The 57,671-nt window shown below is 38.6% G+C and carries 41 protein-coding genes (2 of these 41 only partly in view); 15 read left to right on the top strand and 26 right to left on the bottom strand.

What is annotated here, in order from left to right; all coding sequences use genetic code 11:
* Positions 1–1,185, bottom strand: the 5' portion of a protein-coding gene (locus ACM46_RS19960; RefSeq protein WP_117614456.1) for an aldehyde dehydrogenase family protein. Its footprint begins 231 nt before the window's first position; only the first 1,185 of its 1,416 coding nucleotides appear in the window; its start codon is at positions 1,183–1,185; its stop codon lies beyond the left edge, outside the window.
* A gap of 378 nt (positions 1,186–1,563) precedes the next feature.
* On the opposite strand from ACM46_RS19960, the gene ACM46_RS19955 reads away from it, so the two are divergent.
* Genes ACM46_RS19955 through pyk form a run of 5 tightly spaced genes read left to right on the top strand, consistent with a single transcriptional unit; the run spans position 1,564 to position 5,742 of the window.
* Positions 1,564–1,803 (top strand): acyl carrier protein, encoded by a 240-nt coding sequence (locus ACM46_RS19955; protein WP_002976354.1) that lies wholly within the window; start codon positions 1,564–1,566, stop codon positions 1,801–1,803.
* Positions 1,804–1,837: 34 nt separating this feature from the next.
* Complete coding sequence (gene fabF / locus ACM46_RS19950; RefSeq protein WP_048508444.1) at positions 1,838–3,082, top strand: beta-ketoacyl-ACP synthase II; 1,245 nt, start codon at positions 1,838–1,840, stop codon at positions 3,080–3,082.
* 9 nt (positions 3,083–3,091) lie between these two features.
* Entirely contained in the window at positions 3,092–3,853 is a 762-nt protein-coding gene (rnc, locus tag ACM46_RS19945; protein ID WP_048508443.1) for a ribonuclease III, read from the top strand.
* Positions 3,831–4,304, top strand: a complete 474-nt coding sequence (locus ACM46_RS19940; RefSeq protein WP_048508442.1) for an IPExxxVDY family protein — start codon at positions 3,831–3,833, stop codon at positions 4,302–4,304. Before rnc ends, ACM46_RS19940 begins: the two co-directional genes overlap by 23 nt.
* Entirely contained in the window at positions 4,297–5,742 is a 1,446-nt protein-coding gene (gene pyk, locus ACM46_RS19935) for a pyruvate kinase (protein WP_048508441.1), read from the top strand. Before ACM46_RS19940 ends, pyk begins: the two co-directional genes overlap by 8 nt.
* 181 nt (positions 5,743–5,923) lie before the next feature.
* Here pyk and ACM46_RS19930 read toward each other — a convergent pair whose 3' ends face one another.
* The 5 genes from ACM46_RS19930 to hutI form a co-directional block, all read right to left on the bottom strand.
* Positions 5,924–7,216 carry an aldehyde dehydrogenase family protein gene (locus ACM46_RS19930; protein ID WP_048508440.1) on the bottom strand — a complete coding sequence of 431 codons (1,293 nt, stop codon included), beginning with the start codon at positions 7,214–7,216 and terminating at the stop codon, positions 5,924–5,926.
* Between the two features lie 377 nt (positions 7,217–7,593).
* Positions 7,594–8,544, bottom strand: a complete 951-nt coding sequence (gene hutG / locus ACM46_RS19925; protein WP_241486063.1) for a formimidoylglutamase — start codon at positions 8,542–8,544, stop codon at positions 7,594–7,596.
* A gap of 112 nt (positions 8,545–8,656) precedes the next feature.
* Positions 8,657–10,669, bottom strand: coding sequence for a BCCT family transporter (locus tag ACM46_RS19920; RefSeq protein ID WP_048508439.1), 2,013 nt, complete (start codon positions 10,667–10,669; stop codon positions 8,657–8,659).
* 247 nt (positions 10,670–10,916) lie between these two features.
* On the bottom strand, positions 10,917–12,011 hold the full coding sequence (locus ACM46_RS19915; protein WP_083997476.1) for a DUF695 domain-containing protein: 1,095 nt from the start codon (positions 12,009–12,011) through the stop codon (positions 10,917–10,919).
* Positions 12,012–12,014: 3 nt separating this feature from the next.
* Positions 12,015–13,241 carry an imidazolonepropionase gene (hutI, locus tag ACM46_RS19910; protein ID WP_048508438.1) on the bottom strand — a complete coding sequence of 409 codons (1,227 nt, stop codon included), beginning with the start codon at positions 13,239–13,241 and terminating at the stop codon, positions 12,015–12,017.
* A gap of 252 nt (positions 13,242–13,493) precedes the next feature.
* Between hutI and ruvB the strand changes: the two genes are divergently transcribed.
* From ruvB to coaE, 4 genes are read left to right on the top strand one after another with little or no spacing between them, the layout of a single operon-like run.
* Positions 13,494–14,516 carry a Holliday junction branch migration DNA helicase RuvB gene (gene ruvB, locus ACM46_RS19905; protein ID WP_048508437.1) on the top strand — a complete coding sequence of 341 codons (1,023 nt, stop codon included), beginning with the start codon at positions 13,494–13,496 and terminating at the stop codon, positions 14,514–14,516.
* 6 nt (positions 14,517–14,522) lie between these two features.
* Positions 14,523–15,134, top strand: a complete 612-nt coding sequence (locus tag ACM46_RS19900) for an FMN-binding negative transcriptional regulator (protein ID WP_048508436.1) — start codon at positions 14,523–14,525, stop codon at positions 15,132–15,134.
* Positions 15,135–15,148: 14 nt separating this feature from the next.
* Positions 15,149–16,015, top strand: coding sequence for an MBL fold metallo-hydrolase (locus ACM46_RS19895; protein WP_048508435.1), 867 nt, complete (start codon positions 15,149–15,151; stop codon positions 16,013–16,015).
* A 9-nt stretch (positions 16,016–16,024) separates the two neighbouring features.
* The gene (gene coaE / locus ACM46_RS19890; protein WP_048508434.1) at positions 16,025–16,654 is read left to right on the top strand and encodes a dephospho-CoA kinase; all 630 of its coding nucleotides are present in this window, start codon (positions 16,025–16,027) and stop codon (positions 16,652–16,654) included.
* A 100-nt stretch (positions 16,655–16,754) separates the two neighbouring features.
* Here the strand turns inward: coaE and ACM46_RS19885 are convergent, their stop codons facing one another.
* The 14 genes from ACM46_RS19885 to lpxB all read right to left on the bottom strand — a co-directional run bounded on the left by ACM46_RS19885 (position 16,755) and on the right by lpxB (position 45,074).
* Complete coding sequence (locus ACM46_RS19885) at positions 16,755–19,121, bottom strand: fibronectin type III domain-containing protein (RefSeq protein ID WP_048508433.1); 2,367 nt, start codon at positions 19,119–19,121, stop codon at positions 16,755–16,757.
* Between the two features lie 727 nt (positions 19,122–19,848).
* Positions 19,849–24,825, bottom strand: a complete 4,977-nt coding sequence (locus ACM46_RS22870) for a GEVED domain-containing protein (RefSeq protein ID WP_053082731.1) — start codon at positions 24,823–24,825, stop codon at positions 19,849–19,851.
* A gap of 259 nt (positions 24,826–25,084) precedes the next feature.
* Positions 25,085–29,398: a GEVED domain-containing protein gene (locus ACM46_RS19875; protein ID WP_048508432.1), complete on the bottom strand. Its 4,314-nt coding sequence runs from the start codon at positions 29,396–29,398 to the stop codon at positions 25,085–25,087.
* Between the two features lie 717 nt (positions 29,399–30,115).
* The gene (locus ACM46_RS19870; protein ID WP_048508431.1) at positions 30,116–30,784 is read right to left on the bottom strand and encodes a DUF6048 family protein; all 669 of its coding nucleotides are present in this window, start codon (positions 30,782–30,784) and stop codon (positions 30,116–30,118) included.
* Positions 30,750–31,226 carry a DUF6452 family protein gene (locus ACM46_RS19865; protein WP_048508430.1) on the bottom strand — a complete coding sequence of 159 codons (477 nt, stop codon included), beginning with the start codon at positions 31,224–31,226 and terminating at the stop codon, positions 30,750–30,752. The genes ACM46_RS19870 and ACM46_RS19865 overlap by 35 nt, the downstream gene beginning before the upstream one ends.
* Before the next feature lie 5 nt (positions 31,227–31,231).
* On the bottom strand, positions 31,232–33,706 hold the full coding sequence (locus ACM46_RS19860) for a zinc-dependent metalloprotease (protein WP_083997473.1): 2,475 nt from the start codon (positions 33,704–33,706) through the stop codon (positions 31,232–31,234).
* 36 nt (positions 33,707–33,742) lie between these two features.
* On the bottom strand, positions 33,743–35,152 hold the full coding sequence (gene rlmD, locus ACM46_RS19855; RefSeq protein WP_048508429.1) for a 23S rRNA (uracil(1939)-C(5))-methyltransferase RlmD: 1,410 nt from the start codon (positions 35,150–35,152) through the stop codon (positions 33,743–33,745).
* 166 nt (positions 35,153–35,318) lie between these two features.
* Positions 35,319–36,845: a TlpA family protein disulfide reductase gene (locus ACM46_RS19850; RefSeq protein WP_048508428.1), complete on the bottom strand. Its 1,527-nt coding sequence runs from the start codon at positions 36,843–36,845 to the stop codon at positions 35,319–35,321.
* 317 nt (positions 36,846–37,162) lie between these two features.
* Positions 37,163–37,930: a succinate dehydrogenase/fumarate reductase iron-sulfur subunit gene (locus ACM46_RS19845; protein WP_048508427.1), complete on the bottom strand. Its 768-nt coding sequence runs from the start codon at positions 37,928–37,930 to the stop codon at positions 37,163–37,165.
* A 24-nt stretch (positions 37,931–37,954) separates the two neighbouring features.
* Positions 37,955–39,967, bottom strand: coding sequence for a fumarate reductase/succinate dehydrogenase flavoprotein subunit (locus tag ACM46_RS19840; RefSeq protein ID WP_048508426.1), 2,013 nt, complete (start codon positions 39,965–39,967; stop codon positions 37,955–37,957).
* Positions 39,968–39,982: 15 nt separating this feature from the next.
* Positions 39,983–40,645, bottom strand: a complete 663-nt coding sequence (locus ACM46_RS19835) for a succinate dehydrogenase cytochrome b subunit (RefSeq protein WP_048508425.1) — start codon at positions 40,643–40,645, stop codon at positions 39,983–39,985.
* A gap of 142 nt (positions 40,646–40,787) precedes the next feature.
* A complete protein-coding gene (locus tag ACM46_RS19830; RefSeq protein ID WP_048508424.1) occupies positions 40,788–42,557 on the bottom strand; it encodes a ComEC/Rec2 family competence protein in 1,770 nt (589 codons plus the stop codon).
* 266 nt (positions 42,558–42,823) lie between these two features.
* Entirely contained in the window at positions 42,824–43,912 is a 1,089-nt protein-coding gene (locus tag ACM46_RS19825; RefSeq protein ID WP_048508423.1) for a glycoside hydrolase family 99 protein, read from the bottom strand.
* 58 nt (positions 43,913–43,970) lie between these two features.
* Positions 43,971–45,074: a lipid-A-disaccharide synthase gene (gene lpxB / locus ACM46_RS19820; protein WP_048508422.1), complete on the bottom strand. Its 1,104-nt coding sequence runs from the start codon at positions 45,072–45,074 to the stop codon at positions 43,971–43,973.
* A gap of 163 nt (positions 45,075–45,237) precedes the next feature.
* Here lpxB and ACM46_RS19815 point away from each other — a divergent pair, with 163 nt between their 5' ends.
* From ACM46_RS19815 to ACM46_RS19805, 3 genes are all read left to right on the top strand, one after another.
* Positions 45,238–45,747, top strand: coding sequence for a DUF2480 family protein (locus ACM46_RS19815; protein WP_048508421.1), 510 nt, complete (start codon positions 45,238–45,240; stop codon positions 45,745–45,747).
* A gap of 1 nt (position 45,748) precedes the next feature.
* Positions 45,749–47,008 (top strand): protein O-mannosyl-transferase family, encoded by a 1,260-nt coding sequence (locus ACM46_RS19810; protein WP_048508420.1) that lies wholly within the window; start codon positions 45,749–45,751, stop codon positions 47,006–47,008.
* A gap of 84 nt (positions 47,009–47,092) precedes the next feature.
* The gene (locus ACM46_RS19805; RefSeq protein WP_048508419.1) at positions 47,093–47,752 is read left to right on the top strand and encodes a DUF937 domain-containing protein; all 660 of its coding nucleotides are present in this window, start codon (positions 47,093–47,095) and stop codon (positions 47,750–47,752) included.
* 56 nt (positions 47,753–47,808) lie between these two features.
* Here the strand turns inward: ACM46_RS19805 and ACM46_RS23050 are convergent, their stop codons facing one another.
* Both ACM46_RS23050 and ACM46_RS19800 read right to left on the bottom strand, forming a co-directional pair.
* Positions 47,809–47,928 carry a 30S ribosomal protein THX gene (locus tag ACM46_RS23050; RefSeq protein WP_083997472.1) on the bottom strand — a complete coding sequence of 40 codons (120 nt, stop codon included), beginning with the start codon at positions 47,926–47,928 and terminating at the stop codon, positions 47,809–47,811.
* 293 nt (positions 47,929–48,221) lie between these two features.
* Entirely contained in the window at positions 48,222–49,616 is a 1,395-nt protein-coding gene (locus tag ACM46_RS19800) for an MATE family efflux transporter (protein ID WP_048508418.1), read from the bottom strand.
* A 112-nt stretch (positions 49,617–49,728) separates the two neighbouring features.
* Here ACM46_RS19800 and ACM46_RS19795 point away from each other — a divergent pair, with 112 nt between their 5' ends.
* From ACM46_RS19795 to ACM46_RS19785, 3 genes are all read left to right on the top strand, one after another.
* Positions 49,729–50,088 (top strand): ankyrin repeat domain-containing protein, encoded by a 360-nt coding sequence (locus ACM46_RS19795; protein WP_157859467.1) that lies wholly within the window; start codon positions 49,729–49,731, stop codon positions 50,086–50,088.
* Positions 50,089–50,226: 138 nt separating this feature from the next.
* Positions 50,227–51,981, top strand: a complete 1,755-nt coding sequence (gene aspS / locus ACM46_RS19790; RefSeq protein WP_048508416.1) for an aspartate--tRNA ligase — start codon at positions 50,227–50,229, stop codon at positions 51,979–51,981.
* Between the two features lie 496 nt (positions 51,982–52,477).
* Positions 52,478–53,809: a M12 family metallopeptidase gene (locus tag ACM46_RS19785; RefSeq protein WP_048508415.1), complete on the top strand. Its 1,332-nt coding sequence runs from the start codon at positions 52,478–52,480 to the stop codon at positions 53,807–53,809.
* Positions 53,810–54,142: 333 nt separating this feature from the next.
* Here the strand turns inward: ACM46_RS19785 and ACM46_RS19780 are convergent, their stop codons facing one another.
* From ACM46_RS19780 to ACM46_RS19765, 4 genes are all read right to left on the bottom strand, one after another.
* A complete protein-coding gene (locus ACM46_RS19780; RefSeq protein ID WP_048508414.1) occupies positions 54,143–55,411 on the bottom strand; it encodes an adenylosuccinate synthase in 1,269 nt (422 codons plus the stop codon).
* A gap of 168 nt (positions 55,412–55,579) precedes the next feature.
* A complete protein-coding gene (locus ACM46_RS19775; protein ID WP_048508413.1) occupies positions 55,580–56,149 on the bottom strand; it encodes a Crp/Fnr family transcriptional regulator in 570 nt (189 codons plus the stop codon).
* 140 nt (positions 56,150–56,289) lie between these two features.
* Positions 56,290–57,135, bottom strand: a complete 846-nt coding sequence (locus tag ACM46_RS19770) for a mechanosensitive ion channel family protein (protein WP_048508412.1) — start codon at positions 57,133–57,135, stop codon at positions 56,290–56,292.
* 358 nt (positions 57,136–57,493) lie between these two features.
* Positions 57,494–57,671, bottom strand: partial view of an SDR family NAD(P)-dependent oxidoreductase gene (locus tag ACM46_RS19765; RefSeq protein WP_048508411.1) — the final stretch only. It continues 557 nt past the right edge of the window; 178 of the gene's 735 nt are visible here — the last part of the coding sequence; its start codon lies beyond the right edge, outside the window; it ends in the stop codon at positions 57,494–57,496.

Genomic DNA, 57,671 nt, shown 5'->3' with positions numbered 1-57,671 from the left:
AGCTTCTTCTTCGTCACGATAAGCTATAATGGAAAGTACAGGTCCAAATATTTCTTCTTGTGCAATACGCATATCATTCTTTACATTGGTAAAAACGGTAGCTTTAACGAAATTTCCGTTTTCAAGACCTTCAGGTTTCCCAACACCCCCAGCCAGTAAATCGGCTCCTTCTTCCAGCCCCAGCCTGATGTAGCTTTGTACACGTTCATATTGCTTATCGGAAACCATTGGTCCCACGTTGGTATCTTCATGATCCGGGTTTCCGACTACAACCTGAAGGACTGTCTTTTTCACAATTTCATTGACTTCTTCCAACCGTGACTGCGGCACCAGTAAACGTGTGGGCGCAATACAGGCTTGCCCGCTGTTCATATAAGCCCCAAAAACCGCTTGTGGAATCGCTTGCTGAAAATCTGCATCCTCTAAGATAATGTTAGGTGATTTCCCTCCAAGCTCCAGAGTTACTCTTTTCATGCTTTCTACAGCTCCTTTTGCAATCATTTTTCCGGTGTGTGTAGAGCCTGTGAAAGATATTTTAGCAATATCAGGGTGATTCACCATTTCACTTCCCACTACATTTCCGAGCCCGTTTACCACATTGAAAAGTCCTGCAGGAAGTCCCGCTTCATGAAAACACTCTATAATAAGCTGGGTCTGAAGGGCACTCATTTCACTGGGCTTTACCACGACAGTACAACCTGCTGCTACGGCTGTGGCGAATTTACTGCAGATAAAACCGTTGCTGGAATTCCAGGGAGTAATAATACCTACCACTCCTACAGGTGTCATTTCCACAAGCGTCATTCCTGCTTTTCTCTTAAATTCAAAATCACGGAGCGTTTCTATCATATGTTCAAAAGCGCCTACCATATTCTGAAAACCTACTGTACAAAACTGCCGGGTCCCGCCATACTCCAGGATCATGGTTTCAATAAGCTCTTTTTCCCTTTTTTCTACGGACTTTTTCAGATTTTTAAGAATCTCTATCCGTTCTTCCACGGATGTCTTGGAAAATGTTTTAAAGGCATTTTTTGCTGCCGCAATTGCCTTTCTGGTATCATCTTCATTTCCTAAAACTACTTCTCCTATTTTATGATGGTTCGAAGGATTAATAAGATCAAATACTTCTACTCCATTCAATTCTGTAAATTCACCGTTGATATAAGCTTTGTCTATACGTTTCATATTGTTGATTTTAATTGTACAGGACAAAGTTCCCACAATTTCAAAAGAATTATTTTGTTACACAGCTCAATTCAACTTTGTTAAAAGGCTCATCAGGCCGATTGTAATTTCTTCTGAAAAAAACCACCCGTGTCAAGGTTTGAAACCTTGATACGGGTACTAAAGTTAGTATCCTTTAGATTTCACCTTTCTCAATCCGGGATCATAATTATTTTTATTGATGATTTACATAGCAGATATAAACACCTGAAAACTAAAACACTAAAACTTCCAGCTATAAAATAAGTATAGTCTACCCACAAAAAAGACTAAAAAAATGTTTTATCGTGAAGAATTTTATATATTTGCACCATCTAACAATTAAAAAAATAATTTACTATGTCAGACATTGCATCAAGAGTAAAAGCTATCATCGCTGATAAGCTTGACGTTGAAGAAACAGAAGTAACTCCTGAAGCTAGCTTCACAAACGATTTAGGAGCAGACTCATTGGATACAGTTGAGTTAATCATGGAATTTGAAAAAGAATTCAACATTCAAATCCCTGATGATCAGGCTGAAAAAATTACTACTGTAGGTCACGCTATCGCTTACATCGAAGAAGTAGTAAATAAATAATATTCTTCAACAAAAAAGAAAATTTTAAAAGTTTATGGAATTAAAAAGAGTAGTTGTAACCGGTTTTGGCGCAATAACACCGATTGGAAATAATGCAAAAGAATACTGGGAAAATCTTCTTAAAGGTGAGAGCGGTGCTGCTCCGATTACTCTTTTTGATGCCACAAACTTTAAAACCAAGTTCGCTTGCGAAGTAAAAGGGTTCGATCCTTTGCAGCATTTCGATAAGAAAGAAGCAAAAAAGATGGACCGAAACACTCAGCTTGGGCTTGTAGCTGCAAGAGAAGCAGTGGCACACTCCAGAATTATCGAAGACCAAGTAGATAAAAACAGAGTGGGTGTCATTTGGGGTTCCGGAATCGGAGGTTTAGAGACTTTCGAAACTGAAGTTTTAGGATGGGCCAATACGGAAATTCCCAGATTCAACCCTTTCTTTATTCCTAAAATGATTGCGGATATCACTCCGGGACATATCTCTATTGAGTATGGTTTCCACGGACCGAATTATACTACGGTATCTGCCTGTGCATCTTCAGCCAATGCCCTGATTGATTCCAAAATGATCATTCAGCTTGGAAAAGCAGACGTGATTGTATGTGGTGGCTCTGAAGCAGCCGTTACAGCAAGTGGTGTCGGTGGATTTAATGCGATGATGGCACTTTCTACAAGAAATGACGATCCTAAAACCGCTTCAAGACCTTTTGATAAAGACAGAGATGGCTTTGTACTGGGCGAAGGAGCAGGATGTATCATCCTTGAAGAATACGAGCACGCGGTAAAACGTGGCGCTACAATTTATGCAGAATTACAAGGTGGCGGTATGAGTGCAGATGCACATCACATGACTGCCCCGCATCCTGAAGGCTTAGGCGCCTATCTGGTAATGAAAAACTGTTTGGAAGACGCTGGCTTAACTGCTGATGAAGTAGACCATATCAACATGCATGGTACCTCTACTCCATTAGGAGATATCGCAGAATCCAACGCAATTTCTAAATTATTGGGCGAGCACGCTTACGATATTCAGATTAATTCTACAAAATCAATGACCGGCCACCTATTGGGTGCTGCAGGAGTTATTGAGGCTATCGCTGCATTAGGAACTATTATTCATGGTATAGTTCCGCCTACCATCAACCATTTTACTGATGATGAAAATATTGACAGCAGACTGAATTTCACATTCAACACCGCTGTTAAGAAAGATGTAAAAGTAGCCATGAGCAATACTTTTGGATTTGGCGGGCACAACGCTTGCGTTCTATTTAAGAAAATCTAAATTCAATGAATGGAGTTACAGAAATACTTTTCTAAATTCCTTCTCAGACAAAGAAAAAGAAAATTAACGGAGAGAGACTATTTCCTCAGTACCGAGCTAAAAAAAATGCTGGGTGCAGAGGTTCAGAATGTTGCTCTTTACCGGGAAGCTTTTTCTTTAAAAAGTTCTTCTAAAAATCAAGACAGTAATTACGAACGGCTTGAATTTTTGGGAGATTCTGTTTTGGGTACAATTATTTCCTGTCATCTGTTTCAGACCTATCCTCAGGCCAATGAAGGATATCTTACACAGATGAAATCTAAAATTGTTAATAGGAAGAACCTTAATAAATTAGGCGAAGACCTAAAACTGATTGATCTTTTGCAAAAGCAGGGATCTGCAGCTTTGGGCGAAAACATTTCCGGAAATTTGTTTGAAGCACTTATTGGTGCTGTTTATCTGGACTTTCAGTATGATACCTGCAAAAGAATCATTCTGGAAAGATTGCTTACGCCTACCGAAATTAACAAGCTTGAAAATAAAATTGTAAGCTACAAAGGTCTTCTCCTTGAATGGAGCCAGAAGAAAAAAGTAAATATAAAATATGAGACCTGCGAAGAAATTCAGGTCAATAAATCCGTGGTATTCAGATGCCATGTCTGGCTGGGAGAAGAAAAAATCGCCAATGCGACAGAGACTTCCAAAAAGAAGGCGGAAGAAAAAGCAGCACAGAGAGCATTTTATATTTTAAATAAAAAAGAAAACATACTTGGAAATTCAAAAACTTTATGATATAGATGATATAGAATTTGAAGATATTGCCATAGGATTGGTAAGATTAGCAAAAGATATACCTGCTCATGAGTTTTTCTACAAAATCAATCAAATCAACGGGCTCACTTTTTCCAGAAAAAAAGATGTGATCTTTCACGGGGCTTATTATGATTATTATTTCCCAAGATTTGAGGCCTACCACAAGTTTACAAAAACATGTTTTACGTTTATTTCCAACCGGTCTTCGGAAAGTAAGCAAAAAAAACTGCAGACCGAGCTCTTCACAGAAGAAGAAAACATTAAATTTTTATTAAATAATCAGGCAGATGTGGAATATATTCTTCATACATCAGAACAAATTCCTGATTTTTCCGTAATTTTGCTCCCGGAAAATCTTGTGTTTCCGATACAAGATTATACACTGAGTTCTGAAGAGGAACTTTATCAAATTATCCAGTATTATGAATAAGTATTTAAAGAAGACAAAAATTATTGCAACACTAGGGCCTGCTTCGTCGTCGAAGGAGGTAATGTTAGGACTAATGAAAGCGGGTGTTGATATTTTCAGAATAAATTTTTCACATGCAGACTACGATTTAGTTCGAAAGAATATTGAAATTATCAGAGAGCTTAATAGTGAGTACGGCTATTCTGTGGGAATCTTAGGAGACCTTCAGGGCCCAAAACTTAGAGTAGGTGTTGTAAAAGAAGGTTCTTACCTGAATCCGGGTGACGTTCTTACCTTTACCAATGAGAAAATGGAAGGGGATTCTACAAAAGTGTATATGACCTATCAGCAGTTTCCTCAGGATGTAAAAGTGGGAGAAAGAATTCTTATCGATGACGGAAAACTGATGTTAGAAGTTATTGAAACCAATGAAATAGATACGGTAAAAGCAAAAACAATTCAAGGGGGACCTTTAAGTTCTAAAAAAGGGGTAAACCTGCCAAATACCAATGTATCTCTTCCGGCTCTTACGGAAAAAGACGTTCAGGATGCTAATTTCATGTTGGATATGGAGGTTGACTGGATTGCGCTTTCTTTTGTACGTCACGCACAGGATATCATTGACCTTAAAAAACTGATTGACAGCCACCCGAACGGGAAATTCAAAACTCCGATCATTGCTAAGATTGAAAAGCCTGAAGGCGTTAAAAATATTGACGAAATTTTATTGGAATGTGACGGATTGATGGTTGCCCGTGGTGATCTTGGTGTGGAAGTTCCAATGGAAGAAGTTCCGGCTATCCAGAAAAACCTGGTAGAAAAAGCAAGGTTCTATTCCAAGCCGGTAATTATTGCCACGCAGATGATGGAAACCATGATCAACAGCCTTACGCCTACAAGAGCAGAGGTAAATGACGTTGCGAACTCCGTATTGGATGGTGCTGATGCCGTAATGCTTTCCGGAGAAACATCCGTAGGAAGATACCCAATTCAGGTGGTTGAAAACATGACTAAAATTGTAAAAAATATTGAAACAACCCATTTTTATCAGCATAAAAATGAGCCTATCGAGAAAGATTACAATTGCATCGACGAAAGATTCATTACCAACAGGGTTTGCCTTGCAGCCGTAAGAATTGCAAAAACAACCAATGTTTCTGCTATCGTTACGTTGACGCATTCAGGATATACGGCATTCCAGCTTGCCGCTCACAGACCGAATTCCCAGATTATCGTATACAGTGGAAACAAGAGAGTGATCACCATGCTGAACCTTCTTTGGGGAGTTCATGCGTATTACTATGACATGAAAAAATCTACGGACGAAACGATTATCCAGGTTAATATGCTGACACATAACTACGGATATATTGAGGCCGGAGACTTTGTAATCAACATCAACGCTACTCCGTCTTATGAAGGTGGAAAAACTAATACGTTGAGACTGACTACGGTATAGGCAATAAGCAATAAGCAATAAGCAATAAGCAATAAGCAATAAGCAATAAGCAAAATTACTTTTTGACGAGCATACAAAAAACTCCCGGAAATAGATTTTTCCGGGAGTTTTTATATTTAATGTCTGTAAATTACATTAATACATTCTACATTAATACATTAATACTTTTTACATTATACAACTAATTTCCCACAATCGTTCTTGCTGTTACAAATTCTTTTAAAGCCAGTAAAGACAGCTCAGTTCCGTATCCTGAGGCCTTGCTCCCACCGAATGGAAAACGCGGATCAGAACTCGTCATTCTGTTGATATTAACGGTTCCTGACTCCAGGTTTTCAATAAAGAATAACTGGCGGTCTGCTTTTTTCGTCCAAACAGAGTTTGAAAGTCCGAACGGAATATCGTTCGCCATTTGTAAAGCTTCATTGTCGTTCTTAGCGATCATGATCATTCCAAGAGGTCCGAAAAGTTCTTCTTTTAAAATAGGATTTCCTTCCTGAACGCGAATTAAACCGGGTTTAAATTCATTTTCAGAAATTCTTTCCAGAGGAATAATAATTTCGGCCCCATTTTCCAACGCCCGGTTGAACTGAGCTTCCAATTCATCGGCCAGATCGGGTCTTGCCATACCTGCCAGTTTAGTTTCCTTATTTAAAGGATCTCCAACTGCATAGGTTTTATATTCTTCAATGAATTTCGGCAAAAATTCATCTTCAATTTTTTCATCAATAATAAATCTTTTAGCAGCAGTACAGGTTTGTCCGCAATTCTGAAGTCGGGATTTCACTCCTGCTTTTGCGGCCTCGTCCAAATCTGCATCATCGAAAATAATAAAAGCATCACTTCCACCCAGTTCCAGTAAAGATTTTTTGATATTTAACCCGGCAATTGAAGCCACTTCTCCACCTGCTTTTCCGCTACCTGTAAGGCTCACTCCTTTTACAGCATCGTGTTCAAGAATTTCTTTTACCGCTTTGTGCCCTACTTCCAGGTTCTGGAAAACACCTTCCGGAAATCCTGCCTCCAAAAAAACTTCTTCAATGGCATTTCCACTTCCGAAACAAATAGATGCATGTTTCAAAACGACTGTATTTCCAGCCAACATTGCAGGAACAGCAAATCTCAATACCTGCCAGAAAGGGAAATTCCAGGGCATTACACCTAAAATCACTCCTTTTGGAACATAATGAACTTCGGAATAAGAAAATTCGGATTCAATTTTTTCAGGCCTTAAAATATTATCCGCTTCTGCATAATAATTCATCATTAAAGCACATTTTTCTACCTCAGCAATTGATTCTGAGATCGGTTTATTCATTTCTGTTGTAATGATCCTCCCGAATTTCTCCGAATTATTCTTTAAAATTTCTGCCGCTTTTGCAATCAGCTTCTGCTTTTTTTCAAACGGCACTTTTCTCCATTCTGAAAATGTCTTATCTGCTTTAATAAGCTTATTTTCAATTAACTGTTCCATAATATAATCTCTGTTTTAAATTCAAAAATGAATTTATTAATGCCTTTATTCTAAAAGCACCATGAAAGTAACAAATTTTGTTCCTTAAACGTTAAATAAATAATGATTTTCTCTATCAAAATAATATAGTCTGCTGAATATTTTGTAAATCATTTTAATTAGCTGATGATGAGCAGTCTATTTTCTTATTTTACTTTTTTTTAATGAAATAATCTTGTTTATCATGATAAAAAATTATTCTTGTTTTACCCTGTCATTATTAAACGCAAAGAAAGACAAAGAGTTAATTTTAATTTCTTTAAACTATAAACAAAGGCGTTTCACTTATTTACGAAATACGAGGCTTCAAACACCTAACAGGTTAATATAATTCTATTCTATATCATAAACCATTCATTCACAAGACACGCAGCAAGTCTCGCCGTTCTTTCCTGAATATCAAGGGAAGGATTCACTTCTGCGGCATCCAGTGCTATGAGCTTTTTACTTTTTAAAATATGCCTGTACAAATGCATAAAAGGCGTATCTGCAAAGATACCATTATATGCTGAAGCGGAAACTCCCGGAGCAATGGATGCATTAAACACATCCATACAAATGGTAAGATAGATAAAGTCTACGCTTTCCATAAGCTCATCTATGCGCTGATAGATGGAGGGAAGGTTTTCAAAAAACAGTTCATCTGCCAGGATATATTTCATTCCGTACTGATGGGCTGTATCAAAGAGTTTCAGGGTATTTGAATTCCTCTGGATTCCTATATGGAGTGAGTTGATCTGTCCTTCCTGTGCAATCTGCCAGAATCCGGTTCCTGAGCTTGCGCCTACTCCTTCTTCGGGCTGTCTGTTGTCAAAATGAGCATCTATATTGATAATTCCTATTTTCTGTTCCGGAAAGGCTGTTTTTAATCCTAAATAATGAGCATAGGTCACCTCATGGCCACCGCCCAACACAACGGATTTTCCTCCTTTCAACAATACCTTCGACACATTTTTAGCAAGCGTGTTCTGTGAACTTTCCAAATCGCCGTTTTCGCAGGTGATATTTCCGAAATCCAGAAGGGTAAAATCCGGACGGATCACTGGGAAATTAGACATATTCTTCCTGATTACATCCGGCGCCTCTTTGGCACCTTGTCTTCCTTTATTCCGCCTTACTCCTTCATCTACAGCAAAACCATGCAGTACAAAATCATCGGCTGCAATATGGTCATAGTCCTTTTCTTCTCTTACTCTTTGGAATATTCTGTGAAAAAGGAGTTCTTCTCCGTCTAATCGGCCTTGCCAGGTGTCCTGAAACATAGAATTTAAATTAAATTTTAATGACATCGTTTTATCCGGTAAATCTAAATAATATTGTTTACATATTAAAACGCTGCCGTATTCAATTTCAACCGTGCTCTATGACATCCGTCATTCTATTGAAAAGTTAAGTTTCAGATCATTCTTTCTGTTGATTGGCATTACTGCTGATGAACATTTCGTTGCGCTCTTCTGAAACAATCTCCAGGAACCGCTCATAATGTTTGAGTACATCGGAAATCAATTCATTTTTTGTAAAATACTGTACATCATACCCTTCTCTTCCATCCCCAAAATAGGATCTTGGATAATGGGTCTTCTTATCATCCAGATCCGGAAGATTGGTTTCATTGATAATGTATTCAGAAACCGTTTTCACTTTGTTTTCAACTCCGTAAATAAAATTATTGACGACTCCCTGATGAATTTCTATTTCTATCCTGACGGGGTTTTCGTAATGATTGATCTTCGCTTCAATTCCATTGGCTGCAAATTCCTGCTGCAGATCTGTAAAAGCTTCTTTGGTTTTCACCTGGATAAAATGATCTACCGAGGAATTATCTTTAAAGGAAACGATATTTTTTAAACGTTCTTTCCAAAATTCTCCTGACCATGGAACCGTGGAGGCAGAAAAGTTAGTATCATAGTATTTCTGATCAATAGTAAGTCCCTTCATCAAACTGACTATAAATAAAAGGACGATGATTGAAAATGGCAATGCCGTAATCAGGGTCATACTTTGAAGTGCTTTTAATCCTCCTGCATTTAAGAGTAAAAGGGAGAGCACAGCGAGTAAAATTCCCCAGAATACAATCTGCCATTTTGGAGATTTACTGGAATTTTTGGTTGCGATACTGTTCATGACAAATATTCCTGAATCGGCAGATGTCACAAAGAAAATGATAATGATGGCGATAACAAAAAATCCGGTCAGGGTTGATAAAGGCATATATTCTAAAAAGCGGAACATCAATGCATCGGGATCGGATGCCAGCTCACTTAATTTTCCCTGGGCTACATTCAGATCAAACCAAATGGCACTGTTTCCGAACACGGACATCCAGATAAAATTGAATAGTGTAGGAAGTACTAAAACGGCCAGAATAAATTCCCTGATTGTTCTTCCTTTTGAAATTCGGGCGATAAATAATCCTACATAAGGCGACCATGAAATCCACCACGCCCAGTATAAAATAGTCCAGTCGTAAAACCAGGGCAATGCATTTTTTTCGTAAACGTGGGTATTGAAGGTAAGATTGAAAAAATTATTGATATAGTTTCCCAATCCTTCGGTAAAACTTCCTATCAGATAAACCGTAGGGCCTAATATCAGTACAAAAAGTAAGAGTATAATCACACTCATTACATTAAAGTTACTTAAAATTTTCACGCCTTTATCTACCCCGCTGATCGCTGAAAAAACGGAAAGAGAAATAAGGCTGATCACAATAATCACCTGATTGGAAAAACTGTTTTCCGCGGTGATATGAAGTATATTTAATCCTGAACTGATCTGTACCACTCCAAATCCCAAAGTAGTGGTCAGCCCGAAGAAAGTACAGCATAATGCAAATACATCGATGGCATTTCCCCATTTTCCGTTAATTTTATCTTTCAGCAAAGGATAAAAACAGCTTCGCAGTGAAAGTGGTAGCCTGTAACGGTACGCAAAGTAAGACAGGGAAAGCCCTACCACTCCGTAAATAGCCCAGGCATGAATTCCCCAATGAAAAAAGGTATATAATTGTGCCTGCTTGGCTCTGCTCACGTAATGGTTATTGGCAAAAACCTCGGAAGAATAGTGCTGCATGGGTTCGGCTACACTAAAATAAATCAGCCCTATTCCCATTCCTGCGGCAAACAGCATTGAAATCCAGGAAAAAAAGGAGTATTCCGGTTTACTGTCGTTGGCTCCCAGCTTTATGTTCGCATATTTACTGAACATAAGGTAAACTAAAAAGATAACGAACAGAGTGACTGCCCATACATACACCCAATTCAGATTAATAAATATGAACTGTTTGATTTCATTTAAAATATTTTCCGTCGGTTTAGGATACAAAGCCGAAAGAAAACATGTTCCGATAATAAAAATGAGACTTGGAATAGTAACACCTTTGTTGAAAGTAGACTTTAGATTTTTAAATTTCATCACCTTTATTTTTTCGTATTTTAATATTGACAGACACCTGGCATAGCCCTGACAGAAGTACTCAAAGAATAATATGACTGCTTTATTTTCCTTATCAAGGAGTGTACTAAGAACTATAGAAAGTTACTATTTTCTTCAAAGACTGAACAGTAACGGGGGCACAATATAAGGAAACTTATATAAAAAAATAAAGATCAAGGCTGTTATTCCGTCTCATTCGCCTGCCTTGACCGATTAAAAATCTGTTTTAATTGACGTTATAATGTTCAAAACTCTGCCAGTATTTATCTTTATAAATTTCGAGTGAAATTTTATATTGGGGATTGTCTTTGATGATCTGATCAAACACTTTTGAAGGCTCTCTGAAATCTTTGCTGGCAAAATAAATGCTTTTACAGTTGTCTGCCGTTTCCCGCCCTACATACAGATGACCATTTTCCGGAGTAAGAACTTCTACGGCATAATCTTCAATGATGTTCATGGTATTGTAATCTTTTTCTTCCGGGAAGCCATCATTCCTGTTTCCTCCGTAAGATATCTTCAGCACCGATATCCACGGATATGAAGCTTTTGCATTGTATTGCAGTAAAGAAGCATTCACAGTGGCCATAAGCGGCATTCCGTTTTCCAAAGTGGCTTCAAGAAGAGAAAACCGGTCTTCACTTTCCAGTTTCATATCTTTATATTTCTCTGTAAACTCCCGTTCTCTCCAAAGAAGAAATTCTTTTAATTTTTCTATCGGAACAAGTTCTTTCACCGCTTCATTTTTACCAATAATACTGAAGGTATCAATTTGAGTGGCAAAATTCAGTTCTCCTAAGAAATTATCCAGAAAAATACAGATTCCCGTTGTGGCGGTACTTCTGTTCTCCTCATTAAGATCTTCATATACAAAAGCAAGATCAATCTCATCGGGATATCCCTGTATCTCATTGGAATAAAAGTGAATATTGTTTTTTGTAAACTCTAAATCATTCATTCTGATTCCTACGTTTTCAATATCCGTTTCAGGTTTAAGCGCAGTAATCTTCCACCGCTCCATTTTGGGTGCAGCAGCAACAAGTTCCTCCGCAAAAACCATTTTTTTAATATTCCCTTCTACTGTAATGATAAGTTCTGCCGTATCGTCACCAGACATTCCGGATAGAAAGTAGTAGCCGCTATTTACCCTGGAAAGCTCCGGAGCCATGATATCAAAAAACTGATCTTCAATATGCTCTCTGTTTCTGACCACCTCAAAAAATGCTTTCTCTTTGGTCAAAAACCAGTCCCAAAACTCTTTATAGGTTCTGTGTCCTTTCTCCGGTTGTTTTTTACCCAGAATCTTATCAAAAATTCCCATAGTCTAATGAATTTGAATTCCATCGATATATACATGCTCTGCATTCAGGCTTCCCTGATTGTAAAGAACATTCTGGAAATTATCGGTTTTAAAAGTTACAAAATCTGCTTTTTTACCGGATTCCAGTTTTCCTATGTCTTCGAGACCTAATGCGTACGCAGCGCGGAAAGTCATTCCTGCCAGTACCTCAGCGGTCGTTAATTTCTCAAATGTTGCTAAAATAGAAGCCTGGGTAATTAAATTTCCCATCGGCGCAGATCCCGGATTCCAGTCGCTGGCAATCGCTACAATCGCTCCGGCATCGAGTAGTTTTCTGGCGGGTGTAAATTTTTCACCTAATCCTAAACTGGCTCCCGGTAATGCCGTAGCTACGGTATCTGATTGTGCTAAAAACTCGATATCCTCATCAACGGTTGCTTCTAAATGATCCGCAGATTTCGCACCTACTTCCACGGCAATTCTTGAACTTCCGGGAGTAAATTGGTCTGCATGAACGGTAATACCAAAACCTAAATCTTTAGTTTTAAGAAGAAAATCCTTACTCTCTTCAGGCTGGAATGCAGATTTCTCGATAAAGATATCTACACGCTGAGCCAGTTCTTCTTCTTTTACTTTGGGTAAAATTTCAGTAAGGATATAGTTTAAATATTCTGCATTACTTCCTTCAAAATCTCTTGGTTTCAGGTGTGCGGAAAGGCAGGTAGGAACCAATTTCGCTTTCGTTTGGTTTTGTGCTTTCTTTATAATTCTGAGCATTTTCAGCTCATTTTCTACGTCCAATCCGTAGCCGCTTTTTATTTCAATGGTGGTAATTCCTAATGAAATAAGGAAATCAATTCTTTCCAGCAAAGTTTTTAAAAGTTCTTCTTCTGAGGCATTTCTCGTGTGTTGTACAGAACTCCAGATCCCGCCGCCGCTTTCAGCAATTTCAAGATAGGTTTTTCCTGCATTTCGCATGGCAAAATCGTTGGCGCGGTTTCCTCCGAAACAGATATGGGTATGGGCATCTACAAATCCGGGCAGAACAATCTGCTCTCCTTCAATGGTTTGAATTTCTATATTTTGATTTTCAGATTTAAGCGTATTGAAATTTCCAATTTCCTGAATTTTACCGTCATTTACAACAATTCCTCCATCTACTATGATTTCTATCTGTTCATCGGAAAGTTTTCCTCTTAACGGAAGATTTGCCAATGTTACAATCTGCTTAAAGGGTCCTATTAATTTCATTGATCTAAGATTAAGCTACAGCTAGCTTGTTTATAATTAATTTTACTCTCAAAAATACTTAAAATATCTTAATCCACTCCATCTAAATTAGCCTTTGTCTATGCCTCAGCCTTTACCCCATCCTTTATCTTAGCCTTTACCTCAGCCTCTATCTCTTCCTTATCTTCTCCTTTTTTCAATCTCTGAAATTTCTCATCCTAAGCCTCAACCTTTCTCTAAATTTCCTATCTTTGAGGTAAATGAAATGAATTAATGCCAGATTTTTTACATCCAGATAAGGAAAACTACTCGCATGAAGAGCTTATGCAGGAGGAGCAGATTCGTCCCCAGAGTTTTAAAGACTTTGCGGGACAGAGAAAGACTTTGGAAAATCTTGAAGTTTTTGTCAGCGCTGCCAAAAGACGCGGGGGAGCCCTTGATCATGTTCTTTTGCATGGTCCGCCGGGTCTGGGTAAAACCACTTTAGCCAATATTATTGCCAATGAGCTTGGCGTTAACTGCAAGATCACTTCCGGTCCTGTTTTGGATAAACCGGGAAGTTTAGCAGGCTTACTTACGAATCTGGAAGAGAATGATGTTCTTTTTATTGATGAAATTCACCGTCTTTCTCCTGTTGTGGAAGAATATCTGTATTCTGCTATGGAGGATTACAAGATTGACATTATGCTGGAAACCGGACCGAATGCAAGAAGTGTTCAGATCGGCCTTAATCCCTTCACTTTAGTAGGCGCAACTACCCGAAGCGGAATGCTTACAAAACCTATGCTGGCCAGATTCGGGATTCAAAGCAGGCTGGAGTATTATTCGGTTGAGCTTTTATCCATGATTATTCAGAGAAGTTCAAGAGTTTTAGGAAGTACAATTTATGAGGATGCAGCGATAGAAATCGCCAGAAGAAGCCGGGGTACGCCAAGAATTGCGAATGCACTGTTAAGAAGGGTCCGTGATTTTGCTGAAATAAAAGGGAATGGAGAGATTGAAATCAATATCACGAAATATGCACTGAACTCTCTTAATGTAGACGAATTCGGTTTGGACGAAATGGACAATAAAATCATGCGTGTCATGATTGAGAACTTCAAAGGTAAACCGGTGGGAATTTCTGCACTGGCTACCTCCATTGCCGAGAACCCTGAAACACTGGAAGAAGTTTATGAGCCATTTTTAATTCAGGAAGGCTTTATTATCAGAACACCAAGAGGAAGAGAGGTCACTGAAAAAGCGTATCAGCATTTAAACATCACCAGACCTAAAAATCCTGGCGAATTATTTTAACGATCTATGTTTATCCCGAAATTATACAGAAGCGAAGACCAGAACCTGATGAGAGAAATCATCAGAGAAAATGCGTTTGCCCTGCTGATTTCTTCCGGTGAAAAAATAAGAGCCACTCATGCTATGATGATGTTTAATGAAGATGATCCTGAGCATCCGTATGTGGAAACTCATATTTCAAAAGCCAATCCACAGGCGAAAACATTAAAGGACGGAGATGAAGTCTTGTGTGATTTCCTCGGTGCCCACACGTATATTTCAAGCAGCTGGTACGATCATATCAATGTTTCCACATGGAATTATGAAGCGGTACAGATTCATGGAAAAGTACAGCTGATGAGTCATGAAGAACTGTATCATCATCTGGAAAAATTAACCTCCAAATATGAAAGCTTCCAGAAGTGTCCCATGATGGTAAAAGATATGGGACGGGAATTTGTGGAAAGAGAAATGAAAGGAGCTTTCGGAATAAAAATAATTCCTACAGAAATATCTATTAAGCAGAAACTTTCTCAGAACAGAAAGGATCATGATTTTCAAAATATCATTTCAGAGCTTGAAACCTCGGATGAGAACGGCAGAAAAATTGCTGAAAAAATGAAATTAATTAAGAAATAATAATCAAAATATATATGAAGCTATATCCAATACAATGTGGAAAATTTAAACTGGATGGCGGTGCCATGTTTGGAGTCGTCCCAAAGAGTTTGTGGGAAAAAACCAATCCTGCAGACGAAAAAAACCTAATTGAACTGGGAACAAGATCCCTGCTTATAGAAGATGGCAAGAAACTGATTCTTGTGGACTGCGGTCTCGGAAACAAACAGGACGATAAATTCTTCGGGCATTATTCGCTATGGGGAGATGACAGCCTTGATAAAAATTTAAAGAAATACGGATTTGTAAGAGAAGACATTACGGATGTATTCCTTACCCACCTTCATTTTGACCACTGCGGCGGCGCTATTGAATGGAATGATGACAGAACAGGATACAGACCTGCTTTCAAAAATGCGCATTTCTGGACGAATGAAAACCACTGGAAATGGGCCACAGAACCTAACCCAAGAGAAAAAGCAAGCTTCCTGAAGGAAAATATTCTTCCGATGCAGGAAAGTGGACAGCTCAACTATTTGCCCCTTCCTACTACAGGAAATTACGGTTTCGCTCCTGATCTGAAAATGGATGTGATCTTTGTGGACGGACATACGGAAAAGCAGATGCTTCCGGTCATTCAATATCAGGAAAAAACGATTGTTTTCGCAGCAGATCTTATTCCTACCGCAGGACATATCAATCAGGTATATGTGATGGGATATGATACCAGACCTCTTCTGACTATGGAAGAAAAGGGCAAATTCCTTAAACAGTGCGTAGATAACGAATATTTACTGTTTTTTGAACATGATGCTCACAATGAACTGGCAAGTCTTAAAATGACTGAAAAAGGAGTCAGACTGGATGAAGTTCATAGTTTTAACGATATTTTCGGATATTAATTTTTGATTATGGAAGAATTGTATTCAGAAACTCAGAAAGCAGAACCGGAACCGGCACCCAAGATCATTGGGCTTACCGGTGGTATAGGATCAGGAAAAACTACAGTAGCTCATTTTATAGAAGAGTTTGGATTTCCGGTTTATTATTCCGATGACAGGGCAAAAGCCATTGTGAATGAGAATGAAGATTTAAAGATTAAGATTAAGGCATTACTGGGCAGCGAAGCTTATGATGAAAAGGGCCTTTACAATAGAAAATTTGTGGCAGAAAAAGTTTTTAACAATAGTGAACTTCTGCATGAATTAAACGAAATCATTCATCCTGCCGTACGGATTGATTTTGAAGAATGGCTGAAAAAACAAACCAAATATTTAGTTTTTAAAGAAACCGCTTTATTGTTCGAATTAAAACTGAACAGACAGTGTTATCAGTCTCTTCTGGTTACTGCCGAAGACAATATCAGAGCCAAAAGGGTGATGGACCGGGACGGAAAAACCTACCGCGAAGTAGAATCCGTTATGGAAAAACAGATGCCCGAAAAGGATAAAATCAAACTGGCAGACTGTATTATTTACAACAATACCAATCTGGAAGATCTTAAAGAGCAGACCGAGCAGGTCATCTTCAGTATTGAATAAAAAAACTACCGGAAACCATTCTGATGATTTTTAATAATTCACGGAAAAAATAAAAAGACTGCCCTATAGGACAGTCTTTTTTGTTTATTAGAATTAAGGTTTATCTTTTGATAAATTTACCCTGGATAGATTTTCCGCCATCCTGGATATCAATTACATATACACCGCCTACCAGCTGGCTTACATCAATTTTATTGTTCAACAATATTCCGCTTGACACAAGCTTTCCTGCGTGGTAAAGCTTATAGTTGGCTTTACTGCTGATATTCTTAACATTTAAAATCGTGCTTACCGGGTTTGGATACAATAAGACATCATTCTGATTAATTGGGTTGAAGATTCCATTTTTAAAGATTCTTACCTTATAATCCTCTACTTCTCCTTCCGCAAAATTCATACATGTTACAGGAATATCGCCTCTTCTCATGGCCACTCTCATCACCACATATTTTTCATCAGTCATGCTTACCACTGCATTGGCCGGTACTCTAAATGTTCCTTTAACAGGGGTTTCCGTATTGGGACCTGAAACCATTATTCTTTCATCAATACCAAATTCTCCGTCTCTGTTAAAATCTATCCATACTGCAATTCCTTCATTCTGATTGGTACCTGTCCATTTTTTCTCAATGGTGATCTCATTCCCCGAAGAACCCTGAACCAGTTCTATAAGTGTAGCAGGAGTTCCTGTATAATCCGTATAGACTGATGCAGCTGATGGATTTTCCATAACGGGTCTGCCTGCAGGTTTTACAGTAACTTTTGCAATGTGCTCTCCTGCTGAACTTCCTGATGCCATATCACAGTACTCTACTGTAGGTGTGGTAAAAAAGTACAGAGGGGTAAAATTCCCGGTTACACCGTTACAGATGTTGGCCACCTGAAGTTCATATTTAGTAAGCTCTAGTAAGCCTGTTAACAGATAATTGCTATTAGGGGTCTGAATTTCTGTCCAGCTCGGAATACCTACTTTTCTATATCTCAGAATATAAGTGGCTCCAGGGAAAGGATCCCAGGCGACTTGTGCTGATGTAGGCAGCAGCTGAAGTATCGTAAGCCCTGAAGGTGGTAATTCACAGGTTCTTTCCGTAGTAAATACTTTTGAATTGGAGAATGTTTCAGGAGGGCATTGGCTGGCTACCTGAACTTCATACGTTTTGCCGGGAGTAAGCCCCGGAAGAACATAGCTGTTGGCAGGAGGTACCGGTAGATTGACAAAGTTCCATGGAATGGTTCCCACTTCTCTCCATCTCAGTCTATACGTAAGGTTTGCAGCTACTGGTGACCATCCTATTGAAGCAGAATTGGTTGTAATGTTATTTACAGTTACATTCGGAGGAGCGGGATCACATCTTGTTGTAAATTCATTATGAGAGTAAGCTCCCGTTGCACCATCACATCTTACTGCTACTTCTACTTCATATAGAGTATTGGGTACTAAATTCGTTATATTAAGCGTATTAGCAGCTGCCGGCGGGAAGGCTGGCAGTTGGTTTGAAGTAATCCATGCAGCTGCCCCTACAGCTCTGTATCTGATTTCATAAGAATCTGCTCCATTATTCAGAGGCCAGGTTACAGTAGCTGAATTATGAGTAATAGGATTGACTGCTACTACAGGAGTTGCATTACTGCATATTCTTGTAGTAAAGCCTGGTCCCGGTACCCATACACTCTTGTCCGTTGTGCCGCATGCAGAACGTACCCACCAAAAATAAGGTGTGTTTACCGATAGCTGTGTTACATTGGCTGAAGTATTATTTGCAGTTCCTGTTGCCGCTGTACCATTGTTGGGGGCATTATTTGTGGTTGAAATATAATATTCGTACCCATTGGCCGGAGCCTGAGCGGGAGCTACCCAGTTCAGAGTTGCGGTGGTGGGTGTAACTGCTGTTACATTGGGCCCGGTGGGAGGAAGACAGGCAGTAATTAAGATGTTATCTACAGTAGCCGGTGGCTGTGTGCCGCCACTGGCATTATTCGTCCATTCAAATACTAAACGCATATTACCCCCTGCGAACGTATTTAAATTCACGTTGGTATTAATGTATGTCTGCCAGGTACCCTGCCCATTATAATCAGTACCCACTCTTATTCTTCCTGCTGCCGGGGCAATCTGCGTTCCGGCTACTGGAGTAAAAGTGGTAGGGACAAGCCATATTCTTAGATAATCCTGTGCATTCTCTCCTGCGGCTTTCCAATCGAAAGATACACTGCAAACAGTTGTTCCTGCAGGAATACTGACATTCCTATGAGCATGAACAACACTGGCAGCAGCTGTATTATAATTATTTGCCGTGGCTGTTGTATTGGATATGTAAATAGCATTGGGAGGATTTCCTGATGCACTGCCATAAAACCATTTATTGGCTTGCGTACCATTCACAAAGGTAAAATTATCGCCTGCAAAGCTTTCATTATAAGGAAAAGTTGCCGTTGTTGGAATACATGCACTTGTTATAAAACCCATAAGAATAAGGTATAATAACATGTTTAATAAAGAGTAATTTTTTACCATAGATTTTCTATTTTATAAGTTATAATTTATTTGATACTATTTTTTAATCAATGAATACGGAACCCACTCATGCTTATTCGGCAATCCTCTACTATTATTTCTCAAAAAATTATCCCATCTCTACCTAAGCATCCATATTTTAAAAATTAAAATTATTCAAATTAACAAATCTTTTAAAATTTATTTGAAAGCTTGCATTAATTCTATTTTTCCGCTGGTTAATTTAATGAAAATAAATAAAATACGCATATAAAATAATTATTAAATAACAAAACACGCAAATATTAAAAATATAATTATAAAAAATATTATAAATGAAAAAAATTCATAAAATATAAATTAAAACATAAAAAAATGATGTAAAATGATCATTAAAAAAGGAATATGTCACAAAAGTGAGATGATTTTTTTTCTGTAGTAAAAAAATAAAGCAAAAAAAATTCCCGGTAATTGCAAATTGATTTAATTTATTGTCAAAGTGTTAACTCAATCAAAGAGAATCTCTTCAAAGGAATGGAGAGCAAGTGAACCTGCAAACTATTTTCACAGACCCAATAAGATAAAGGCCAATTCCAACAGGTATACATTTGTTTGGAAATGTAAATTGCCAAAAATGAAGAATATAAAAAAGACTGCCCCATTTTGGGACAGTCTCTTGACCTTTTTAGAATTTTAAATATTATTCTTTAATAAATTTCTTCTGTACAGATTTACCGTTATCTTCGATATCTATTACATAAACTCCGTTGATCAGTTTACCTACATTGATCTGGTTGTTTAATAGAATACCTTCTCCAATGATCTGCGCTGCGGAATTATAGATCTTATATTTCGCTCTCTTGCTGATATTTTTCACATACAATACTGAGCTTACCGGGTTAGGATAGATCATGATATCAGTCTGATTAACCGAATTGGCTATTGCCGGTTTAGAGATTCTTACCGAATAATCTTCTACTTCTCCATTGGCAACATTAGTACAGCTCACAGGAATGCCGTCTCTCATCAGTGCAATTCTCATCACCACATACTTATAACTTGTCATGCTCACAAAAGCATCATTCGGTACACTGAATGTTCCTGTAACAGGGCTTGTGGTATTCGGAGGTGATGTAAATACTCTTTCATCAATATCAAAATATCCGTTTCTGTTGAAATCAATCCATACTGCAATTCCTTCGTCATGATTGGTTCCATTCCATTTTTTCTCAATAGTAATGGTATTTCCGGTAGATCCCTGAACCATTTCTATGAAGGTATCAGGAACTCCCGTATAATCTGTATAAGTAGACGGACCGGAAGCATTTTCCATTTTTGGTCTTCCGTTTGGAGTTACCGTTACTTTAGCGATATGCTCATTAGCTGCATTTTGAGAAGCCATCTGGCAGTATACCACGGTAGGCGTAGTGAAATAATACGGAGGTGTAAATGTTCCCGGTGTACCGTTACAAATGTTCACAACCTGCATTTCATATTTTGTATCTTCCAGTAATCCTGTAATGGTGTGGGCATTGGTGGCAACCGGAATGTTAGTCCAGCTTGGAATACCTACTTTTCTATATCTCAGGATATACGTTGCACCCGGGAATCCTTCCCAAACCACTTCAGCCGTTGTAGGCGTAAGCTGCAGAATTGTTAATCCCGGAGGAGGAAGTTCACATGTCCTTAATGTAGTAAATACAACAGGATTTGAATATGGGTTAGGGTTTGGTTCTCCTGTACACTGATTCGCAACCTGTACTTCATAGTTCGTATAAGGATCTAAACCTGTTAACGAGTAAGTATTGGCAGGCGGAGCCGGCAGGTTAACAGTAGTCCAGGCGGCAGCTCCTACTTTTCTCCATCTCATCACATAGGTAGATCCGGTAACAAGAGGTGTCCAGGTTACCAATCCTGAATTCGTAGTAATATTGGTTACCGTAACTCCCGGAGGCGTAGGGTCACATTTTGTACTGAATGCTCTGATTGGTGTGAAGGCTCCTGTAGTAGTTCCGCAGTTGGCTGCAATCTGTACTTCATAAGTAGTAAAAGGAGTCAGGTTGTTTAAAACATATGGTACGGCAGCAACATATACTGAAGTCCATGCAGCAGTTCCCTGTACTCTGTACTGAAGCAGGTAAGTAAGATTGTCTGGTGCTCCCGTCCAGTTAATACTAGCTGAAGTATGAGTTATTGCCGTAAATGTTGGATTGGTAGGTGTAGCCGTACTACATGGTTTTAATCTTACCACATAATCTTCCACCTCACCGTTTACAGCGTTCTGACACATTACCGGAGCAGTTGTACGTCTCAATACCACTCTCATTGTTGTTGTAAGCGGACCGTTGTAAGCTCCTGCCGGAACTGCAAAATTAGCAGTCACAGGAGTGGTCGTACTTGGTGCGGAAGTAATGATCTGTTCCGTTGTCTCAAAAGTTCCATTTCTGTTAAAGTCAATCCACGCGGTAACAGCCACATTAGCCGTAGCTCCGGTCCATCCTTTTGCAACAGAAATTTTATTCCCCGTTGAACCTATTTCCAGAGTAACGAGAGTAGCCGGTGTATTATAACTTGTGTAATTATTTTGTACACTATTATTATTCATTACCGGAAGTCCTGGGTTTACAGATGTTACGGTTACATTTGAAATATGATCATTGATTCCCGTACCCGTCATCGGACAATAAGTAAGCTGAGGGGTTGTAAATTGTACAGAAGCAGAGAATGCTCCCTGAGTGCCATTACATTTTGTGGCAACCTGTACTTCATATTGAGTCTGCTCCGTTAAATTCGTAATCGTATAGTTATTACCCGGAGCCGGTACAGGATCAATAGTTGTCCATGCAGCAGTTGCTACTCTTCTATATCTTAATACATAGGTTGCTCCGGTTGCTGCCTGCCATGAAACATTAGCAGTAGTAGGAGTAAGATTGGTCACCGTGATATTGGTAGGCGCAGCAGTTGTACATGCAGGCAAGTCTATTAACTTCACTGCATAATCTTCTACTTCACCATTTGTAAAGTTACCACATGCAGCCGGGTTTGCCACGTCTCTCAGAACAACACGCATACGGGTTGTAAGTGGTCCCGCATAAGCTGTAGCTGGCACTGTAAATGCTGCTGCAACTGGAGTTGTTGTATTATTGGCTGCGTTTAAAACTCTTTCAGCAGTGTCAAAAACACCATTCTTATCAAAATCAATCCAAACACTTACCGCTTTGTTTGAAGTGGCAGCCGGCCAGGATTTGGAAACTGAAACATTGTTGTTGGCAGATCCTCTAACCAGTGTTATTAATTTCGCAGCGTCTGCTGAATAATCAGTATAGTTAGCGGCAGCAGAATTATTACTCATTGTGTATGAGTTGGTAGCGGCTACCGTTACATTAGAAATAAATCCGTTATCTGTACTTGTTGAAGTAGCTGCACAGTATAAAGTTACAAAAGTTGAAATCGGGGAGAAATTACCTGTCACTCCGGCACATACATTGGCGATCTGAAACTCATAATGAGTACCCGGCGCTAATCCGGTAAGTGTAACTGTATTAATTACAGGTGCCGGGTTAACTGTTGTCCAGTTTGTAGTTCCGGCAACACGGTACCGGAAAACATAAGTTGCCTGGAATGATGCATTCCAAGTAACTGTTGCCTGTGTCTGTGTGATAGCAGAAACCACAATTCCTCCAGGTGCGTTCGTAGTACATATCGGAAGTGTTTCTATGGTGGCTGTTCCAATGGCATAGAATACATTATTAATAGCACTTACTCTCACTTTTGCAGCTCCTCCCACTGTTAGAGGGAAAGCTGTAAAATCCAAAGCCTCACTACCGTCATTTGGTGTAGTGGCGGCCACCACATTCCAGGTAACTCCATTATCAGTTGTAAAATCTATTTTAACATTAGGAGCATTATAAGGTGCAGCATTGGTACCCACTACATCCCAGGTAACATTGGTAGGACCGTTGTTGAATATTGTTGTTGGATTTACTTTAAAAGGGCCGTTGTTTCCTACGACAATAGTCTGGGTTGCAGATTGAGTCTGCTGTTCATGAGGATTAGGATTATTATCTCTTGCCGTAACGGTAAATCTAGTATTTCTCGCTACTGTAGATACTGCCTCCCAAAGGTTGTTGGCATTATTTAAAACACCTGCAAGTACAGACGTAAATCTAGGGAAATAACGGGTTGGGCTCGTCGTAGGAGCCACAGATCTGAAAGACGGACCTGTTGCTGTATTTCCTAAATTGGCATTATTAATTACTTCGTTCGCAATATCTACTTCTTCCCAGTTGAAAGTCATAGGATCATTTTCTGCGTCCGTAGCATTTGCCGTAAGAACAAAAGCTGTTCCTTTTGGAATGTTATAAGTAGGAAGGGCTGCAATTACCGGAGGGGTGTTGGTAATAGCCGTTTCCACATCACAGGTTTTATTAATCAGGTTGGCCTGAATGGCTGTAATATTGGTCACATTAAAATAAGCATCTGAGTGTGCCTGTACATCAGTATTTGGTCCTGTGATACCTGCATATCCCATGATACTTGAGCCTGAACCAGGTTCAACACTTGTAGCTGAACCCAACTGCGGAGGGTCATAAGAAAAGCTGTGAACTCCACCCAGCTGATGCCCCATCTCATGAGCAACATAATCAATATCAAAATTATCTCCTGTAGGAGGATTATTCCCCGGGGAAGTCCATCCTGAACCTTTATCATTTGATGTAGGTACCGTATTATCACGGCAGATACATCCTACACAACCTGCATTTCCTCCGGCTCCCGGAGGTGAAAACAAGTGTCCAATGTCATAGTTGGCATTTCCTACTCCGGCAGTAATAACATTTTGTACCTGATTATTCCAACCAGTAATACCGTTAGTAACTCCTCCCTGGGTATCAGAATAAGGATCTGTAGCGGCATTGGTATAAATTAAGTTTGGATAATTTTGCAGGTTCAGGTGAAGGGCAAAATCTTTTTCATAAACCCCGTTGATTCTTGTAAGGGTTGCATTCATTGCAGCCAAAGCTCCGGCTACTGTTCCTCCATGAAATTGAGTATACTCTCCACACACGGAAAGGGCAAGCCTTAAAGTTCTGTACTTTCTATCTGAATTTTTTGAAAAGTCATTAGGCTGATTAAAAAAAGCTTTCCCTTTTTGGTGAAGCTCTTCAATGTCATGTTTAGCATGCTCACTTTCTTCTGTAGAACAAACGAAACCTTTTTTATCTTTTCCGGTTTTCGGGTGAACTCTGTAGATTGTTTTGCTTGGATTGGCCGGGTCTATAAATTCATAGCCTCCATCCTGAATGATCATCGATTGAAAATCGTTAGGTGCCAAGCTGAATCTCAGGGATTTTGAGGGATCATCTATCCCTACTCCCACATAAGATCCGAGCTGATACTGGTCCGCGAGTTCTTTTACTACAACCGGGAAACTGTAGACTGCAAATTTTTCAATTTTTCCTCCTTTTGTTGGAAGAGAAATGATAACAGGTTTTGCATTTTTACCTGTTTCTACAGCTTTGGACAATTGCATTTTGAGCTGTGAAATGTCCAAAGTGAAATAGTGGTCAGACTTTGAGTCTCTGTCAAGTCCTTTCCCGGAATAGGCTGCTGGCGTCCATTGTGCATGGATCATTGCAAACAAAAACAGGAAAAAGAAGGAAATAGAAATTTTCTTCATAGTTTTTCAGTATTTTGTAATAATTTTACAAACTTAACATATTTTTTAATAATAAAAAATACATTTTAATGATTTATTGAAATATTAATAATAAAACCAGTAAAAGATTAAAAACAATAATTAATAAGGATAAATTTATGTAAATTTTTCAACATTTATTGAATTATAAATTAAAATTATTCTACACCCGCACAATACTCCTTGATATCATAAAAAAAGCCCTCATTTCTGAGGGCTTTACTTATTTGAAATTTAAATATTATTCTTTGATAAATTTCTTCTGAACGGTTTTACCGTTGTCTTCGATATCTATTACATAAATTCCGTTGATCAGTTTACTTACATTGACCTGGTTGTTTAGTAAAATACCGTCACCTATAACCTGTCCTGCAGAATTGTAGATCTTATATTTCGCTCTCTTGCTGATATTTTTCACATACAATAAAGTGCTTACCGGGTTAGGATAGATCAGGATATCTGTTTGGTTAACAGAGTTTGGTACTCCCGGCTTAGCAATTCTTACCGAGTAATCTTCTACTTCCCCGTTGGCAACATTTGTACAGTTCACAGGAACGCCATCTCTCATCAATGCCACTCTCATGACAACATACTTGTAACTAGTCATGCTTACAAAAGCATCATTCGGTACACTGAATGTTCCTGTAACAGGGCTTGTGGTATTCGGAGGTGATGTAAATACTCTTTCATCAATATCAAAATATCCGTTTCTGTTGAAATCAATCCACACTGCAATTCCTTCGTCATGATTCGTTCCGTTCCATTTTTTCTCAATAGTAATGGTATTTCCAGTAGACCCCTGAACCATTTCTATGAAGGTATCAGGAACTCCTGTATAATTGGTATAAGTAGACGGGCCTGAAGCATTCTCCATTTTTGGTCTGCCATTCGGAACTACCGTAACCTTCGCAATATGTTCATTAACTGCATTCTGAGAAGCCATCTGGCAGTACATCACGATAGGCGTAGTGAAATAATACGGAGGTGTAAATGTTCCCGGCGTACCGTTACAGATATTTACCACCTGCATTTCATATTTCGTATCCTCCAACAGTCCTGTAATCGTATAAGTAGGTGCTGTTAAAGAAACATTAGTCCAACTTGGAATACCTACTTTTCTGTATCTAAGCATATACGTTGCTCCAGGGAATCCTTCCCATACTACTTCTGCCGATGTAGGCGTAAGCTGAACAATCGTTAATCCCGGAGGAGGCAATTCACATATTCTTTCCGTAGTAAATACTTTTGGATTTGAATACGGGTTAAGAGTTGTCTCTCCAACACATTTGTTCGCCACCCTTACTTCATATTTCGTATATGGATCTAAACCGGTTAGCGAATAAGTATTGGCAGGGGGAACAATATTATTGATCTGAGTCCATGTGGTAGTTCCCACTTTTCTCCATTCCAATGTATACGTAGAGCTCGCTGAAAGTGGTGCCCATGTAATTAATGCAGAGTTGGTCGTAATATTACTTACTGTAACATTCGGAGGCGTAGGGTCACATCTTGTTACAAAAGTTTTGATTGGTGTAAATGTACCTATAACATCTCCACAAACGGCAGCTACCTGAACTTCATAAATGGTAGCAGGCGTTAAACCTGTTATTACAAGTGGAATGTTATTCAGTAATGCAGAAGCATATACTTCAGTCCATGCTCCCGGAGGCGTCTGAACTCTGTATCTCACAAGGTAAGTTACGGTATTCGGAACTCCGGAGAAGGTAAGCGTAGCCGTATTATGAGTAGCAGTGATTCCAGGCTGGTTTGGTGTATTATTACTACATGGTCTGATTTTCACTGCATAATCTTCCACCTCACCGTTCACTGCATTCTGACACAATACCGGAGCGCTGGTACGTTTAACCACCACTCTCATGGTTGTGTTAAACGGTCCTGTATAAGCATTGGCCGGAACCGTGAAATTATTATTGGTAATAGGTGTAGCAGAGCTCGCTGCTGAGTTGATAATCTGTTCTGATGTTTCAAAAACACCGTTTCTGTTATAATCAATCCAAGCTGAAACAGCCACATTACTGGTTGCCCCGGTCCATCCTTTCGATACAGAGATCTTGTTGTTACTAGAACCTGCATCAAGAGTAATTAATGTTTGAGGCGTAGTATAGTTGGTGTAGTTGTTTTGTACACTTGTGTTGTTCATTACCGGTACTCCAGGGTTTGAAGAAGTAACGGTTACATTTGAAATGTGGTCGTTAGTTCCTGTACCCGTCATCTGACAGTACGTCAATGGTGGAGTCGTAAACTGTACGGTTGCAGAATAAGCACCTGTAGTAGTTCCACAAGTTGTAGAAACCTGTACATCATACTTGGTCTGTTCCGTAAGTCCCGTAATTGTATAGTTGTTTACTCCAGCTGCCAGAACCTGAGTTGTCCAGGCTCCACTAGGAGATACTCTCCATCTGATGGTATAGGTTGCATTGGCAGCACCCATCCAATATACAGAAGCTGTAGTAGCCGTAAGGTTCAACACTGTGATGTTAGTCGGAGGAGCAGTAGTACACGCAGGCTGATCAATCAGCTTCACTGCATAGTCTTCAACCTCACCCCAGGTGAAATTTCCACAAGCCGCTGCAGCTGCGCTTTCTCTTAACGCTACACGCATACGGGTTGTAAGGTTTCCTGTGTAAACACCTCCTGCTGCATTAGGCACAGTGAAGGTAGCCGTAACAGGAGAAGTTGTGTTACTTGGAGAAGTCAATACCTGCTCGTTGGCTTCAAAGATTCCGTTTCTGTTAAAGTCAATCCATACTCCGGTTCCGAAAGACCATTGAGTCCCCGGCCAGCTCTTAGTTATAGTAACCGTATTATTTCCCAGACCTCTTACCAAAGTAATCTGTCTTGCAGGATCTGTACTGTAATCTGTATAATTACTGAAATCCGAATCGCTTGTCATTGGTATTGCCGCATTCGGAACTACTGCTACTCTACTGATAAATCCGTCAATAGTAGTACTTGTAGAAGCTGAAGTACAATACACAATGGAAGGAGTGGTAAATGGAAGACTTGCAGAGAATGCTCCCTGTACTCCACCACAGATGGTAGCAATCTGAACTTCGTATTGTGTTTGCTCTGTAAGACCGTTGATTATATAGTTACTTGCCAAAGGTGTCGTAATATTTACCGTGGTCCAAGCTCCACTAGGTAAAGCTCTGTATCTTAATACATAAGTTGCTCCGGTTGAAGGCATCCAGTTCACCTGAGCCGAAGTTGGCGTAAGGTTGGAAACCGTCATATTCGTTGGAGGTGCAGTAGTACATGGCTGTAGAGCAATAACACTTAATGTAAAGTCTACGTAATTACCATTAGATGCCGTTCCACAAGAAGTAAGCGCTCCGGACCATGATGTTGCAGTTCTTACTCTGTAATTCCCTGGCGGCTGTGTTGAAGGTATTGTAATTGTAGCCGTTCCTGAAGTAGCATAAGTAGTAGTTGCCAGGATGGTTTCCCCCGGATCATTAAAACTCATATTATTATTCCAGTCAACCCATACATAATAATAATATGTACTGGTTCCGGTATTCAAGTTCATGGTGATTGTATTGGTAGGCAATCCTGAGAAACTTGTGGCAGAGTTATTAACGTATCCTACATAGGAAGTAGCTGTATAATTTAAATTCGAAATTCCTCCCGTTGTATTAACCGTTCTCAGATAATAGGTTGTGGAAGTACCTGCCGGTGTACAGAATCCTGTATAGAAGGAGATAGGCCCTACCCATGTACTCTGATCTGTAGCACTACATTTTGATCTTACCCATACATAATACGTTGTATTAGGATTCAATGGAGAAAGTGTTGCACTTGTTCCTGTTGTGATTGTCTGGGAAGGTGGTGTTGTGGTAGTTGGTGCTGTAGCAGATGTACTGTAGTATACATCATATCCTCCTGCCGGAACAGCAGACGGTGCAGTCCAGCTCACTGTTGCACTGGTAGTGGTTACAGCTCCTAAAATGAATCCTGAAGGAGGTAAACATGAAGGCGGCGGCCCCACAACCATACGAATATTGGGTCTGTCTGAGTTAACCGTCATTGATCCTGTTGGAGCCGTACTGTCTACTTCAAGGTACATATGTTTTGAAGCAGCTGTGGAGTACGTGAAAGCATTCCCGGCCAGCGGACCTGTTCCAAACCCTCCATAATTGGTTTCAACCAACACCATCAGGTTGTCAGTTCCATTATAATAATAAGGAGTCTGAAGTGTAACTGTATTCCATCCCGTTGGTAAATTATTTAAGTTTCCGCTATATACTAGAGATGCACCGGAAGTGGCAGTAGCCCAATCCTGTGATGTAACAGTAGTTGTAGCAGCGGGAACAGATTTTAAATAAATCTTCACCGGAATGTTGATACTGGTAGCTGCTGTAGCATTCCATGCCACAGACTGGATGCTTCCTCCTGCCGGAACATTAATTTCCGCTGCAGTATAAAGAGACGCATCTCTCAGAAATCCAAAATAAGCGCCCAGAGGATTCCTCTGAGTGCTGGTTCCTGTACCAATTGTAACTGTTTGTGCCTGTGCGAACAGTCCGAAGACCATACAAAGCAATGTTATGAGCACCCTAAAGGGCCGGCTCATTTTACAGAGTAAAAATCCACTCATATGTTTTTAGTTTAGTAGTGATAGCAATAGTATGTAAAGTAGTATAGTGTTTACTGTTTTAATGCTCAAAAATATTTCTGAGACATTGATTTTTACAGATATTCTGTAATAAAAGAATAGTTTTTTAATTCATTCGCCAATATTTTAATAATTACACAAATCTAATAATTTTTTCATTATTAATACATTCATTCAAATATTTTTTTATTAAAATTCCACAATAAGTATATATTTTACATACTAAAATATAAAATCAACAGACAGGGTTAGGATTCTGTATTATACATAATTACTGCATTTTTTTGATAAATTAGGACCTAAAACGTCATTTTTATCCCTTTATCATTTATAAGCATATATCACTTTTTGTAGAATTTTTTTCTACATTTTAAACTTCAGCATTATATTACTGATAAAAAGGTTGTTGAACCTGTATAGGTTGCTATATGAACTTTTATCCCATCCCAACAGTCTCTTTAATCAGACAAAACAGGCTTCAGAATTATTATAAAATCGCAACCATAATTTGTTTATGATAACAAAACGGCAACAAAAAAATCCTCAGATATGCATCTGAGGATTTTCTATTCATTATTTAAATTTTATTGTATAAAACAATAAATCACTGATTAACAAGTCATTGAATTTATTATTTTAAAACTTATACGCAATATTCCATGCAAAGCCCATATTGAATTTACCAGAGCTTCTTCCGAATCCCGGCACAATCATAGGGGTGATATCATCCTGCTTGGAAGTATAGACAAGGTATTTCGGCTGAAGATTGACATCAATATAGAAATTAGATTCAAACAGCTGTACTCTACCGCCCAAAGTTCCTTCCAGCCATGCGGAAGTCTGAGAAGATGACGGAAATGCTACAGAAGAAGCACTGCCACCAAATCCGCGGACCGGAACAGCCATATATTCCTGATTATAAAAAGCGCCCCCGACTTTACCTCCTGCATAAAAACCATTGAACTCATTTTCTGGATCTTTTGCCAACATATAGAAAGCACCCAATTTCACAAAGGGGCCACTGGCTTTCGCATCATATCCGTTTTTCTGATATACATTTTTTTCAAAACCAGCTTCAGCAATTACATGCACATTCCCTCTGAGTTTTGATGAAATGAATCCCTGATAAAGCATTCTGTCTGAAAAGAATGAAACCCCTGTATTAAGAACATCAAACCCTACCATAAAATTCGGTTTGTATTTTTCCTGAACTTTTTTGGTTTCCTTGCTTTCTTTTTTTTCCTGGGCAAGCCCCATTATTCCTATGATGCTAAAAAAAAAGGAAAAGATTAGTCCTGTCTTCATTCTCTATTTGGTTTTGTCCTGCTTCCAGTTTCTGGACAGGATTTGATTGTATTAATTGTGAATTTAGATTTTCATATGTTTTTTTGATTCCGCAGCCGGGAGAAACATATGCTGTCTTTGTACTGTAGTTGATTCTTACATGAGACTCCGGTCCTGTATTTTCTATTCTGAAATAAACATCGGTAAAAGGAGAATCGTCTACTCTAAGTGGAATAAGTCTTGAGTCTATTTTCTGAAGTTTCCCCAACTGTACTTTCCCTGCGCCATAGTCTACAGCTACATACAGTGAATCCACCGTCATCGCTTTACCGGTTGACATAGATTTAAAAGCCACTTTTATTCTGGGTGTTCCTTCACCGCTCTCACAAATATCATCGTCTCCGCCACAGGAAAACAGCATTCCTGCCAAACAGATCATTACGAGAAATTTAAAATACTTCATCTTTTTTATTTTGGGTCTAAGGCTTTCTCAATTCTGAAAGCAAGTTCTTCATAGTGGTATTTGTTCACGGTATTGGTATCTGCTTTTGCTAAAAGATCTTTTTTAATGGTAATCAAATTTCCTCTTACAATGGCAGAAACATCAGATCTATCCGGATTTTTGGCATCAATAAGTTTAATCATGTTATCCACATAATTTCTTTGCAGGCTTCTTCCGTATACATCCGAACTGGCTTTTTTAATGATGGAATTATTAAGGTCAGAAAACAGATCAACCAATGTATAGGTATTCTGATCTATGGCTTCCATCTGAGACATATTCTGCAAAACCATCGGGCTCAGAATTCTTGAAAGAACTCCATTTTGGATATCTTCAATTGTTTTTACCGGAGTCTTTCCTGTTTTCTCAAAGATTTCTTTTTTAATAAGCCATTGTGGAGTTGTAAAAATATTTTCTTCTAAAAACCTCATGGCTTCCTGCTGATCTTTTTTAGCAACAACTTCATATACCGGACCGGATTGTTCTGCTGTTTTAGGCGTTTCCATCTGGCCTCCGATATATTTGGAAACATGTCCGGCATATCTCCTGAACTGTCCGATTACCTGATCATACATGATTCCCAGATTATCATAGTCTTCGTTGGGAGTTTCCGTCCATTTTTCAAGATTATCCAAAATCCTTTTCAGGTTTTTAATTCCGTAGGTACCGGCAATCATTGCATTGTCTCCTACCTGCTCACTCTGGGATCTTGGATCAAGTGGATTGGATTCTGTTCCGAACCAAAGTCTTTCGTTTTTCAGGTTTTTAATGACCCATTTATTCAGGTATTCTTTTTCTGAATCAGGAGTGTTGTACTGATAAAATCTTTTGTATCCCCATTCAATTGCCCAGTCATCGTAATCTCCTATTCTCGGCATGATTCCCGAGTCTCCTATATGATCTTCCGGCTGTGCAACATAATTGAATCTGGCATAATCCATGATGGATGGTGTATGGCCGTTTTTCTCAAGCCATTTTTTATCTCTCAATTTTTCAACAGGCACTGTAGAACTGGAACCAAAATTGTGTCTCAACCCTAAAGTATGCCCTACTTCATGAGAAGAAACAAAACGGATCAGCTCACCCATTAATTGATCATCGAACTTCATTTTTCTTGCCCGCTCGTCATTGGGTGAAGCCTGAACAAAATACCAGTTTCTCAAAAGTAACATCACATTATGATACCAGTTGATATGACTTTCCAGAATTTCCCCTGTTCTCGGATCTGAGATGGAGGGTCCTGAAGCATTCGGAACATCTGAAGGTTTATATACAATGGCGGAGAATCTTGCGTCTTCAAGGCTCCATTCCGTATCTGTTTTGGAATCGGGAACTTTTGCGTAAATGGCATTTTTGAAACCTGCTTTTTCAAAAGCTTTCTGCCAATCGTTCACTCCCTGAATCAGATATGGAATCCATTTTTTGGGTGTAGCGGGGTCAATATAAAATACGATAGGTTTCGCAGGTTCTACCAGTTCTCCTTTTTTATATTTTTCAAGGTCCTGAGGCTTGGGTTCCAATCTCCATCTTTTAACCAAAGAAATCTTTTTTACGCCTTGCGGATCCAGGTCAAAATCGGTGTAGCCTACTGTGAAATAGCCTACTCTCGGATCGAAGTATCGGGCCTGCATTTTATTTTCGGGAAGAAGAACAAATGAAGCGTTAATTTCTACGGTATAATTTCCACTTATTTTAGGTGTATTGGCAGGAGTAGCTCCCGGCAACGGTTTTCCTAAAGTACGTGCGAAAGTTTTGGTGGTATTTATTTCTATATTATTAGGAAAAGATTTCACAAAATTCACAAATGACATATCTTTCTGGAAAGCTCCTACCTTGAAAGCATCTTTATTCGTCACAGAAAAAGAAACTGTTTCATTATCGGAATTCAGAAGATCTGTAACGTCAATAACTGAGGACTTCTTATTATCCCCGTAAGTTTTTACGTCAAAAGCTTTGATAATAGGCTGTACATTATTTCTGATCACAGAATTGTACATGTCCGAAGTGGAATCTTTTGCATAATCTACAAAAGAAATGGCTCTCAAAAGAATTTTGTCTTTAGGACCTTTTTCAAAAGCCACTACCTGCTGACCGATCTGGTCTCCTGCATATCCCGTACTTCCGGATCTCATGCCTGCAGCGGCTTTTGTAAGTCTTGTTACTAAAAGAAATTCCTTTTTCAGCATTCTGTCAGAAATTTCGAAGTAGTATTTATCTTCAATTTTATGAACTGTGAAAACGCCCTGATCTGAAACGGCTTTGTCTGTAATAATCTCTTTGTAAGGTTTTATAACAGGTTTTTTCTTGGGATCATCCGTTTTTACTTTTGCGGTATCCGTTTTTACTGCCGTAGAGTCTTTTTCCTGCCCTTTCAATCCGTTGTGACTGAATGTTAAAGCAACTAACAGGAATGCAGCACCAAGGTTTTTCACTTTTTTCATTTAAATTTTCAGATTAGTATCTTCAAATGTAAGTAATTATTTTTTGATGAGTAATGCTATATTTTCAACGTGGTGAGTTTGCGGGAACATATCTACCGGCAATATCTTCACGAGGGTATAATGGTCTTTCATCAAAGCAAGATCTCTGGCCTGGGTAGCCGAATTACAGCTTACATACACTACTCTTTCCGGTGCCAGTTTCAGAATTTGCTCTACCACTTTCTGGTGCATTCCGTCTCTTGGCGGGTCGGTAATTAAAACGTCTGCTTTAGGGTGATTTTCAAGGAATTCATCATTAAAGACGTTTTTCATGTCTCCGCAATAGAATGTTGTATTGGTAAGACCGTTTAATTCAGCATGTTCAATGGCTGCATCTATGGCTTCCTGAACAGATTCTATTCCGATCACCTGCTTGGCATTTCTCGCCACATACTGGGCAATGGTTCCGGTTCCGGTGTACAAGTCATACACTACTTCATCACCTTTTAAATCGGCAAATTCAAGGGTTTTTCTGTACAGCTCCAATGCCTGTTTATAATTGGTCTGGAAGAATGATTTCGGTCCGATTTTAAATTTCAATCCGTCCATTTCTTCCATCAGGAATCCTTCTCCGAAATAAATATTGATATCCAGATCATAAATGGAATCATTTTGCTTTGAATTGATAGCGTATACCAATGTTTTAATCTGCGGAAACTTTTCAAGTAAAAACTGGAATAATTTTTCTCTGTTTTCTTTTTCTTCTCTGTACAGCTGGAATAAAACCATCCATTCTCCTTTAGAGTTCTGTCTCATCATCAGAGTTCTCAAAAACCCTTCCTGATTTCTTACATCAAAGAAATCAAATCCGTTGTCTACTCCAAATTTTTTCACCGCCAAACGGATGGCATTGGACGGATCCTCCTGAAGGAAACATTCTTTAAGGTCTAAGATCTTGCTCCACATTCCCGGAATATGGAATCCTAAAGCGTCTTTGCTACCAAAGTTTTCTTCGGAGCTTATTTCATACTGGGTAAGCCATCTCGCGTTTGAGAAAGAAAACTCCATTTTGTTTCTGTAGAAATACTGCTCTTCGGCGCCTAAAATTGAGATGGTTTCAAAATCATCGATTCCTCCGATTCTTTTGATATTATTGTATACCTCTTCCTGCTTGAAATCGAGCTGTTTCTCATAGCTCATATTCTGCCATTTGCATCCTCCGCATGTTCCGAAATGAACACATTTAGGATCTACTCTGTACGGTGAAGGCTCTACCACTTCTACGGTTTCCGCTTCGTAATATTTGGACTTGGATTTTTTTACTCTGGCATTCACCACATCTCCCGGAACAGCTCCGGAAATAAGTACGGTTTTCCCTTCTTCGGTTTTTCCAATGGCAACGCCTTTCGCTCCTGCACCAAATAACTTAATATTTTCAAGAATGATATCTTTTTTCTTCTTTCTCATCCGTAAACTCAAATTCTTTTAATGTAGGATAAAGCCCTCCGGCCTCACCCCAAACTCTATTTCTATTTTTCTAATATGAACCGAAAAAATTTCCGGTTTCAATCTGCAAAAATACAATAAAAAAAACCTTATCCGAAGATAAGGTTTCCATCTATGTTAAAGTTTATTATTTAGTTGGGGCTGGCTGAGGATTTACAGGCTGTCCTGAAGGGTCAACAGTCATTCCCGGTTGCAACTGCATAGGTTGTTGTTCTACTTTCGGTGCAGAAAGACCTGTAAGTTTATCCAGAACGGTTACTACTTCCTGCTCTCCTAAGTTTACAAAAGATCTGCTGGCAATTTTACCGTCTTTATCAACGATGACGAAGCAAGGTAATTTGAATCCGTAAACGCCATATTTTTTAGCGATATCTGATTCAAGACCTTTTTCACCGTAAACATTCGTTCCAGGAATTCCTTTTAATAATGCAGAACTTGTTTTTACGAACTGATCTTTTGTATCGTCTACGTTTACAAAAACGAAGTTCATTTTAGATTTATAGAAATTCACAACTTCTTTCAGTACAGGAACCGTAGCTTCACTGATGTAAGGATTCCAAGATGCGTAGAAGAACAGCATATATGGTTTTCCTTTGTTTTCAGAAAGCTTATAAGATTTACCGTCTGCTTTTACCAATGCTGCTTCCGGAGCAAGTTCTCCTACTTTAAGACCATTGATTGCTAACTGCATTTTAACGATATCTGCTTTAATGGCAGCATCTTTAATATCTGTATCGATAATTTTTGTGATTTTCTCTGTATTTTTTGCTGGTGCACCCGGATGAATATCCTGAGCTACCACAAATGCCAATAGATAATCTTTAGCAGTCTGAGACAGTTCTTTTCTGTCTTTCAGGAACTGTGCAAAAATTTCGGAAGTGATGATATCTGTTTTTCCTTTCGCTTTTGCTTCTGCATATTTTTGGAAATCCGGGCTCAGTTTTACAAGCAGATACTGTCTGTATAACGGAATTGTTTTTACCATCATGTCTTTATCTCCTTCCAGCTTGGTTTCGTAATCCTTGAAAGCTTTGGAAACTTTGAATGAAGGATTTCCGGACATCTGACGCTGAGACATTTCGTAATTGGCAAGAAGGTTCAGAATGGTTACTTTCACATCATTCTTTTTCCATTCTATAATTCCTTTTCCAGGGTTGTTTTTCTTAGCAAGTTCTTCAACATTTTTGTTGATGTCTGCTTCAATTTTCTGTGCGCCTTTCAGGAACGTTTTTTCGTCACCTGACATCAGCTGCTGAACATTGATTTTGCTTCCGTATTCTCCTAAGAATTTCTGGGAACCCTGAAGGAAATCATTATTCTTCTTAGCATCTCCTGTCACTACAAATTCGTTAGGGAAAGTCATTGCATTTCCGGAAATGTTCAACTTCTGTCCACCTTCAAGATAAATCAGATTCTGCTTTCCTGCATAGTTGATTACATACATTCCGTCTTTAGGAGCATCGAAACTTCCTGTAAAGTTTCCATTTTTATCTAAACCAATATTTACAAGTGGAAGGGTTGCCACTCCAGAAGCTTCAACAAATTCAATTCTTTCGAGCGGTGAACTTCCAGCAATTTTTCCTTTTACTTCAACTTTTTTTGAACAAGACATCACAAATGCTGTGATGATAAACAATAAAAGATATTTTTTCATTTCAATTTTAATATTACACAAAAATACGTTTTTTACGGCTTGTTGATTAACACTATTTATTTTTTTTGAAAATTTTATGAAATCCTATGAAAAGGGCTGTTGAAGCCGTTTTACCGGTACAGATTTTCAGTTGTAGATAAAAATCTATGAATGAGGATTATCGGTCTTTTCTCAAAAAGTGTTCACCAAATATAGACTTATTAAATAAAGAATGTCTTATTCAATCAACAACTTAACAAATTTTAACAGCCTGATACCACACATAAAAAAAATCGTCTCCATAATGAAGACGATTTTTGATGTATTTTGAATAGATTTTATCCTTTGTCCAGCATAGCAGCCATGTACTCTCTGTTCATTCTGGCAATGTTTTCAAGAGAAATTCCTTTCGGACATTCCACTTCACATGCTCCAGTATTCGAACAGTTTCCGAATCCTTCTTCGTCCATAGCTTTCACCATGTTCAGAACTCTTCTGCTTGCTTCCACTCTACCCTGAGGCAGAAGAGCATACTGAGAAACTTTAGCTCCAACGAATAACATGGCAGAACCGTTTTTACATGTAGCTACACAAGCTCCACATCCGATACATGCAGCAGCATCCATTGCTTTGTCTGCATCTTCTTTAGGAACCAGAATGGCATTAGCATCCAAAGTATTTCCTGAAGTGTTCACGGAAATGAAACCACCTGCAGCCATTACTCTGTCGAATGCGCTTCTGTCTACCATCAAGTCTTTAATCACAGGGAAAGCGGCACTTCTCCAAGGTTCAATAACGATGGTTTCACCGTCTTTGAACATTCTCATGTGAAGCTGACACGTTGTAATTCCGGTATCCGGACCGTGTGCTCTACCATTGATGTAAAGAGAACACATCCCGCAGATTCCTTCACGACAGTCGTGATCGAAAGCGATAGGCTCTTTTCCTTCGTTGATGATGTTTTCGTTCAAAATATCCAACATTTCCAGGAAAGAAGAATCTGTAGAAACGTCTGATATTTTGTAGGTCTCGAACTGACCTTTAGTTTTGCTATTTTTTTGTCTCCAAATTTTTAGGGTAAGATGAAGGCCTTTTTTTGCACTCATAATTATTTATTTATAGGTTGGAGATTATTTGTAACTTCTTGCTTTAACTTCAATGTTTTCGTAGATCAAGTCTTCTTTGTGCAGAACTTCTGTATTGATATCATCTGTTTGATATTCCCAGGCTCCTACATATTTAAAGTTAACATCATCTCTTTCAGCCTCACCTTCAGGAGTAGCATGATCTTCTCTGAAGTGTCCACCACAAGATTCGTTTCTGTGTAATGCGTCAATGGCCATCAATTGTCCAAGCTCGATAAAATCTGCAACTCTGAACGCCTTTTCAAGTTCGGTGTTCATTCCTTCAGCATCACCGGGAACTTTCACATCTGCCCAGAATTCTTTTTTCACCTGAGCGATTTCAGCGATAGCTTCTTTCAATCCTTCAGGAGTTCTTCCCATTCCCACCTTATTCCACATGATGTGTCCTAATTTTTTGTGGAAATGATCTACTGAATGAGTTCCTTTATTATTTAAGAAGAAATCAATTTTATCTTTAATTCCTTTTTCAGCCTGATCAAATTCACCGGAAGCCGTAGGAATTGCACCTGTTCTGATGTCTGCAGAAAGATAATCTGCAATAGTGTAAGGAAGTACGAAGTATCCGTCTGCCAAACCTTGCATCAATGCAGAAGCCCCTAATCTGTTCGCTCCGTGATCAGAGAAGTTAGCTTCACCAATTACGAAACATCCAGGGATTGTAGACTGCAGGTTGTAATCTACCCAAACACCACCCATTGTGTAGTGTACTGCAGGATAAATCTTCATTGGAGTTTTGTAAGGATCATCGGCAGTAATTTTTTCGTACATAACGAATAAGTTACCGTATTTCTCCTCAACCCAAGCTTTTCCTAAATCATAAATCTGCTGATCTGTAGGATTGTGAATATGTTTTTCGATAGCGGCTTCTTTACCTTTTTTGATAATTTCTGTGGAGAAATCCAGGTAAACCCCTTCTTTAGTATCATTATTTTCGATTCCGAAACCTGCATCACATCTTTCTTTACCTGCTCTGGACGCAACGTCTCTTGGTACCAGGTTTCCGAATGCCGGATATCTTCTCTCCAAATAATAATCTCTATCTTCTTCTTTAATATTTTCAGGTCTCAGTTTCCCTTCTCTGATCGCTACTGAATCTTCAATTTTCTTAGGAACCCAGATTCTTCCGGAGTTTCTTAGTGACTCAGACATCAAAGTCAGTTTAGACTGCTGTGTTCCGTGAACCGGAATACAAGTCGGGTGAATCTGTACATAACAAGGGTTTGCGAAATACGCTCCTTTTTTGTGGATTTTCCAGGCTGCAGAAACGTTGGACCCCATTGCATTGGTAGAAAGGAAATATACGTTTCCGTATCCTCCTGAAGCAATAACTACCGCGTGAGCAGAATGTCTTTCGATTTCACCTGTTACCAGGTTTCTTGCGATAATTCCTCTTGCTTTTCCATCTACGATAACAAGGTCTAGCATTTCATGACGGTTGTACATCTTGATTCTTCCTTTACCGATCTGACGGCTCATTGCAGAATAGGCACCCAGCAACAACTGCTGACCTGTCTGTCCTTTTGCGTAGAATGTTCTTTTTACCTGAACCCCACCGAATGAACGGTTGTCCAGCTGACCGCCGTAATCTCTACCGAACGGAACACCTTGCGAAACACACTGGTCAATAATATTAGCAGAAACTTCCGCCAATCTGTAAACGTTGGCCTCTCTTGCTCTGTAGTCACCTCCTTTGATGGTGTCATAGAATAATCTGTAAGTAGAGTCACCGTCACCCTGATAGTTTTTAGCGGCATTGATCCCTCCCTGCGCTGCAATAGAGTGCGCTCTTCTTGGAGAATCCTGGTAGCAGAATGCTTTTACATTGTATCCCTGCTCAGCTAAAGTAGCTGCCGCAGAACCTCCTGCCAAACCTGTCCCTACAACAATAATATCAATCTTATCTCTGTTGTTTGGTGCAACAAGGTTCATATGGTCTTTATGATGCTTCCATTTATCCTTTAAAGGACCAGCCGGAATTTTTGAATCTAATTTACTCATATTGGTATATTGATATTATTGAGTTACGAAGTGAAAAATTGCAATAAAAATAAAACCTGCAGGAATAAGGATGGAATACCATTTTCCAAAAGCTTTAATTACCGGAGTATATTTCGGGTGTCTTGCTCCAATAGACTGGAATGAAGATTGGAAACCGTGAGCCAAATGCAGTCCAAGCAAAACAAAAGAGATCACATATAAAGCAACTCTCCAAAGATCTGCAAACTTCTCATGTAACTCCGGCCAGAAACGTTCTGCATCAGGAGCCAATCCTTCTACATACTTGTAATTGATTTCGTGAAGCCAGAAATCATATAAGTGAAGCGCAAGGAAAGCCAAAACAACTGCTCCTGAAATAATCATATTTCTGGACATCCATGAAGAGTTCACAGAAGGGTTGTTTGAAGCGTACTTTACCGGACGCGCTTTGTTGTTCTTAATTTCCAGAACAAACCCCATAATAAAATGGAAAAGAACTGCAAAACCAAGAACAGGCTGCATTAAGAACTGCACAAAAGGATTATAGCCCATGAAATCTGATGCTGTGTTGAATGCATCACGATTGAGAACTGATAACAAATTGGTCGTCAAATGCAGTATAAGAAAGATCAGCAAAAATAGAGCTGATAATGCCATCGCATATTTTCTACCTATCGTAGAACTCGTTAAACCTGCCATATAAGTTTAAATTTGAATTTCCACAAAATTAAGAAATGTTAACAATATCGGGAAGTGAGAAATCTCACAATTAGCCAGTTTGTAATCTTTCTAAATAAGAATCCAGCGGGCATTGTAAGGCCATAATATAAAACACCGTTTATTATTTCAAATCATATATTTTACCATTATAAATTGCTTTTTGTACCATGTTAGGGAAAGTCTTTATTTCTACCTTCCGAACGCGTCTTGAAGAGCAATAAGGAGCTGTTACAAAACTCACTAGCTTCTTTCTGTCAGAATTTTCTGCAACCCAGAAAACAGCTCTATTTCCTACCTTTACAGACAACACTTTATTCACTCCAAAATCATGGATAAGAATCTCCTGTCTCTGATTTTCAAAAACAGAAAAACCTGTTCTGACGATAAAAAATAATACCATAATTTTTGCCAGTTTCATTGAATTTTTTAAGCTGAATTTCAAAAGTGACGGCCTCAACTCATAAACTATGGCCAATGCAATAAAAACCTCAACCAAATTCATCGGGATATTGGAAAAAAACAGCAGATCCGATTCTGCAAACCAATGTATCAGTTTCAGCAGCATCTGAATTGAAGTATCATAGATCATCTGAATAAAACCAAAATCCATCCGCAATGCAATAAGAATCGTCATTAAAAACGAAAACACAATAATAAGCTCTGAAAAAGGCACGATCAATATATTGGCCGGAATAGAAACCAACGAAAACTGGTGGAAATAGTAAAGAACCAAAGGAAGTGTGGCCAGCTGCGCCGAAAGTGATATGGTAACCGCATTGAAAAGCAGCTTTTTGAAGTAGCCATCCTGTTTAGGAAAATACTTTAAAAGAGGTTGATTCAGCCAGAAAATCCCCAAAACCGCAAGAAAGCTGAGCTGAAACCCCACATCGAAGATCTGCCAGGTATCTGCAATCAGAATAATCATGGCCGAAAGTGACAAAGAATGGAGCAAATCCGGTTTTCTCTGAAGAAGTACATAGACAAAATACACCGTAAGCATAATGCAGGAGCGCACTACAGAATTTCCAAAGCCTATAAATGCAGCAAAGAACCAGATCTGGGAAATACAGGAAATAACTGCATATTTTCTAAACCAAAGAGGGCAGAATCTGGTCAAAACAAAATAAAACATTCCGAAAATCACTACGATATGCGTTCCCGAGATCGCCAGCAGATGCACCATCCCCGAACGGTTGAAATCCTGTACCGTTCCTGCATCCGTTTCTGTTCTGTCTGCCAGGATAATTCCTTTTAAAAACTCTCTGGTCTTCGGAGACATTTGGGTTTTATCTATTTTTTGAAGGATTTCAAATCTCTGTTGCTGAATCCGTTCACTTACATTCAAATCATTTCTTGTTGCTGAAGAGATTTCTTTTGACAGATAGCATTGGTATTCAATTCCTTTTCTTTTTAAATATCCCGCATAATTAAACTGAAAATCATATTGCGGCGACTTCGGTTTTGAAATATAAGCCTGTGCTTTGTAGTAATGATTAAAATCGAGTTCCTTACCTGTTTTTGGGATGTAGAGGACTGAATTAAAGCTTTTCCCGTCAACCTCAACAAAGGCTTCATATTTTTTATTCTTTTCTGTAGAATTTAATTTCTTTGAAATTTTAAAGACTATTGTTTCATTTCGGGAAGCCGGAAGTTCTGTAAAGGAAAAAGTATTAAAGAAATGAAGAACGATTCCGGTTCCGAAAAATAGTAAGCCTAATAAAACGGTCTTTATCTGATGTAAAAAATAGGAATGGAAAAAGTACAACAGAAGAATCAAAAAACAACCTGCCGCAATTATCCCAACGCCAACTTTACCCAGCATTAGCTGATCCTGAAAAAATATTCCGAGGATAAAACATACGGCCAGAATAAGAAGAGGCTGCTGATTCAATGAGTGCTTTTATGACGCTTAAAAAGTATTGATTTATTGGATTCCTGAATAACACGGATTTTGCAGAATCAGAATGTATTTCCCCTCTAATTTACTAACAAGGAGCCTGATTATTTACTACAAAATCTCATTCAGACAAAAAAAATAAGCCGCCCCGATCGGACAGCTTTTTGGTATGGGTAAATTATCTGCAGTTGCAGCTTTTATTTGATTAAATTTTTAAATTCAAAACAGTATTAAAGAAAATAAAGTCAAGTAGTACTCATTTACTTTCCTTTCAGAAACTGATCGGTCAGTCTTTTTGTTTCTTTAATATACAACCAGGGATCTTTACCATAGTCTTCATATTTGAAATCACCTGCTTTTTTTGGAATTGCCGGTTCTATCTGAGTTCCTTCGTGCCATTCATTAAAAGAAGTGATCCCAATAAAATCAGGATGTACTTTTTCAGCGGCCTTAAACATATTTTCATAGTATTTCCCATTTTCCCGACTTTTGAAATTGGCTTCGTTCCACGGTCTTATCCTGGTATCTGAATATCCGGGTCCCACACACGGAATGAAAATAAGTTGATGATCTTTGGCATATTGGGAAAGGTAATTCCAGTTGGAAACCGTACTTCCGAAGACAAAACCTTCGCTGGCAAAATAGGTATAGAAGCCATCAAATCCGGAGGTTTCAAAAAAAGCTGAATGCTCCTTCTCCACCCACAATCCGATATAAAACCCGTCTAATTCCGTATTACGGACGGTTTTTGTTCCATTTTTGGAAAGCAGTTCAGACCATTCCTGCGGAGAAATCTTATAACTATCGTATACATAATATAAAGGTTTCCCGTTCTTTTTATAGAAAGCATGATGCCTGGAATAGGTTTTAACAAGATAAGAAAGCTGCTCTCTGAGCTCGTCTACACTCTTATAAAAGGGTTCTATGTGAAAGGCTACCTTCAAACCGAACTGATCTGCCATATCCAGATATCGGGTAATGCTTTTATCTACAAAGGAATCTTTCCCCAACCAGCTTAGAATAACGACTCCCACACCGGAATCTTTCATCATCTTCATATGTTTTCTGATGATTTCAGGATCGTTGGAACTGTAATTTCCAAGTTCGGGGTAGAAATTCGCTCCGATATCATCTCCTCCTTTGTAATGTCCCAAGTTGTTCCATTTCGGATTACTCCAGTGAGGCAGGATCTTGTGATTCCAATGGTCATACTTTCCATCTACTTTTGGGTTTGCATACCATCCGTAGTAGAAAATCTGAACCTGATCACGGGATTTATTGGATTGAGCAAAACTTTTCAGGGAAATACCCGTCAAAAGAATGAATATGAGTAAGCTTTTAAAATTCATTTTAATAAAAATTTAAATCTACAAAACCCGTCAGCATTAAATCAATTGGAACTCTGTTCTAAACACTTAAAATCACCTCAGCCGCTTTTTCACTGGCTCCTTTTCCTCCCAATTTTTCTCTTAGCAGGTTGTAATCTTCCAGAACTTTGTTTCTTTTTTCGCCTTCAATCATTTTATTCAGTTCTTCTACCAGATTCTGGGTATTAAGGTCGGCCTGAATCAATTCTTTCACCACTTCCCTATCCATGATCAGATTAACCAAAGAAATATACTTGATGTTTTTAACCAGTCTCTTTGCGATAGCGTATGAAATTTTGCTTCCGCGATAGCATACTACTTCCGGAACATTGAGCAAAGCGGTTTCCAGGGTTGCCGTTCCCGAAGTGACCAGCGCAGCTTTCGAACATCTCAGCAGATCATAAGTTCTGTTGGAAACAAAATGAACGTTGTCATCCACATATTTCTGATAAAATTCTTTGGGAAGGCTTGGTGCTCCGGCAATTACAAACTGGTAATTTTTAAAATGCGGTCTTACGGAAAGCATGATTTCAAGCATTTTTTCCACTTCCTGCTTTCTTGAACCAGGGAGAAGTGCAATGATCTCTTTTTCGTTCAGGCCGTTTTCTTTTTTAAATGCTTCCGGACTGATGTCTTTCAGGCTAGAGATGGCATCCAGAAGCGGATGTCCCACAAAATGGGAATGTACACCATGTTTTTTATAAAAATCTTCTTCGAAAGGAAGAATCACCATCATTTCATCCACATATTTCTTAATGATTTCTACCCTTCCTTCTTTCCATGCCCAAAGCTGTGGTGAAATATAGTAGACCACTTTAATTCCCAGTTCTTTTGCAAATCTGGCAATTCTCAGGTTAAATCCGGGATAATCAATCAGAATCAGAATATCGGGTTTGTGGCTGCGAATGTCTTCTTTACAGAATTTGATATTGTTCAGGATGGTCCTTAAATTCATAGCGACCTCCAGAAATCCCATAAAGGCAAGATCCCGGTAGTGTTTTACGAGTGTTCCGCCCTGGGCTTTCATAAGATCTCCACCCCAGAATCTGATTTCCGCCTGCGGGTCTTTCTGTAAAAGGGCTTTCATTAAATTGCTTCCATGCAGGTCGCCGGAAGCCTCTCCTGCGATAATGTAATATTTCATTTCTTCCGAAATCTTTATTTGTTTTTTATAACCTTCAAATCTCTCTTGATTTCACTCTGTCAGGATGATGCTGAATCATGGGAGGTTTCTATGGTAAGGATAGAGAACAAATTAAGGTTTACTTGATCTTAATTTGTAAATTTGTCCAAAGATAATGATAAAAATGTCAGAAGAATTTGAAATCCGAAATAAAGTTGCCGAAAGTGGCCTTGTGAATTTCGACCTATCCACTCTGGTTCCTAAGGGGATAAGAAAGGGTATTGACCTTAAAGATTTTCTGTTTCAGGAAATGATACTGAAGGAAAAAGATTTCAGGGAGAAAGTAGAAGCCATCGATACCGAAGAGTACAAAGATGCTTATATATACATTTACAATTCCGTAGATACTATAGTTCCATTATGGGCTTATTTTGTACTGACGGCCAAGCTTACAGATACCGCCAAAAAAATTGTTTTTGGAAACCGTGAAGATCTGGAAGTTATTCTGATGCATAATGCCATTCAGACTTATGATTTTGAAGATATGAGAGGCAAGAGAGTACTGGTAAAAGGCTGTTCGGATAAAGAGATCCCGGAAAATGCATATATTGAGCTTGTAGAACAGCTGAAACCGATAGTGAAGTCACTCATGTTCGGAGAGGCGTGCTCTAATGTTCCTATTGTAAAGAATTGATATGGGTAAATATATATCTGCTCTTTTCCTGTTCATTATTTTTCTTGCTGTTTATTTTGCCGGAACTTTCACCAAGGTTCCTTTTGCAGACTGCATAGGTTTTGTATTTGAAGCAGAGAAAGGGGAATATATTCCGATAGCTACGGCTACTACCCATTTCCTTTATATCAATACCATTATTTTCATCGAACGTCTTACCGGTTTTGATGCCATTGAAGCCAGCCGGTTACTGATTATTATTTCAGGAGCAGCTACGGTTCCTGTTATTTATCTTACTGTAAAAACGCTTACCAAAGCGGAATGGGTGTCTCTCACAGCAGCATTTGTATTCGGATTCAGTTTTTCGTTCTGGAGAAATGCAGAAATTGTAGAAGTGTATACCTACCATTCTTTCTGGATCAGTTTATTTTTCTTTTCCATCATTAAGAGTTTTACGGAGCACAAAAAAAAGTATATTGCCGCCGCAGGTTTATTTTTAGGAATCAGTCTTTGGGTACATATTCAGAATATCCTTTTGATTCCGGCATTTCTCATCTTTCTTTTTTATTTCAGGAATGAAAAAAAATATGCCTACAGTTCGCTGCTGGTCTTTGGAATACTCTTTTTGTCCCTTTTTATACTGAATACATCGCAGGGATATCCGTTTAATTCGGTTTATACTTCAGACCGTGGTCATTGGGTGGAAGATTCTTTTAAGAAAACATTCATGCAGTATGTGAAAGATTTTTTCCAGTCTTTTGCCTACCTCATCTATAATTTCAATGTATTTACTTTTTTTGGAGTAACGGGAGCCATAATGCTTTACCGTCTGGACCGGAAAATGTTTTTCGTTTTCCTTGCCGGATCTGTTTGTGTGTATGGTTTTTCAACGTTTTATGCCGTTTCGGATAATTATGTTTTCTTCCTTCCTTTCAACAATATTTTTGCTCTATCTATAGGATACGGGCTTTATCATTCAAAATACACCTTTGTTCGAAAGTATTCATGGGTATGCCTTCTGATTCCTTTGGGATACCTGGCTTTATATAAAACGGCACTGCTTACAGAGAAAGGGAAAGAAGTTCATGCCTTCAAAAAATACAAAGGCGGCCTGAATTATTATATCCTTCCGTGGATGAATGACAATGAAGGAATTCTGGAATTCACAATTGATAAAAAAACAGCTCCGGAACCGGTGTACTGGATGATTAACAGCGCCAACGATTATATAAAGCTAAAGAAAAGCAAGGGATATACCGAGGAGGAGATTAAAAAACTTTAACAATAATTGTGAAGTGAAAAGATTTTGTGAATAATTTTTTTTGATAACTTTGATTTACTTAATACTTTAAAATAAACACAAACTATGAGTTTAATCGACCTACTTACAGGTAACACCAGCAACCAGGTTGCTGAACAGGCAGAAAACAAATTCGGGATCAGCAGAAACCAGATTATCGCCTTATTGGCTGTAGCTGCCCCTTTGGTAATTTCTTATCTTAGAAACAAATCTCAGGATGCTAATGAAGCAGAAGCTTTAAATAATGCTTTAGATAAAGACCACGACGGAAGTATTCTTGATGATGCCTCTCAGGCTGAAGCAAGACAGGCAGAAGGAGGATCGATTCTTGACCACGTTTTCGGCGGCCAGAAAAGTAATGTAGAAAATCAGCTTTCCCAGAATACGGGTATCTCTATCGACAAGATCGGGCCTATTTTAGCGATGCTGGCTCCGGTAATTATGGGGTACATTGGTAAAGAAAAACAACAGAACAATGTGGGAGCCGGAGGTTTAGGAGATCTTTTAGGAGGAATTCTAGGAAATGCATCCAGCCAGGCTCAGACCCAGCAGTCCAGTCCTTTAAATGATATTTTGGGAAGTGTTTTAGGAGGCGGTGGTCAGTCGCAGTCCGGAGGAAACCCGCTTAACGATATCTTAGGAAGCGTACTTGGCGGAGGCGGAGGACAGCAGCAGCAAGGAGGCGGATTAGGAAGCATCCTTGGTAATATTTTAGGAGGAAAATAATTTAATTTTGTATATTAAAAAAGGCTGAAGAACATCTCTTCAGCCTTTTTGCTTTTTTAGTTCTTCGCTTTTGCTTCAGAAGAACCGATTGATTTAGAAGCCTTTCTAGGTCTTCTTTTACCATAACTTCCCGAATTGATCTTGCCTCTTCTGGATTTTTTATCTCCTTTTCCCATAATGATAAATGTTTTGTTGGTTGAACACTAAATTAGATAATATGCTCTGGAACAAAAAATTAAGGCTGTTAAAATTTTTATAAAACTCTTGAGGAAAGGATATCTGAAGATGGAAGCTGGAGGTTATCGGGTGGCACAAAAATAACCTCCAGTCAATTTTAAAAATCCACATTCCTCTCATCAAAGGCTCCTTTTATCAAATTTCAACCAACTAACAGGAATTACAAACCCTTCCAGTAACCTCATTCTTCATTCTTCATTCTTCATTCTTCACTTTTCATTCTTCACTCTCATCACACTTTCACCATCTTCCACTTCCCTCTTTTAAACAATATAAAAGCAACAATGGTAATTAATGTTTCTGCTACAGGAATGGAGATAAACACTCCTTTCGGCCCCATACCGAGGTGTTTTGAAAGAAAATAAGCCAATGGAATCTGAAACAGCCAGAATCCGAAGAAATTCACCCACGTAGGTGTCCAGGTATCTCCGGCTCCGTTAAACGCATTGATAAGCACCATCCCGATACCATAAAAAACAAATCCTACACTCATAATGTGTAAAGCATTTTTGGCAAAATTTTTAATTTCCGGTTCCTGCGTGAAAAAGCCTACCAGAAAATCTCCGAGCAGGAAAAATATCAGACTCACGACCAACATAAAGATGACATTGTATTTTACGGTTTTCATCACAGACTGTTCTGCTCTCAGCATCTCGTTGGCTCCCATATTCTGACCTACCAAAGTAGCCGCAGCATTACTTAATCCCCAGGCAGGAAGCATAAAAAACATCATCAGCCTCAAAGCGGTCTGATATCCGGCCGAGGCATTTTCATGTCCGGTAGTAGCTACCAGCTGAGCCAGAAAAATCCAGCTGCATGAAGCTATAACAAACTGGAAAATCCCAGGCGTTGCAATTTTTACGATGGATTTTATCTGGCTGAAATCTGGTTTGAAATAAGGAAGCGCAATACGGATCTGATTTCCGGCTACCAGAAGATGATACAACTGGTAAATAACCCCGATACTTCTCCCTATCGTAGTAGCCAAAGCTGCTCCCGTAAGTCCCATGGCCGGCACAGGCCCGAAACCTCTGATCAGAACTGGGCAGAGAATAATGTTCACGATATTGGCAATCCACAGCGATTTCATGGCAATAGCTGCATTTCCGGCTCCCCTGAAAATTCCGTTGATCAAAAATAAAAGCATAATGATAACGCTGCTTCCCATCATAATCCTCGTGAATTCTTTACCATAGGCCGCCGCTTCCGGTTTTGAACCCATCAGAATTAAAATTTCCTCTGCATAAACAACGCCTAATAAACTCAGAATAAAAGTAACAATAAATGATACCAGCAAAACTTGCGCAGCACTTCTGGAAGCCTGTTCGGGATTTTTTTCACCGATTCTTCTCGCCACCAAAGCTGTAGCCGCCATACTCATCCCTATCGCAATGGAATACATTACGGAAAGGACCGATTCTGTTAATCCAACCGTTTGAATGGCATATCCGCTTTCTTTCAGATGTCCCACAAAATACAGGTCAACCAATGCAAAGACGGACTCCATGGCCATTTCCAGCATCATAGGAATAGCAAGAAGAAGCACGGCACTTCTGATCGTTATTTTTGTATAATCTACCTCTTCTCCGCTAAATGCTTTTTTTAAAAAATCTATGTATCTGGTCATTTTGCAATCAATAATTATCTGATTTTCAAAAATACAAATTCAATTCTTATAAAAAATAAGTCACTTGTATCAAAAAAATAATTTAGATTTGTATATTATTAAAATGAATCTTATGAAAAAAATAATCTCTACTACCTTTCTGCTTGCCATCTCGGTAACATTCAATATGCTTTCCGCTCAGGAACTTAGCAAAAAACAGATGCAGGCGATTCAGTCTGATGATATTGCCTTATTCAAAAAGAGTTTTGTAAAAGGAGATTACAACAAATGTTTTGCTCTTAAAGACGAAACTTTCAGTGCTTTAGGTTTCAGTTCACTGTATGGCAGAAATAATATTGTTAAATTTCTTCTGGATAACCAGGCAGAAGTAAATAAAGCGTGCAGCGGTAAAACTGCTCTTGCATGGGCCAAATTAGGAAATAAGGAGCAAACAGCACAGTTACTTATACAGAAAGGAGCTACCAATAACTAAAAAGCCTTTAAATAATATACAAGACTTCCGAAAGGAAGTTTTTTTTGTTTATAAAACCTGCAAAAATCTTATCTTTGCCAACGAAAATTAAAGGCTTGAAATTTGGGGCCTTAAACATTGAACTTTAAACAAATAATTATGTTTCGATCGCACACCAACGGAGAATTATCTCTGAAAAATCTTAATGAAGAAGTTACACTTTCTGGATGGGTACAAACTATCCGTGATAAAGGATTTATGATTTGGATAGATCTGCGAGATCGTTACGGAATTACTCAGTTGGTATTCGACCAGGACCGTTCTTCCGCTGAACTAATGGAGGAAGCTAAAAAACTGGGACGTGAATTTGTGATCCAGGTTACAGGAAAAGTAATCGAAAGGGTAAGCAAAAATCCTAATATTCCAACCGGAGAAATTGAAATTTTAGTTGAAAAACTGACTGTACTTAATGAATCCCAGCTTCCGCCTTTCACTATTGAAGATGAAACAGATGGTGGTGAAGAATTAAGAATGAAATACCGCTATCTGGATATCAGAAGAAATCCGGTAAAAGAAAAACTGATCTTCCGTCATAAAATGGCACAGAAGGTAAGAAACTACCTTTCAGATGAAGGATTTATCGAGGTGGAAACTCCGGTTCTTATCAAATCTACTCCAGAAGGGGCGAGAGATTTTGTGGTTCCAAGCAGAATGAATCCGGGGCAGTTTTATGCGCTTCCGCAATCGCCGCAGACTTTCAAGCAGCTTCTGATGGTAGGCGGAATGGATAAATATTTCCAGATCGTAAAATGTTTCCGTGATGAGGATTTAAGAGCGGACAGACAGCCGGAATTTACCCAGATCGACTGTGAAATGGCTTTTGTAGAGCAGGAAGATATTATGAATGTTTTTGAAGGAATGACGAAAACATTAATCAAAGATATTACAGGACAGGAATTCGGAGATTTCCCGAGAATGACTTTCGCCGATGCGATGAAAAAATACGGGAACGACAAACCGGATATCCGTTTCGGAATGGAATTCGTGGAACTGAATGAGCTGGTAAAAGGAAAAGACTTTAAAATATTTGATGATGCCGAATTGGTTGTAGGAATCAATGTGGAAGGATGTGCAGATTATACAAGAAAGCAGATTGACGAGCTTGTTGACTGGGTAAAACGTCCTCAGATCGGTGCTTCAGGAATGGTTTGGGCTAAATTCCAGAATGACGGAGTAAAAACCTCTTCTGTGAACAAGTTCTATAATGAAGAAGATCTGTCGAAAATCATCGAAAAATTCGGAGCCAAAGAAGGCGATTTAATGCTGATCTTATCCGGAAACGAGAATAAGGTAAGAGCACAGCTTTCTGCACTGAGAATGGAACTCGGAAACCGTCTTGGACTGAGAAAAGGAGATGTTTTTGCACCGCTTTGGGTAGTAGACTTCCCATTATTGGAATTCGATGAAGAAAGTGGACGTTACCACGCTATGCACCACCCTTTCACCTCTCCTAAGCCTGTAGATATTCACTTACTGGAAACAGATCCGGGGAAAGCAAGAGCCAATGCGTATGATATGGTACTGAACGGAAACGAAATCGGCGGTGGATCTATCAGGATTTTTGATAAGGATCTTCAGTCTAAGATGTTTGATCTTTTAGGATTTACAAAAGAGGAAGCAGAAGCTCAGTTTGGATTCCTGATGAATGCCTTTAAATACGGAGCTCCGCCTCATGGTGGTTTGGCTTTCGGATTTGACCGTTTGGTGGCTATTCTGGATGGAAATGAAGTGATTCGAGATTATATTGCATTCCCTAAGAATAATTCAGGGCGGGATGTTATGATAGACGCTCCTGCATCTATTGCTGATGCCCAGCTGGATGAACTGGAAATACAATTGAATTTAAAAGCATAAACTGAAGCGGAGATTTTTTCTCCGCTTTTTTTATGTCGTTCCTAAAAACTTTTGGCTTACTTATTCTGCACTTTATACAGAATCAGGAAAGATATGCCATCAATGCCCTTTTATTCCTTTCCATAATCGCAATATATTTCAAGATGTTCATGAAAATATCCTGACAAAAGGTATATTACTCACCTAAATGGGATAAGTTCAATTCATACATCAATTTCCCATAAATAACTAAAATTATACTTTAATAATAAAATATCACTAAAAATAAAATAATTAACAAAATAAATCCTACAAAACAACAAATAATGCAACAAATAAACATTATATTATGTTATATTCACAAATAGCAAATATTTATATCTTTATAAAATACTGCTAAATAATAATGATGATTAAAATAAGGTTTCGTAATCAAGCCCGTTTTTGGAGGCTGATTAGGTTACCTCTGATATTTAGCATTTAATATTTTACAAACCACAATTTTAAATATTATATTATGACAAGTAAATTATTGCTCTTATCAGGATGCCTTGTTCTGGCATTAAATTCATGCAGGTCGGATCTTGAAAATACTCAGGCAGATCCTATTGACCAAACAACTACTAACCTGGATGGTACAAAAGTTCACAAACTATTAATTAACGGAAAATACACCTACGTAAATGAAGTAAACGGTGAATATTTTTATGCAGATGATCTTACTATTTCGGCTGAACAATTTGACAAATTAAAAATGCAGGCTAATTCCGAATTGTCAACTTCAGAGAAAAGTACCATTGTAAGTTCCTTTATTAAAACATGGCCCAATGCAACAGTCTATTATACATTGCCAAGCCAGGGAACTCTGAGTACCCAAAGCTACAATACGTTCCTTACCAATATTAACAAAGCATTTGACCTGATTTCTACCGGAACCAATGTTCAGTTTGTTGAACGTACCAATCAGACAGAATACATCACTTTCACTTATACAACGACAAACAGTTCTCCACTTGGATGGCAGAAAAACAGAGTGAACGGTATTAAAATTTATAATACCACCTATCCGGCAATTATTGCCCACGAAATTATGCACTCTATGGGAATTATGCATGAACAGTGCCGTCCGGACAGAGATCAGTACATTATTGTAGATGTGAACAGGGCAACAGAAGGAAGCCGTCATAACTTCAATCTTTACAATGACTATGCAGGACATGGAGCATTTGATTTCGGTTCTGTTATGATGTATCAGTCTACGGATTTTGCTATAGACCCGACTAAACCTGTAATGACTAAACTGGACGGTTCTACTTTCACCAAGCAAAGAACAGGATTGTCTGCCGGTGATTATGCAGGGATAAATCATTTGTATGGGCCTGTGAATGCTACTTCGGCAGTCAATGGAACTTATACGATGACAACTTCTTTAGCTACTGATAAAAATCTGGGTATTTCCGGAACTACCGCTACAGATGGCACCACCGTGGTTCTGAATGCAGCCTCTACTGGAAATAATCAGAGATTTACTTTCACTAAATCTGATCACGGTTATTATATCATCAAATCTTCACTGGATCCTACAAAGGTATTAACGGTAAAAAGCGGTGGAACAGCCAACGGAACAGCAGTAGAATTAAGAACGGATGCTAGTACAGATTCTCAGAAATGGTTATTATTCAACCTGGGAAATAATGGCTTTGGATTCGCTCCTAAGAATGCTCCATCCCTAAGATTGGAGGTGAAGAATGGTTTAACTACTAACCTTACACCTATTGTCATAGGCACTACGGATCAAAGTGTTCAACCGTCTACAAAGCAACGTTTTAAGCTTACAAAAGTTAACTAATTTAATTTTTTCATAAGGAAAAAGGTTAGAAAATATATTTTCTAACCTTTTTTGTATAAACTAATCTATAAAAACAAACAATTTTCCTTTAATCTATTTATTAATCTGAGTTTGGTACAAAAAAAGTATTAAATCACTGATTATTAGTAATATATAATTTATCGCAAGGATATACAAAGAATTATTTACCTTTTTGAGTGTTTAAAGATAGACAAAGCCACTTCGTTTATTAAAGTAATACAAATTGGATATTACTTGGATAAGTTTATGCCTTTCTCAATCTTAAAAAATGAAAAGTCATCGTAATAAACCTTATCCCGCTCAGGTTATTCATTATCCAATTTTAAATATCTGATGTCTTCCCGGGCCTGTAGAAAGATAGGTAACAGGAACTCCAATTTCATCATTCAGAAAAGAGAGAAAAGCTCGTAATTCTTTAGGCAAACCGGAAGCATTTTCAATGGCTGAAATATCTCCTTTCCAACCTTCAACCGGCTTGAGAATTGGTCGCGCATTTTCAGGAAGAGTTCCGGAAACAGTCATAATTTCTCCGTTTTCCAACTCGTAATGGGTACAAACTGCCACAGATTTCATTCCGCTTAAAATATCTGCTTTGGTCAGGATAACCTGGGTCACTCCATTGATCATAATGGCGTATCTTAAAGCCACAAGATCTAGCCAGCCAATTCTTCTGGGACGTCCGGTATTGGAACCGAATTCATTCCCCTTATTTCTGATTTCTTCCCCAAGATCATCGAAAATCTCAGTTGGAAACGCTCCATTCCCTACTCTTGTACAATAGGCTTTTGCAATCCCGAATATCTCACCGATTTTCTTAGGTGAAATACCCAAGCCGCTGCAAGCTCCTGCTGCAGTAGTTGAGGAAGAAGTTACATACGGATAAGTTCCGTGGTCTATATCCAGCATTGCGGCCTGAGAACCTTCTGCCAGAATCTTTTTTCCTTCGGATAAAGCGGTATTCAAAAATATTTCGGTTTCCGTACGGGTGAATTTTTTCAGAAAATCTATGGCTTCAAAAAATTCTCCGCTGATTTCTTCCAATGGAGGAAGTACCCTATCTCCGCCTGCAAGCAGCCTATAATCTCTTTCTAAAATATGTTTTACCCTGTTTTCAAAATCGGGAGAGTCTATATCTTCAACTCTTACATTCTGTCTTAATATTTTATTGGAGTAAGCCTGTGCAATCCCGTTTCTCGTAGTCCCGATAGTGGTGTACTCCGGACTATCTTCCATAAAAATATCCAGAAGTCTATGGGTAGGAAGAACAAGGTGTGCTTTTTTGGAAATAATCAGATTATTTTCCGGCTCAACCGTTTCGTCAAATTGTTTAAGATTTAAAATTTCTTTTCTCAAACTTACCGGATCGAGTACCGTACCGGTTCCTATCACGTTCTGAACTCCGTTCATAAAAATTCCTGAAGGCAGGGATTTCAGAGTAATTCTTTTACCATTGCGTTCTATGCTGTGACCGGCATTGGCTCCACCATTAAAACGGGCTGTAATATTATAATTTTCGCTGATAAGATCTATAAATTTACCTTTACCTTCGTCTCCCCACTGCAGGCCTAAAACAACATCCATATATTTAAATTTTATGCTGCAAAGCTAGGGCGGTTTGAAAAGGAGGCCATTGTCATTTGGCAAAAAAGGATTTATGATCTTGAAATTTAATATTTAAGTTTTGGCTGAAGCCAATGAATATCCTTACTATTGAAAAAACGGGCTAAAGCCCGTTTCTACTGATTTCTTTTATATAATATTCCTTCTGATCCTACTCAGTGAAGAAGGTGTTATTCCCAGATAGGAAGCGAGCATAGATTGTGGTACTCTGTTGGCAAGTCCGGGGTAATGGTTTAAAAAATGGATATACCTGGACTTTGCATCCAGATTGAGCATTGTGCTTGCCACTTTAAGTTTATTTTCTGCAACAAACGCATGTAATCTGGCAAATAATACCGGCCAGATTTTAATGTCCTTTTCCAGTCTTTTGAAATGATGAAGATCAATGGCCAGCAATACTCCGTCTGTAATGGCTTCAATGTATTCAAGAGAGGGATTCTGATCTGCAAAGCCGTAGAAATCTCCTATAAATCGTCCTTCATATATAAAATAGCGGGTAAAATCATCTCCTTCCCTATTATAGTACAAAGACCGGAAAACTCCTTCTTTTACAAAAGCTATTTTCCGGCTTACTTTTCCTGCTTCTATAAAAGTTTCCCCTTTCTGTATAGTGATTTCCTGAAGCCCGTCGGCAATCAGCAATTCTTCCTCAGGGGTGAGTGTTCCGAATTTTCTGATGTAATTAAAAAGTTCTTTCATATATAATCTGGCCAAGATATTGGGAAGATATAAAAGTATGAAAATCTCTCTTAGAAACCATTGTCATTTGACAACAACTCCTTCCATTACGAAAGGAGCTGCCTGTTTTTTAAGTTTAAAACTAAAATATTAGTATCCGATTATTTGTTATATACGTGTATATCTCTCTGTGGGAAAGGTATCTCAATTCCTGCCTTATCAAGAGCAAATTTGCAGGTAATAATCAATTCTTCATTCATTGCCCAGTAATTTTCATTGGAAGTGGTAACTCTCACTGATAAATTAACTGCACTATCTCCAAGTTCCGTGACTACGACCTGTGGTGCCGGAGTTTCAAAAGCATATTCATTGTTTCTGATCACCTCCATTAATATCTCTTTTGCCTGTTTCAGATCTGCGTTATAGGAAACACCTATATCAAACCATGTTCTTCGCGTTCCCAACTGTGTAAAGTTGGTAATGCTTTTATTTGAAATTTCCCCATTTGGAATTACAATCAATTGGTTTTGTGGAGTTATTAATCTTGTATGAAAGACATCAATAGCATTTACAGTTCCTGAAACTCCTGAACTGACAGAAATGAAATCGCTTATTTTAAATGGTTTTAACAGGAGAATAAGGATTCCCCCTGCAAAATTGGTCAGTGACCCCTGTAAAGCCAAACCTACAGCCAGACCTGCAGCACCAATCATGGCTACAAATGCAGAGGTCTGCACTCCCAATTGGGTAACAACAACAATAAACAACAGGATATTCAGTCCCCAGCTAATGATATTTAAAAGAAAGAGCTGTAAAGAAGCTTCCATATTACGCTTTTTAAAGCCTTTCTCAATTAGTTTTTTAATTACTCTGATCAACCAGGATCCAATCAGATAAATCAGTAATGCAGAAATAATTGCGGTAATGATTCTGGGTGCCCATGAAATTGCGGAAACTACAAGGTTTTCCCAGTGCTGTTGAATGTTGCTTAATTTTAAATCGTCCATTTTGTACTCTTTATTTTAAATATTGATAGGTTAGCGGGTATCAATTATTCATGAGTAATTAGTTTTTTTGAAAAAATGAGACTGAGAAAAAGCGGATCTATTTCAAAAAATAAATCGCTCTAAACATTGGTGTTTAAAGAAATGTATATACAAAAAATAGATTGGATAGCAGAACGGTTCGTTGAAGCTTTACTCAATGATCATTTTAGAAATTGAATCTTACGGGAAGAAATAATTTGGAGTCCTAAAAGTAGTAAAAAAAAGCTTAACCTCCAATTTCTATGGCATCTGCATTCTCAAAAATCCCCTACCAGTCTACGAAAATTAAGACAAAAAAGATATCATTGGTTCAGAAATATTACGGAAGCTTTGCTACAAGACTTTCCGGTAAAACCTTTAAGATAGCGTAAATAATCTTCCATTTAAAATTCGGGACGATGGTGAAGGAATTGCCGGCATTGACGATATGTTCCGCCACATAATCAGGCTCCATTATCAAAGACTCATTAAGCTGAAGTCCTTCATTGATCTTGGTT

This window comes from Chryseobacterium angstadtii (genome assembly GCF_001045465.1).
In the GTDB taxonomy this organism is placed as follows: domain Bacteria; phylum Bacteroidota; class Bacteroidia; order Flavobacteriales; family Weeksellaceae; genus Chryseobacterium; species Chryseobacterium angstadtii.
The sequence above is the reverse complement of the archived record's forward strand: the minus strand, read 5'-3'. Positions and strand labels throughout refer to the sequence as shown.

What these genes read in the sequence shown, in the direction of transcription:
- coaE (WP_048508434.1), top strand. Translation starts at nt 16,025, where the DNA reads ATGGAAGAATTGTATTCAGAAACTCAGAAAGCAGAACCGGAACCGGCA.
- ACM46_RS19825 (WP_048508423.1), bottom strand. Translation starts at nt 43,912, where the DNA reads ATGAATTTTAAAAGCTTACTCATATTCATTCTTTTGACGGGTATTTCC.
- aspS (WP_048508416.1), top strand. Translation starts at nt 50,227, where the DNA reads ATGTTTCGATCGCACACCAACGGAGAATTATCTCTGAAAAATCTTAAT.
- ACM46_RS19775 (WP_048508413.1), bottom strand. Translation starts at nt 56,149, where the DNA reads ATGAAAGAACTTTTTAATTACATCAGAAAATTCGGAACACTCACCCCT.
- ACM46_RS22870 (WP_053082731.1), bottom strand. Translation starts at nt 24,825, where the DNA reads ATGAAGAAAATTTCTATTTCCTTCTTTTTCCTGTTTTTGTTTGCAATG.
- ACM46_RS19845 (WP_048508427.1), bottom strand. Translation starts at nt 37,930, where the DNA reads ATGAGTGCAAAAAAAGGCCTTCATCTTACCCTAAAAATTTGGAGACAA.
- ruvB (WP_048508437.1), top strand. Translation starts at nt 13,494, where the DNA reads ATGCCAGATTTTTTACATCCAGATAAGGAAAACTACTCGCATGAAGAG.
- ACM46_RS19785 (WP_048508415.1), top strand. Translation starts at nt 52,478, where the DNA reads ATGACAAGTAAATTATTGCTCTTATCAGGATGCCTTGTTCTGGCATTA.
- rlmD (WP_048508429.1), bottom strand. Translation starts at nt 35,152, where the DNA reads ATGAGAAAGAAGAAAAAAGATATCATTCTTGAAAATATTAAGTTATTT.
- ACM46_RS19865 (WP_048508430.1), bottom strand. Translation starts at nt 31,226, where the DNA reads ATGAAGTATTTTAAATTTCTCGTAATGATCTGTTTGGCAGGAATGCTG.
- ACM46_RS19875 (WP_048508432.1), bottom strand. Translation starts at nt 29,398, where the DNA reads ATGGTCTTCGGACTGTTCGCACAGGCACAAACAGTTACAATTGGTACA.
- ACM46_RS23050 (WP_083997472.1), bottom strand. Translation starts at nt 47,928, where the DNA reads ATGGGAAAAGGAGATAAAAAATCCAGAAGAGGCAAGATCAATTCGGGA.
- hutI (WP_048508438.1), bottom strand. Translation starts at nt 13,241, where the DNA reads ATGAAATTAATAGGACCCTTTAAGCAGATTGTAACATTGGCAAATCTT.
- ACM46_RS19860 (WP_083997473.1), bottom strand. Translation starts at nt 33,706, where the DNA reads ATGAAAAAAGTGAAAAACCTTGGTGCTGCATTCCTGTTAGTTGCTTTA.
- ACM46_RS19930 (WP_048508440.1), bottom strand. Translation starts at nt 7,216, where the DNA reads ATGGAACAGTTAATTGAAAATAAGCTTATTAAAGCAGATAAGACATTT.
- ACM46_RS19815 (WP_048508421.1), top strand. Translation starts at nt 45,238, where the DNA reads ATGTCAGAAGAATTTGAAATCCGAAATAAAGTTGCCGAAAGTGGCCTT.
- hutG (WP_241486063.1), bottom strand. Translation starts at nt 8,544, where the DNA reads ATGTCATTAAAATTTAATTTAAATTCTATGTTTCAGGACACCTGGCAA.
- ACM46_RS19895 (WP_048508435.1), top strand. Translation starts at nt 15,149, where the DNA reads ATGAAGCTATATCCAATACAATGTGGAAAATTTAAACTGGATGGCGGT.
- ACM46_RS19915 (WP_083997476.1), bottom strand. Translation starts at nt 12,011, where the DNA reads ATGGGAATTTTTGATAAGATTCTGGGTAAAAAACAACCGGAGAAAGGA.
- ACM46_RS19920 (WP_048508439.1), bottom strand. Translation starts at nt 10,669, where the DNA reads ATGAAATTTAAAAATCTAAAGTCTACTTTCAACAAAGGTGTTACTATT.
- ACM46_RS19955 (WP_002976354.1), top strand. Translation starts at nt 1,564, where the DNA reads ATGTCAGACATTGCATCAAGAGTAAAAGCTATCATCGCTGATAAGCTT.
- lpxB (WP_048508422.1), bottom strand. Translation starts at nt 45,074, where the DNA reads ATGAAATATTACATTATCGCAGGAGAGGCTTCCGGCGACCTGCATGGA.
- ACM46_RS19780 (WP_048508414.1), bottom strand. Translation starts at nt 55,411, where the DNA reads ATGGATGTTGTTTTAGGCCTGCAGTGGGGAGACGAAGGTAAAGGTAAA.
- ACM46_RS19885 (WP_048508433.1), bottom strand. Translation starts at nt 19,121, where the DNA reads ATGGGTTTTATAACAAGTGCATGTATTCCAACAACGGCAACTTTTCCT.
- ACM46_RS19770 (WP_048508412.1), bottom strand. Translation starts at nt 57,135, where the DNA reads ATGGACGATTTAAAATTAAGCAACATTCAACAGCACTGGGAAAACCTT.
- pyk (WP_048508441.1), top strand. Translation starts at nt 4,297, where the DNA reads ATGAATAAGTATTTAAAGAAGACAAAAATTATTGCAACACTAGGGCCT.
- ACM46_RS19800 (WP_048508418.1), bottom strand. Translation starts at nt 49,616, where the DNA reads ATGACCAGATACATAGATTTTTTAAAAAAAGCATTTAGCGGAGAAGAG.
- ACM46_RS19810 (WP_048508420.1), top strand. Translation starts at nt 45,749, where the DNA reads ATGGGTAAATATATATCTGCTCTTTTCCTGTTCATTATTTTTCTTGCT.
- ACM46_RS19850 (WP_048508428.1), bottom strand. Translation starts at nt 36,845, where the DNA reads ATGAAAAAATATCTTTTATTGTTTATCATCACAGCATTTGTGATGTCT.
- ACM46_RS19805 (WP_048508419.1), top strand. Translation starts at nt 47,093, where the DNA reads ATGAGTTTAATCGACCTACTTACAGGTAACACCAGCAACCAGGTTGCT.
- ACM46_RS19870 (WP_048508431.1), bottom strand. Translation starts at nt 30,784, where the DNA reads ATGAAGACAGGACTAATCTTTTCCTTTTTTTTTAGCATCATAGGAATA.
- rnc (WP_048508443.1), top strand. Translation starts at nt 3,092, where the DNA reads ATGGAGTTACAGAAATACTTTTCTAAATTCCTTCTCAGACAAAGAAAA.
- fabF (WP_048508444.1), top strand. Translation starts at nt 1,838, where the DNA reads ATGGAATTAAAAAGAGTAGTTGTAACCGGTTTTGGCGCAATAACACCG.
- ACM46_RS19840 (WP_048508426.1), bottom strand. Translation starts at nt 39,967, where the DNA reads ATGAGTAAATTAGATTCAAAAATTCCGGCTGGTCCTTTAAAGGATAAA.
- ACM46_RS19835 (WP_048508425.1), bottom strand. Translation starts at nt 40,645, where the DNA reads ATGGCAGGTTTAACGAGTTCTACGATAGGTAGAAAATATGCGATGGCA.
- ACM46_RS19900 (WP_048508436.1), top strand. Translation starts at nt 14,523, where the DNA reads ATGTTTATCCCGAAATTATACAGAAGCGAAGACCAGAACCTGATGAGA.
- ACM46_RS19795 (WP_157859467.1), top strand. Translation starts at nt 49,729, where the DNA reads ATGAAAAAAATAATCTCTACTACCTTTCTGCTTGCCATCTCGGTAACA.